This is a genomic window from Clostridium punense (assembly GCF_017874425.1).
GTDB lineage: Bacteria > Bacillota > Clostridia > Clostridiales > Clostridiaceae > Clostridium_J > Clostridium_J punense.
This window is the reverse complement of record NZ_JAGGLL010000030.1, coordinates 1-48,409: the sequence shown is the minus strand read 5'-3', so window position 1 is coordinate 48,409 and position 48,409 is coordinate 1. Positions and strand designations below refer to the sequence as shown.

The 48,409-nt window shown below is 31.5% G+C and carries 33 protein-coding genes, 1 pseudogene, 1 riboswitch and 1 other annotated feature; of the genes and pseudogenes, 24 read left to right on the top strand and 10 right to left on the bottom strand.

The window, feature by feature from the left end; all coding sequences use genetic code 11:
• Nucleotides 1–75: 75 nt before the first annotated feature.
• The 3 genes and pseudogenes from J2Z44_RS16420 to J2Z44_RS16410 all read left to right on the top strand — a co-directional run.
• A pseudogene (locus J2Z44_RS16420) lies at nt 76–561 on the top strand (His/Gly/Thr/Pro-type tRNA ligase C-terminal domain-containing protein); the annotation flags it as partial.
• 201 nt (nt 562–762) lie between these two features.
• Nucleotides 763–3,411: a translation factor GTPase family protein gene (locus J2Z44_RS16415; RefSeq protein ID WP_209649822.1), complete on the top strand. Its 2,649-nt coding sequence runs from the start codon at nt 763–765 to the stop codon at nt 3,409–3,411.
• A gap of 379 nt (nt 3,412–3,790) precedes the next feature.
• Nucleotides 3,791–5,641 (top strand): LTA synthase family protein, encoded by a 1,851-nt coding sequence (locus J2Z44_RS16410; protein ID WP_209649819.1) that lies wholly within the window; start codon nt 3,791–3,793, stop codon nt 5,639–5,641.
• Nucleotides 5,642–5,870: 229 nt separating this feature from the next.
• Here the strand turns inward: J2Z44_RS16410 and J2Z44_RS16405 are convergent, their stop codons facing one another.
• Nucleotides 5,871–7,259, bottom strand: a complete 1,389-nt coding sequence (locus J2Z44_RS16405; protein WP_021284164.1) for an MATE family efflux transporter — start codon at nt 7,257–7,259, stop codon at nt 5,871–5,873.
• Between the two features lie 96 nt (nt 7,260–7,355).
• Between J2Z44_RS16405 and J2Z44_RS16400 the strand changes: the two genes are divergently transcribed.
• The gene (locus J2Z44_RS16400; protein WP_021284165.1) at nt 7,356–8,180 is read left to right on the top strand and encodes a MerR family transcriptional regulator; all 825 of its coding nucleotides are present in this window, start codon (nt 7,356–7,358) and stop codon (nt 8,178–8,180) included.
• A gap of 227 nt (nt 8,181–8,407) precedes the next feature.
• Here J2Z44_RS16400 and J2Z44_RS16395 read toward each other — a convergent pair whose 3' ends face one another.
• Nucleotides 8,408–9,463 carry an FtsZ/tubulin family protein gene (locus J2Z44_RS16395; protein ID WP_021284166.1) on the bottom strand — a complete coding sequence of 352 codons (1,056 nt, stop codon included), beginning with the start codon at nt 9,461–9,463 and terminating at the stop codon, nt 8,408–8,410.
• Between the two features lie 158 nt (nt 9,464–9,621).
• Here J2Z44_RS16395 and J2Z44_RS16390 point away from each other — a divergent pair, with 158 nt between their 5' ends.
• From J2Z44_RS16390 to J2Z44_RS16375, 4 genes are all read left to right on the top strand, one after another.
• Nucleotides 9,622–10,458, top strand: coding sequence for a helix-turn-helix domain-containing protein (locus J2Z44_RS16390; RefSeq protein WP_021284167.1), 837 nt, complete (start codon nt 9,622–9,624; stop codon nt 10,456–10,458).
• 65 nt (nt 10,459–10,523) lie between these two features.
• Nucleotides 10,524–10,730 (top strand) — a binding site (T-box leader).
• 218 nt (nt 10,731–10,948) lie between these two features.
• Entirely contained in the window at nt 10,949–12,226 is a 1,278-nt protein-coding gene (serS, locus tag J2Z44_RS16385; RefSeq protein WP_021284168.1) for a serine--tRNA ligase, read from the top strand.
• Nucleotides 12,227–12,754: 528 nt separating this feature from the next.
• Nucleotides 12,755–14,044, top strand: a complete 1,290-nt coding sequence (locus J2Z44_RS16380) for a transposase (RefSeq protein WP_021284169.1) — start codon at nt 12,755–12,757, stop codon at nt 14,042–14,044.
• Nucleotides 14,045–14,300: 256 nt separating this feature from the next.
• Entirely contained in the window at nt 14,301–15,695 is a 1,395-nt protein-coding gene (locus J2Z44_RS16375) for a L,D-transpeptidase family protein (protein WP_021284170.1), read from the top strand.
• A 283-nt stretch (nt 15,696–15,978) separates the two neighbouring features.
• On the opposite strand, the gene J2Z44_RS16370 is transcribed toward J2Z44_RS16375, so the two are convergent.
• Nucleotides 15,979–17,031: a DmpA family aminopeptidase gene (locus tag J2Z44_RS16370; protein ID WP_021284171.1), complete on the bottom strand. Its 1,053-nt coding sequence runs from the start codon at nt 17,029–17,031 to the stop codon at nt 15,979–15,981.
• A 284-nt stretch (nt 17,032–17,315) separates the two neighbouring features.
• Here J2Z44_RS16370 and J2Z44_RS16365 point away from each other — a divergent pair, with 284 nt between their 5' ends.
• Both J2Z44_RS16365 and J2Z44_RS16360 read left to right on the top strand, forming a co-directional pair.
• The gene (locus tag J2Z44_RS16365; protein WP_021284172.1) at nt 17,316–17,498 is read left to right on the top strand and encodes a DUF4177 domain-containing protein; all 183 of its coding nucleotides are present in this window, start codon (nt 17,316–17,318) and stop codon (nt 17,496–17,498) included.
• An 89-nt stretch (nt 17,499–17,587) separates the two neighbouring features.
• Nucleotides 17,588–17,670, top strand: a riboswitch (cyclic di-GMP riboswitch).
• 46 nt (nt 17,671–17,716) lie between these two features.
• A complete protein-coding gene (locus J2Z44_RS16360; RefSeq protein WP_021284173.1) occupies nt 17,717–18,667 on the top strand; it encodes a hypothetical protein in 951 nt (316 codons plus the stop codon).
• A gap of 69 nt (nt 18,668–18,736) precedes the next feature.
• Here the strand turns inward: J2Z44_RS16360 and J2Z44_RS16355 are convergent, their stop codons facing one another.
• On the bottom strand, nt 18,737–19,294 hold the full coding sequence (locus J2Z44_RS16355; protein ID WP_021284174.1) for a nitroreductase: 558 nt from the start codon (nt 19,292–19,294) through the stop codon (nt 18,737–18,739).
• 653 nt (nt 19,295–19,947) lie between these two features.
• On the opposite strand from J2Z44_RS16355, the gene J2Z44_RS16350 reads away from it, so the two are divergent.
• Nucleotides 19,948–20,652 (top strand): ABC transporter ATP-binding protein, encoded by a 705-nt coding sequence (locus tag J2Z44_RS16350; RefSeq protein WP_021284177.1) that lies wholly within the window; start codon nt 19,948–19,950, stop codon nt 20,650–20,652.
• Between the two features lie 2 nt (nt 20,653–20,654).
• The gene (locus J2Z44_RS16345; protein ID WP_021284178.1) at nt 20,655–23,903 is read left to right on the top strand and encodes an FtsX-like permease family protein; all 3,249 of its coding nucleotides are present in this window, start codon (nt 20,655–20,657) and stop codon (nt 23,901–23,903) included.
• 193 nt (nt 23,904–24,096) lie between these two features.
• Here the strand turns inward: J2Z44_RS16345 and J2Z44_RS16340 are convergent, their stop codons facing one another.
• The gene (locus tag J2Z44_RS16340) at nt 24,097–24,309 is read right to left on the bottom strand and encodes a hypothetical protein (protein WP_021284179.1); all 213 of its coding nucleotides are present in this window, start codon (nt 24,307–24,309) and stop codon (nt 24,097–24,099) included.
• Between the two features lie 718 nt (nt 24,310–25,027).
• Here J2Z44_RS16340 and J2Z44_RS16335 point away from each other — a divergent pair.
• The 6 genes from J2Z44_RS16335 (at nt 25,028) to J2Z44_RS16310 (ending at nt 32,012) form a co-directional block, all read left to right on the top strand.
• Nucleotides 25,028–26,425, top strand: a complete 1,398-nt coding sequence (locus J2Z44_RS16335; protein ID WP_031271675.1) for an NCS2 family permease — start codon at nt 25,028–25,030, stop codon at nt 26,423–26,425.
• A gap of 139 nt (nt 26,426–26,564) precedes the next feature.
• The gene (locus J2Z44_RS16330) at nt 26,565–27,752 is read left to right on the top strand and encodes a sensor histidine kinase (protein ID WP_021284181.1); all 1,188 of its coding nucleotides are present in this window, start codon (nt 26,565–26,567) and stop codon (nt 27,750–27,752) included.
• Nucleotides 27,753–27,883: 131 nt separating this feature from the next.
• Nucleotides 27,884–28,534, top strand: a complete 651-nt coding sequence (locus J2Z44_RS16325) for a response regulator transcription factor (protein WP_209649817.1) — start codon at nt 27,884–27,886, stop codon at nt 28,532–28,534.
• Between the two features lie 263 nt (nt 28,535–28,797).
• On the top strand, nt 28,798–29,736 hold the full coding sequence (locus J2Z44_RS16320; protein WP_021284183.1) for an ABC transporter ATP-binding protein: 939 nt from the start codon (nt 28,798–28,800) through the stop codon (nt 29,734–29,736).
• A gap of 10 nt (nt 29,737–29,746) precedes the next feature.
• A complete protein-coding gene (locus J2Z44_RS16315; RefSeq protein WP_021284184.1) occupies nt 29,747–30,916 on the top strand; it encodes an ABC transporter permease in 1,170 nt (389 codons plus the stop codon).
• Nucleotide 30,917: 1 nt separating this feature from the next.
• The gene (locus tag J2Z44_RS16310) at nt 30,918–32,012 is read left to right on the top strand and encodes an ABC transporter permease (RefSeq protein WP_021284185.1); all 1,095 of its coding nucleotides are present in this window, start codon (nt 30,918–30,920) and stop codon (nt 32,010–32,012) included.
• Nucleotides 32,013–32,073: 61 nt separating this feature from the next.
• On the opposite strand, the gene uvsE is transcribed toward J2Z44_RS16310, so the two are convergent.
• Nucleotides 32,074–33,321, bottom strand: coding sequence for a UV DNA damage repair endonuclease UvsE (gene uvsE, locus J2Z44_RS16305; protein ID WP_021284186.1), 1,248 nt, complete (start codon nt 33,319–33,321; stop codon nt 32,074–32,076).
• A gap of 471 nt (nt 33,322–33,792) precedes the next feature.
• Between uvsE and J2Z44_RS16300 the strand changes: the two genes are divergently transcribed.
• The 3 genes from J2Z44_RS16300 to J2Z44_RS16290 all read left to right on the top strand — a co-directional run bounded on the left by J2Z44_RS16300 (nt 33,793) and on the right by J2Z44_RS16290 (nt 40,289).
• The gene (locus J2Z44_RS16300; RefSeq protein WP_209649815.1) at nt 33,793–36,231 is read left to right on the top strand and encodes a putative bifunctional diguanylate cyclase/phosphodiesterase; all 2,439 of its coding nucleotides are present in this window, start codon (nt 33,793–33,795) and stop codon (nt 36,229–36,231) included.
• Between the two features lie 549 nt (nt 36,232–36,780).
• Nucleotides 36,781–39,336, top strand: a complete 2,556-nt coding sequence (locus J2Z44_RS16295; protein ID WP_031271679.1) for a WG repeat-containing protein — start codon at nt 36,781–36,783, stop codon at nt 39,334–39,336.
• A 260-nt stretch (nt 39,337–39,596) separates the two neighbouring features.
• Nucleotides 39,597–40,289, top strand: coding sequence for a YczE/YyaS/YitT family protein (locus J2Z44_RS16290; RefSeq protein WP_021284190.1), 693 nt, complete (start codon nt 39,597–39,599; stop codon nt 40,287–40,289).
• A gap of 102 nt (nt 40,290–40,391) precedes the next feature.
• Here the strand turns inward: J2Z44_RS16290 and J2Z44_RS16285 are convergent, their stop codons facing one another.
• The 3 genes from J2Z44_RS16285 to J2Z44_RS16275 all read right to left on the bottom strand — a co-directional run bounded on the left by J2Z44_RS16285 (nt 40,392) and on the right by J2Z44_RS16275 (nt 43,241).
• The gene (locus tag J2Z44_RS16285) at nt 40,392–41,648 is read right to left on the bottom strand and encodes a GNAT family N-acetyltransferase (RefSeq protein WP_021284191.1); all 1,257 of its coding nucleotides are present in this window, start codon (nt 41,646–41,648) and stop codon (nt 40,392–40,394) included.
• Nucleotides 41,649–41,780: 132 nt separating this feature from the next.
• A complete protein-coding gene (locus J2Z44_RS16280) occupies nt 41,781–42,632 on the bottom strand; it encodes a GNAT family N-acetyltransferase (protein WP_021284192.1) in 852 nt (283 codons plus the stop codon).
• Nucleotides 42,633–43,241 carry a TetR/AcrR family transcriptional regulator gene (locus J2Z44_RS16275; protein WP_021284193.1) on the bottom strand — a complete coding sequence of 203 codons (609 nt, stop codon included), beginning with the start codon at nt 43,239–43,241 and terminating at the stop codon, nt 42,633–42,635.
• A gap of 168 nt (nt 43,242–43,409) precedes the next feature.
• Between J2Z44_RS16275 and J2Z44_RS16270 the strand changes: the two genes are divergently transcribed.
• A complete protein-coding gene (locus tag J2Z44_RS16270; protein ID WP_021284194.1) occupies nt 43,410–43,709 on the top strand; it encodes a hypothetical protein in 300 nt (99 codons plus the stop codon).
• Between the two features lie 210 nt (nt 43,710–43,919).
• On the opposite strand, the gene rbr is transcribed toward J2Z44_RS16270, so the two are convergent.
• The gene (gene rbr / locus J2Z44_RS16265) at nt 43,920–44,507 is read right to left on the bottom strand and encodes a rubrerythrin (protein ID WP_021284195.1); all 588 of its coding nucleotides are present in this window, start codon (nt 44,505–44,507) and stop codon (nt 43,920–43,922) included.
• A 364-nt stretch (nt 44,508–44,871) separates the two neighbouring features.
• Here rbr and J2Z44_RS16260 point away from each other — a divergent pair, with 364 nt between their 5' ends.
• The gene (locus J2Z44_RS16260; RefSeq protein ID WP_021284196.1) at nt 44,872–46,872 is read left to right on the top strand and encodes a sensor histidine kinase; all 2,001 of its coding nucleotides are present in this window, start codon (nt 44,872–44,874) and stop codon (nt 46,870–46,872) included.
• A 398-nt stretch (nt 46,873–47,270) separates the two neighbouring features.
• On the top strand, nt 47,271–48,350 hold the full coding sequence (locus J2Z44_RS16255; RefSeq protein ID WP_021284197.1) for an immune inhibitor A domain-containing protein: 1,080 nt from the start codon (nt 47,271–47,273) through the stop codon (nt 48,348–48,350).
• The last annotated feature ends 59 nt before the right edge of the window (nt 48,351–48,409 follow it).

Here is a 48,409-nt window from a genome sequence, read left to right as displayed (position 1 = left end):
TAATCACATATTCATCTTAAACTACTTGTTTATAAATAATAAAATTCTATGAAAATAGAAGTAAATAAAAGATAAATTAAAATTATTGAGGTAGGTTTGGATTATTATACAGGAACTGTTTTTGAAACTATGTTAATAGGGAATGAAAGCTATGGGTCTATTTGCTCAGGGGGAAGATATGATAATTTGGCTGAGAAATATACTACTAATGTATTGCCCGGCGTTGGCATATCAATAGGAATAACAAGATTATTCTTTGTGTTAAAAGAAATTGGGTTTATAGATAACTATAAAGTTAAGAGTAATTTAGATTATTTAATAATACCCATAGGGGATAATATGGAATACTGTGGGAAGGTAATGAAATACTTAGAAGAGAAAAACTATGCAGTAACAGTATACTTTGATGAGGATTCGTTAAAGAAAAAAATGAATTATGCTAATAAATTAGGGGCAAAAAATGTTATATTGATTGGAGAGGAAGAAGTTCTAGAAAATAAAGTTAAAGTAAAGAATATGATTTCAGGAAGTAATATGAGTTTGGATTATAAACAACTATGATAATTAGTGAAAAATACCATTTATAATAACTAGGGAGTGACTTATTATAAATATAGTTTTATAGATGCAAGCCACCATCTTAAATGATATAATACTAACTAAATATAGGTTAGATTTCAATAATCTGAATTTTAATATTGTATTATACAAATTATACACCTATGAAGATGACTAAAGAAAAATAAAGGGTTTGATATAAAGATGAAAAAAGTAGTAATTGGAATATTGGCACATGTTGATGCTGGTAAGACCACCTTATCAGAAAGTTTGCTTTATACCAGTGGTAAGATAGGAAAATTAGGAAGAGTTGATAATAAGGATGCATATTTAGATACCTATGACCTAGAGAAGGAAAGAGGTATAACTATCTTCTCCAAGCAGGCAATATTTGAATTAGAGGACATTCAAGTGACCTTACTGGATACCCCAGGCCATGTAGATTTTTCTGCAGAAATGGAGAGGACTTTGCAGGTCCTTGATTATGCTATTTTGGTAGTAAGTGGTGCAGATGGGGTGCAAGGTCATACAAAGACCTTATGGAGACTTTTAAACTTATATCAAATTCCAACTTTTATTTTTATAAATAAGATGGATCAGTTTGGAACGGATAAAGACAATTTAATAAAAGAACTGAAAAAGCAGTTAAGTGATGGATGTATTGATTTTCAGCATGGGAAAACAGAAGAGTTTTATGACCAGCTAGCCATGTGTGATGAGAAAATCATGGAAGAATTTTTAGAAACTGGACACATTGAGGACTTTGAGATAAAGAAAGCTATTAAGGATAGAAAGGTATTTCCTTGTGTTTTTGGATCTGCATTAAAATTACAAGGTGTTGAGGAATTAATGCAGTGTATTTCTCATCATGTAATAATTCCGACCTATGGGGAAACTTTTGGGGCTAAAATATTTAAGGTAACAAGAGATGAGCAGGGAAATCGCCTTACTCATTTCAAGGTTACTGGGGGAAAGCTTAAAGTAAAGGATGTTCTTTCAACCCACAGTTGGGAAGATAAGGTGAATCAAATTCGGATCTATTCAGGGCAGAAATTTGAGGCTGTAAGTGAGGTTCTAGCAGGAACTGTATGTGCAGTAACAGGGCTTAGCAAGGCCATACCTGGTGAAGGGTTAGGTATGGAGGAAGCATCAGAGGCTCCCATTCTTGAACCTGTACTAATTTATCAAATGATACTGCCAGAAGGCTGTGACCCAAGAGTTATGATTCCAAAACTTCGTCAAATTGAAGAGGAGGAACCAGAACTTCATATTTTTTGGGATGAGGAGCTACAAGAAATTCAAGTTAGAATTATGGGGGAAGTACAGATTGAAATTCTTCAGAATTTAATAGAAACTCGTTTTGGAGTTCAGGTTACCTTTCAGGATGGAGGTATTATATATAAAGAAACCATTGCTAATATTGTTGAGGGCGTAGGGCATTTTGAGCCTCTTAGGCATTATGCTGAAGTTCATCTTCTCTTAGAACCAGGTGAGAGGGGCAGCGGTCTTAGCTTTGAAAGTAAATGTAGTGAGGATATGCTAGGGAAGAGCTGGCAAAGACTTGTGTTACACCATCTTGAGGAAAAAGCACATAAGGGAGTTTTAACAGGCTCAGAAATTACCGACATGAAAATTACTTTAGTTTCTGGTAGAGCACACAACAAGCATACAGAAGGTGGGGACTTTAGAGAAGCTACTTGGCGAGCAGTTCGTCAAGGGTTAATGGAGTCCCAATCGGTTTTATTAGAACCTTATTATTCTTTTCAGTTAGAATTACCTGAGAAAATGGTGGGAAGAGCCATGACAGATATAGATAAGATGAATGGAACAAGTGAAATATCCCACTCAGATGGAGAAATGGCAGTTCTTGTGGGAAGTGGACCTGTAAGTACCATGAGGAATTATCAAAAGGAGGTAATCGCTTATACTAAAGGTAATGGCAGGCTATTTTGCAGTTTGAAAGGCTATGAACAATGCCATAACCCTGAGGAAATTATAAAAGGTATAGGTTATGACCCTGAAAGAGATTTAAGTAATACTACTAGCTCAGTATTTTGTTCCCAAGGGTCAGGATTTGTTGTTCCTTGGTATGAGGTTAAAAACTACATGCATTTAGAGAGTTATCTTCAACAAAGGGAAAACTTACTAGAACAATCATTACAAAATGGAAAAGCATATGTAGAAGAGAGTTTTATTAGTACAGAAGAAATCGACCAAATTATAAATAAAACCTTCTATGCTAATCAAGGAAGCAAGTCTGCATGGAAAAATAAAAGAACTGCAGCAGAAAGCTATTACAAACCTGTTAATGAAGTTAGTGTTACTAACCAGTATACAGTGAAAGAGAAGTACCTTCTTGTAGATGGTTATAATATTATACATGCATGGCCTGAGTTAAAAGAGCTTATGGATGAAAATATGGATGCTGCAAGAATGCAACTAATTGATATATTAAGTAATTATCAAGGTATTAAAAAGTTTAAAATTATCCTTGTCTTTGATGCTTACCGAGTTCAGGGTTACCGTGAGAATATAGAAATTTATAATAATATCCATGTTGTGTACACCAAAGAAGCACAAACCGCAGACCAGTATATTGAAAAGTTCGCCCATGATAATCATAAGAAGTACAATATAGTGGTAGCAACATCAGATGGTTTGCAGCAAATAATCGTATGGGGTGAAGGATGTACCTTGTTATCCGCTAGAGAGCTAAAGGCTGAAATTCAAGAGGCTAATGAGGCTCTTAGAGAAGAATATGGAAAAATTCAGGGAAGTAATCGGAATTATTTAGAGGATTCATTATCCCTAGAAGCAAAGCAGCAAATGAAGGATTTAATTAAAAAAGAATAGGCAATGAATGCCGATATACATACTAATGACCATCTGTGGGTAGCTAAAATAGTTACTTACAGATGGTCATTTTTTGTATGGAAATTGAACTTTATCTTTGGATTAAAAACTGTAAGGTCATAGTAAAAATGTGGTTTAAGCCATGTTTAAATCATAGTTGTTGTAGATTATTCACAAAGATTATAATACCTACTGCTTATTTTAAATGCTATAAAAAGTAAAAATGGTAAACAAGTTCTATAAAGATTATGAATAAAGGACCACCACCCACTAATAGATATAGTAGAGAAGTGTTTTACACTAAGAAACATAGCAGATAGTTTTTTAAGAGAGTTATAAAAGGGATGATGTTTCAATCGCTATAGAAAGAGGTTTTTAAATGTTTTTAAAATATTTTTTAGCTGCTATTTTACCACTTATTTTTGGAATATGTGTTTACTTATCATTGGGTGGAAATAAAACCATTAGTAATATAATCAAGGTTTCAGTACAAATGCTATTAACTAATAATATATTATCATTTTTTGTATTGACTTATAGTGAGAAAAAAATAGCTTGGAGCACTTATCAAAGTAGTTCATTAATATTAAAGTATTATATATTAAATATCTTTTTTATATTGGTAGTCAGTGGTTTAATTAGGCTTATTGAAATGAAGTTTAAGGATAAATTAGTTGTACAAAAAATTAGTAGTCTAGTAAAGGGCAGCTTGATAATTGGCATAATTCTATTCAGTGTAATCATAGCCTTTTCATCAAAGCATTATGCAGCAATTTATGATAACTTAAGTCTAGATGAGGTCTTATTTTACCTTAATTCAGGATTACAGGGTGCAAATTTATCAGTAATATATAACTTCTTTAAGGATAATGGATTATTAATGGTTAGTTCATTAATTTTTATTTCAATTCCGATTTTTATTATAAGAGAAACTTTCTCTACGGAAGAAAAAATTCAGGTAAAAAAATTAAGGGACCCTTTTTATTTAGATATTAATTCCTATAGGTTGATACTCACTTATACTATATCCATTTTTATAATTGCAACGATATTCTCGTATAAAACCCTAGGGGTAAGTGCATATTTAGGAAAACTAAATGAGTATTCAGCTTTTATTGCAGAGGAATATGTAAGTCCACGAGATGTCAAATTAAAGTTCCCAGAGAAAAAAAGAAATCTTATAGTAATATACCTAGAATCCATGGAAACAACAATGATGAGTAAGAGTAACGGAGGTGGTTGGGAATACTCTGTTATACCTGAATTAGAAAAATTAGCATTAGAAAATGTGAATTTCTCTAATACAACTAACATTGGAGGTGCTTACTCAACTGCAGGCACAACTTGGACAGTGGCGGGATTAGTAGCAACTACCTCAGGACTTCCTTTAAAGGTTCCAATAGAAAGCAATGAGTACAAAGAGGAGACTTTTTTGAGTGGCGCAATCACTCTGGGTGATATTTTAAAGGGTCAGGGATATAATTTGAAGTTTATGTTTGGGTCTGATTCCAGTTTTGGCGGGAGAAAACAATATTTTTCTAATCATGGAAAATACGATATTTTTGATTTAAATACAGCTATCGAAAGAAATTTAATGGCTCCTGAAGAAAAGGTGTTTTGGGGAATTGAGGATGGTAATTTGTTTAAATGGGCAAAGGACGAGTTATTACAATTGGCAAGGGAAGATAAGCCCTTTAATTTCAACTTGCTTACAGTAAATACACATTTTACTGATGGGTGGTTAGAAGAAGGTACACAAAACCTGTACCCAACTCAATATGAAAATGTCCATGCATACTCCTCAAAACAGGTCTCAGACTTTCTTCAATGGATACAACAACAGGATTTTTACAAAGATACCACGGTAGTTTTAATTGGGGACCATAATAGTATGCAAAGTGTTGAATATTATAAGGATAAAATTGTTAATGATAACTTTCAAAGAGTAACTTATAATGCTTTTATAAATTCTTCAGTGAAACCTGTTAAGGAAAAGCATAGAATCTTTTCTAATTTAGATATGTTTCCCACACTATTAGCTAGTATAGGTGTAGAAGTTCCGGGAAACAGATTAGGCCTGGGCACAAATTTATATTCTGAGGAAAGTACATTATTTGAAAAGTATGGAATTAGTTATGTTAATAATGAATTAAATAGAAACTCCATATTTTATAATACAAAAATATTAAAGGGTGATTATATTGAACTTATAAAAGCTGAAGATAAATAGGTATAGGCTATCTGACTTATAAAATTTCAATAAAAATCAAGATGAGTAATTGTATTTTGAGAAATGGTAGCTTTAAAGTTGATTTTTTCCTCATTGGAAAGAAACATAAGAAAGCCATGCACAAATGGAGAAATAAATTCTCAATTATGCATGGCTTTACTGCTTTTGAATTAATAAATATAGTTATCTTAGACCCATTGCTACGGAGTCATTAAGTAAAGTTAGATAATTATAGCTGAAATTTCTTTTTCCAAGATCCATTTATGAAGCGGAAAAGAAGAAGTGCAAAACGGACTACATTATCTGCTATCATGCAGATCCATACTGCATTTAAACCAAAATTAAATACAGATACACATAGGTAGGTGGATGAAATTCTTACTCCCCACATGGATAATATGGATATAAACACAGGAGTTTTAGTATCTCCTATACCATTAAAGATTCCTTCAAGTATTATCAGTGCACCAAATAGAGGCTCAGACACTGCCACAAGGCGGAGAACTGAAGCTCCATCCTTAATAACTTCAGCATCGTTTATAAAGATGGACATTATAAACTCTGGAAATAAGAATAATAGGCCACCAGTTATAGTCATTATAACAACTGCAATACCCATTATAGTTATAGAAGTTTCATGGAACTTCTTCTCATCCTTTTCCCCAAGAGCATTTCCCACTAGAGTGGAGGTAGAGGATTGCATACCATAGCCAGGGATATAAAAAGCCTCCTCTGCAGTTAGAGCAATAGAGTGGGCTGCAAAGGCTATAGTCCCTAAGCCTGTTACCAGTGAAGAGAATACCACTTGGCCTAAACATGTAATGGTACGTTCAAGAGTTACTGGTAAGCCTACGTTAACACATCTTTTCATGATTTCAGGGTGCAGTTTTATTTTTTCACCTTTAGGTGATACTAGTTTATTTTTGTAAATAGCAACGAACATTAAAACACCACTTATGCAGTAGGATATAGCTGTAGCTATAGCTGAACCAATTACACCTAGACCAGCCCCATAGGTAGGTATATTTAAACCACCAATAGATAAAGTTTGATTTCCGTAGATTAGCACAAAGTTTAGGATGATATTTGTTATGTTCATAATAAGGTTAACCCTCATAGGTGTTTTCATATCGCCAGTAGAGCGAAGTACGGCACCAAAAACTATAGTTGAAACACGGAATATCATAGGCATGCATATGATGGCAAAGTAAATTGAAGCATCCTTTTGAATCTCTGGAGCAGCTCCTAACCATTTAGGTAAAAAGGGACTTACTCCGAGGGTAATTATAGATAAAATTATGCCTAATACAAAGGTTATTATAATAGATTGAATAGCTGCTGCTTTTGCATCATCTACTTTTTTAGCTCCTATAGAGTAGGAAATGCAGGATAGCACCCCTATACCCATAGCAAAAGCAGGACTGTTTATCAGCCAGTTCACCGTAATAGTAAGCCCAACAGCAGCAGAGGCCTGAGCACCTAACTGCCCTACCATAGCCGAGCCTACATACTGCACTGCGGTTTGAAGAGCCTGTTCAGCTATAGCGGGCCAGGATAGAGCCAAGATGGCAATAATTAGTTTTTTTCTTTCAGCAATATTTTTAACCATAGTTTCCATAAAAATCTCCTTATTATTATTACCATATATTGTTATAGTCTCACATTTGATATAATAAGGGGTATAGTAACTATATAGTCAAGAGGATGGATAATAATGAGTAATAAAATATATTTATCAACAGGAGAACTAGCACAAATGCTTGGTGTTACAAAACAAACAGTAATTTATTACGATAAAATTGGATTAATTTCTCCTGTAAAACGAGGAGAAAAGGATTATAGGTATTACACTCTAGAGCAAGCAGATGAATTAGATTCAATTTTAACCTTTAGAAATCTAGGAGTACCAATAAATACCCTTAAAGAGTATTTAGCTGTGAGAAATGCTGAAGGATGTATTGAAATGCTTAAAAAACAGAAGGAAAAGGTTGATTTTGAGATTCAGAAACTAGAGAAAACAAGAAGAAAAATTGAAGGAAGGGCTAGATTACTAGAACAAGTCTTAGGGATTAATAATTTTCAGCAAGTTATATTTTCTACAGAAAATGAAGAACATTATATGGTAGAGCCCTGTATGGAGGATGATGAAAAGGTATTTATGAAGAGCTTTCTCTCCCTTTGCAATAAATCTAAGGAACTTCAAATTGACTTTGAAAATCCAGTTTGCAATATCATTACAAAGGAAGCTTTAGAGTTAGGTAGTTATAAAAGGGTAGCTTATTTTGGAATAAAAGTACCTGAGGATTTTAGAGGTCAGGTTCACAGTAAGTTTGTAAAGCCTTACGGCATTTATGCATCAACCTATCATAAGGGCTCTTATGATACCATGTATCTTTCCTATGAAAGATTAATAAAAGGTATAAGGGAACAAGGATATGAGATTTGTGGAAATGCCTATGAGGTGGATTTACTTAGCACTCTTACAAGTGTTAATAGCGATGAGTATTTAAAACTGATTTCAATACAAGTTTCCAAATAAGAAAGTATTAAGAGGAGTATAAACCGCATACCTATTAATATTCTTATATGTTTATTTTATAGTTGAGGCTGAAAATATAAAAAGTAGTAGCCTTTAAAGTGATTATCGGTTACTACTTTTTTATCTTATTAAAATTTGAGTTTTTGAAAACAGTATAATTAAATACTAGTAATGATAATCAAAATTTATTCCTCTCATTTTTCATATAAGGCTAAGATTTTGTTATTTTAGAAGTTGTAATTATCTTCGAATAAATTATTAAGTTCATTATCATTTAAGATATCTAATTCCTCAATTTCCTCGTCATTATCTGAATCTAAATCAATCATAATGCTTCTTTTTTTATTTCTTGATAACTTTCTTTGATTCTTATCATCTAAAGCCATCTTTATTAGTTTTATTGATTCTGTAGGAGTTTCACATCCACCAAGAACTACTATATTATTCTTATCATTATAAGTTATATAGGTGCTTTTATAAACTTCAAACAATTTAGATACTTCATATGGATCATATCCATCTATTTTTAAGTTAACACCTAAATAATCACAATCATATACATCTGGTTGCACAAAAACACTATTTTTTATAGCTAAATCAACTGCTGTTTTTGCATCTTTTAATCCATCATATAATTTTAGTATAAGACCTGAACCATCTGCTGTATTTATTCTAAAAGAATCTTTGTTATCAATACTACCATCAACATGAATACCAGTTATGTTGTATGATAAATCTAAACTTTCAATTACTTCATTATTTATTTCTTTGTATGTATTTCTTTTATTATTGTCTACAAACTTAACGTCATTTATTAAATTCATTATACTATTTACATCATTCCAGCATTCGATAGTATTCTTAAAGGCTAACTCATCTTCTTTTAAACTAGGTAGAATAGCTACTACATTTACCTTAGCATTTGGTAATGCCTTTTTTGCAATCTGTATAAATGTTTTTATTGAACCAGATCCTGTTCCTCCAGCCATTGTTGTAAATACTACAATGGTTTCAGTAATGGGATACTTTCTTAGTAATATTCCTATAGAGTTAGCATTATCTTTTATCATATCTCTAGCCTTATTTCTATCTCTTCCAGATCCATCTGTTCCCGGATAAATATATACATTCCTTGCTATATTGGCATTTTTTAGTGGCTTAATATCAAACAAACTACTATTTAAGAATAAACCATTGTATCTTGAGTTTTTACTTAGTAATCCATCTACTATATTTCCAGCACCTTGACCTAATGAAACTAACAACATTTTACCTTTTTCCATAACCAATCTCCCTTATCCGTATTATCTAGTAGTATTATCGAAAAAAATAGTAAAAACCTTATACTTTATAGAATTTTTAGCTAATTTTGAAAAAAAATTTTTTTTCACTTAAGTTTCACTATATTAACTCGAAAAAAGAAGGGGGGAGGAATAATTATATGGATTATAAAACTAAGTATATAGATGCAGAAAGCGCTACTCATAAAATTCAGAATAAAAAAAGAGGGGAAATATCTTACTATTCCATTGAGCAAGTTTCTGATTTGTTAAATGAAGATATCAGTAATATCAGATACTATACAAAATTATTTGATGATCTTTTAAAGATAGAAATAGTTGGCAAAGAATTGCGTTATACGAATATGGATGTTGATAAATTAGAATTTTTAATAAGACTAAAGAATAGAGGGATGTCACTTAAGGAGATCCAGGAGTATTATAACACATTACCCTTAAATGATGTTGAAGTTCAGGGGAGTGAAAGTAACTTGTTGTCTGTTGAAGAGCTTATTTGCTCAATAAAAAAGGAAAATCAAGCTCAACTTAATGAGTTTAAAGCTCAGCTAATTAATGATATGAAAAATGATAATTTATTGTACTTAGAAAAGATTATATCGACAATTCTTGAAGCTCAGAATAAAGAATTTAATCGGTTGAAAGAAAACTTAGTCAAAGAAGTCAATGAAAAATTAAATGAGAAATTTGACGAGATTAATGAGATTAATATAAATTTAAATAATAAATTTATTGATAATACTACAGAAGTTATATCTGAAAAAATAGATGCTAAAAATCATGAATTAAGAACTAATTTTCAGAAGGATTTCAATGAGTTTGTTGAATTAGCTACTACAAATAATGAACGTTTAATAAAAGAAGTTAAAGATTTTAAGAGAGTTATGCAAGAGGCATACTACACTCAGTATGATATAGCAATGGAAAGTGCTAATAATAGCTTTTTAAACAAAATTTCTGAGCTATTTAGGAGAAAGTAGCCCGAGTGGATTTGCTTATTAAAGTATAAACTTGTATAATTAATAGTCAGTTAATACATAATATAAAAACAGCTATGATGAAAGCTACGACTTTTAAATTTCTTCAGAGAGTCCATGGTTGGTGTGAATGGGCGAAAGGTAAAGTCTCTCCACTTTTAGAGCTGTCGGTGATGAATCGAAAGGTTAGTACCCTTTATCCTACTTATCGAGTGGCTGATTTATTTAGTATTTCAGCAATTTGGGTGGCAACGCGGGTTACTTCCGTCCCATTTATATGTGGGATGGAAGTTTTTTGTTTATAATTTTATAATATCAAATCTTATTTTAGCAACACTTTGGAAGCTTAAAATATGGTATTTTCTTTAAAAGGTAGTTGCCCAGCTTAGGTAAACTGCTTTGGTGTAACAGTGCATGTTTTCTTAGTGAAAACAGGTTTTCAAAGTTGTTAAACAAAATAAATTTATTCATTACTTAATCAGGAGGGAAAAATATGTTAGATTTAAGATTTGTAAGAGAAAATCCAGAAATAGTTAAGCAAAACATGATAAATAAGTTTCAGCACAATAAGCTTAGCTTAGTAGATGAGGTAATTGCATTAGATGTAGAGCTTAGAAGTGCAAAGCAAGAAGCAGAGGCTTTAAGGGCTGGAAGAAATAAAATTTCCAAGGAAATAGGAAAACTAATGGCTCAAGGGAAAAGAGAAGAAGCCGAGGAAATGAAGAAGAAGGTTAATGAAGATGCACAGAATTTAGTCCAGCTAGAAGCAAAAGAAGTTGAGCTAGATAAAAAAGTTAAGGAAATTTTGATGGCAATTCCAAATATAATTCATCCAAGTGTTCCTATTGGCAAGGATGATAGTGAGAATGTGGAAGTTCAGCGCTATGGAGAACCTGCTGTACCTAATTTTGAAATTCCATATCATACAGAAATTATGGAAAAGTTAAATGGTTTAGATTTAGATAGTGCTAGAAAGGTTGCTGGTAGTGGTTTTTACTACTTTATGGGTAACATTGCAAGGCTTCATTCAGCTGTAATTACCTATGCAAGAGACTTTATGATAGATAGAGGATTTACTTATTGTATACCTCCTTTTATGATTCGTAGTGAAATTGCAACTGGAGTAATGAGCTTTGCTGAAATGGATGCCATGATGTATAAAATTGAAGGTGAAGATTTATACTTAATTGGAACCAGTGAACATTCTATGATTGGTAAGTTTATTGATACAATTCTACCAGAAGGTTCTTTGCCACAAACCTTAACTAGTTACTCTCCTTGCTTTAGAAAAGAGAAGGGTGCTCATGGGCTTGAAGAAAGAGGAGTTTATAGAATTCACCAATTTGAAAAGCAAGAAATGATTGTCGTATGTAAGCCGGAAGAAAGTATGGCATGGTATGATAAAATGTGGCAGGATACAGTAGACTTGTTCCGTTCATTAGATATACCAGTTAGAACTTTGGAATGCTGTTCTGGAGACTTAGCAGACTTAAAGGTGAAATCAGTAGATGTAGAAGCTTGGTCACCAAGACAACAAAAGTATTTTGAAGTTGGAAGCTGTTCTAATTTAGGAGATGCACAGGCACGTCGCTTAAAAATCCGTGTGGACGGTGAAAATGGAAAATATCATCCACATACTCTAAACAATACAGTGGTAGCACCACCAAGAATGTTAATTGCATTTTTAGAGAACAACCTAAATGAAGATGGGACAGTTAATATTCCAGCTGCATTACAACCATATATGGGTGGTCTTAAAGTAATAAAATAATTAGTTTCATTAATTATGAATAAAATTATAGATAACCATAGTGCAAAGGTGAAAGCCAAGTTGCACTATGGTTATTTTTATTCCTAACAATATTTTAAGCTATTACAGAGGTGTGGATAAAAGTGATTTTTCATAACAATTCCTGTCTTAAGATAACTATCTTATAAGAATGATACCCATTGCTAGAGTTTAGTAAATTTAAACAGGAGCTAATACCGTAAGGGTTTTAATACTATAAAATAGTTGTTGATTATTCAATAAATTAGAAGTTGAAGTTTTTAGATTGTGTATTTTATAAGGGCTTTTTATGAAAAATGGAGGAGCTGCAGTAAAAAATTTAGTATTACAATATTCCCTAAGTTTTAAATACAAAAGTACAAGCATATTATTAGTTACCTAAGTTTTGTACAAACAAAAACTTAGTAGTTTCCATATTATAGTTTCCAAAAAATAAATAATGGATAATACCAAGCCTTGAAGTATAATTTTCTTGTCACAGAAAAATTAAGAAAGGCAGGTATTATCCCTATGAACAATATTACCTTTACTCAAGACAACTGTAAAGAAGAAACTACTTCCACTTGGTTAATTTCAGTTATGCAGTTTGGTTTGAAATTTAATATCTTTAAGCCATTCGAGGATTTCAGGCTTAAAATGAAAGAAGTTAAATACACTGTATATCAAAAACTCATTACAACAATAATGTCTATTATTGTTGGTTGCGAAACCACTAAAGATATCAATGAAAAACTAGGTTTAGAAAAGCTTTCTATGAATATGTTTGGTATGGATATAACCCCAGATCAATCACAAATTAATGAGTTAATTAGGCGATTTGATGAGGATAGTATAAATCAATTTCAAGATATTCATAATAAACTCTTTCTGGAGCATAGCAATTCAATTCACTCGCATTCGCGAGTAGTCGTAGACTGTGATCAAACAGGATTAATTGCTAATGGAAAGAACTTTAAACTTGCAGAAAAAGGTTATTTTCCTAAAAAGAAAAATCAACGTGGATATCAGCTATCCGCTGCCTTTACAGGCGAAGCCTCTGAAACAGTTGCAATGTTTTTAGATTCAGGAAATACCCATTGTTCTGACCACTTCGATGATTTACTGAAAGCTATTTTGTGTAAGTATAAAGAGCATCTTTATACAGGAAATTTAATTCTAAGAACTGACAGTGGTTTTGGTTCTGTAGAAAATATTGAAAAGTTAAATTCAATTGATGATTTAAAGTTTCTTACTAAAGCATACTCTACTGTAACTGCGAAGAATATTGCTAAAGAAGTAGATTACTCAGAATACATCCAAGCTGACGAAGCTGCATGGGTTTATGAACTTCCTGAGAACAACGGCATTAGAAATATTATAGTTCAAACTCTATCCTCAAAAGGTAAACTAAAATATTCTATGCTCGTAACTAATATAAATAGCAAGGATATGAATGCAGTAGAAATATTTCACTTTTATAATAAACGCCAAACCATAGAAGCATTTTTTAAAATGGCTAAAAATGTATACCATATAAAAAACCTTAGAACAAAAGAGTTCTATGGAATTTATGGATTCTTATGGCTAGTATTTATAACTCATAATCTAGTAAGTTGGTTTAAATCTTTAATTCTATATGATACAGAACTCGAAAATATAGGGGTAAGAGTTCTCGTTAAGCGTATTGGCAATATTAGAGGATTTGTTGAAAGAACTTCCGAAGGAATTAAAGTAAATATTCCTCCAATAACGAAGCTATCAAAATTAATAGCTGACGCACTTTGTAGTCCTAGGTATATTCAATTAGCCTTAGATATTTGAGATTAAAACCAAAGTTTATACCATGTAATTTAATACAAAATTGGAAGTTATAATTTAGCTTTTTTTAGTATTGCCTTTTTTAAGTTTTCATTATTTTTCCACAAGGCTCCGCCTAAAAGATTGGAATTCAAAGGAATATTGTGGTTAAAAATAACAGGTAACATCATACAAATATAAATTTTATATTTGTACGAAATCTAGGTAATTAGTTATTATTTTTTATAAATTGTATTTTTGATGAAGGGTATGAGTATATGTGAAAGAATTTAGTATAAAAAAGCTTTTTAAAAGCAAGATCACTGGCAACGTTATTATTGTAGTAGCTTCAATTGTATTAGTATATATGATAATCTCATTGTACTTTGCTAAACACTTCTTTTTTAATATTATAATAAATGGAGTGGATGTATCGCTAAAACCACAGAGCAATGCAAATGATAAAATTATAAATTATATTAAGGATTATAAGCTTCAATTAATTGAAAGAAATGGGGAAATTGAAGAAATATCAGCTCAGGATATAGAAATGAGCTACAATGAAAAAAACAGCATTTATAGAGCCTACCAAAATAATAATTCTTTTAAGTGGATAATTTCTTTAGTAAAAAAACAAGAATATTATATAGAAGATCTATTTACTTATAATAAGGATATTTTAGAAAATAAAATAGGTGAATTAGCTTGCTTAAATAAAGATATAATAGAGCCTAAAAATGCAAGTTTTAGTTATTCCAGTGGCTCTTATGAAGTTGTTGAAGAGGTATACGGTAATAAGGTAAATAAAGAAAATCTGATTAAAGCTATAGAAGAGAGTATATTAAAAGGAGAGGCTAAGCTAGATTTAAACCAAAGTAGCTGTTATGAAAATCCAAAGTATACCATGAACTCTGATAAAACTATTGAAGCAAGAGAGTTATTAAATAAATATATAAAGACAAAAATTACTTATATCTTTGGAACCCAAACTGAGACTTTAGATGAAAATACAATAAATCAATGGCTTAATGTTAATGAAAGTTTAGAGGTAGTAGTAGATGAAAAGGAGGCCTTTGAATACGTGCTAGGACTTAGCAAGAAGTATGATACTGTTGGTAGAGGAAGAAATCTTAAAACCTCCACGGGGAAAACCTTAGAGGTGAAAGGTGGTTTCTATGGATGGAAAATTGATTGCTCTGCAGAAACTAAAGAACTACTTCAGAATATAAAAAATGGAGACACTTTGGAAAAGGAGCCCATATATACTCAAAAAGCTATAACAAGAGGGGAAAATGATATAGGAAATACCTATGTAGAAATTAATATAACAAGACAGCATTTATGGTTTTATAAAAATGGGAAGCTTATAACTCAAGGGTCTGTAGTTACGGGAAATCCTAATAGAGGAAATTCAACTAAACTAGGAATATATATGCTTAACTATAAGGAAAAAGGTTCAACTTTAAGAGGTCATGACTATGAAGCTGAAGTTACTTACTGGATGCCCTTTAATGGAAATATAGGAATTCATGATGCTAGTTGGAGATACTCCTTTGGGGGGCAAATATATAAAAACAATGGAACTCATGGCTGTGTTAATGCTCCTATTTATTTAGCTAAAACAATCTATGAAAACATAGAACCTGGAACACCTGTTATTTGTTATGAAGAATAAAAGTATATTTTAGAACAATAAGATAAAAATCCAGCGGTTATTTATTAAAATAAATAACTTAAATCATTCTCAACCTAGACATATAAATAAAACTAACATTAAATAATCTGGTGTATAATACCTAAAAAGCCAAGCATATAAAAGAGCCATGGATAAATATAGGGCTAAGCTCTATATCATCCATGGCTTTATGAATATGAAATTAACAAAGGGTAGAAGGACAACAGCCTTTAATCAATATGAATTTAATAAATATTTCCTTTGACATAGTTACTTACTTTAATTAGAGTAAGTCTTCAATAAATTCCTTTAAGGAATATCTCATATGTTCATCTCTTCCAATAGTAGTATCAGCACAAATTAAGGAGTTTAAAATAGCTTCTTCCACACTTTCAGCAGCAGCCTTAAAAATCCAATCTATTTTGTTGTCACTTAAAACCTTCATGTCACAGATAGCTTTTTCTTCATAATGGTCAATCTTATTAGCAGTAGTAAATCCAATAACAATGTCCCCACTACCATTTCCAATAAAGGAGCCTGTTCTTGAAAGGCCCACTACTGCACGTTTACAAATCCTTTTGAGTTGTCTTTCGCTAAGAGGTATATCTGTGGCTAGAAGTATAATAATAGAGCCTTTATCTCCTTCTCCACTTTTTTTAGAAAGCAAGGATTTAATTTTCTCACCAGCTTTTATGCCATTTATAAGAAGCTCTTCACCTATACCAAAGTTTGAAAGTACAAGGCTTCCAAGCGTATAATTTTCATTATCAAGAGGCACAATTCTAGAGGAAGTTCCTATACCGCCCTTAAGTCCAAGGCAGCACATACCAGTGCCAGCACCTACAGAGCCCTCTTCAAATTCTATATCAGCATTTTTTATGGCGCCTAGTACATGAGTTTTTTCAACTTTTCTATTTCTTATACTATTTAAGTATCCATCATTACATTCACAAACAATAGGATTTATAGTGCCAGTTGTAGTTCCTATATCCTGATTTTGTTCTAACATATAGTCTAAAACCCCATCAAAAGCTGTTCCAATACTTAATGTATTAGTCAGAACTATAGGGCTTTCGATGGTCCCAAGCTCATCCACTTGAATTAAACCAATAGATTTTCCAAAACCATTTATAACATAGCTAGCTGCCATGACCTTATTTTTGAAGATGTTTCCGTCATGAGGAAGAACAGCAGTTACTCCAGTTTTAAGTTCACCATCATTAAGAGTAACATGTCCAACTTTCACTCCTGCTACATCTGTAATAGAATTTAATTTTCCTGTGCTCATTCTCCCGATAGATATGTCATAATCTCTAATTCTTTTTTGATTTTTCATAACAATCCCACCAATACATAGTAATATACTTATATTGTACCACTATAGTGTATGCTGGAGTAAAGCTTTATTCATAGCCATGGATGGGGTATTAAGAGTAGTGTAAAAAATTCACAGGACAAAGTGAGATAATGTGAAAATTTCACATAGACTAGAGTGAAAATTATTAATAAGGAAATAGTAGATCAGCATTATGTGGAATATAATGTAATTAACAACACTTTATATGAAGAATAGATTTCTGTAAAGGTTGAATCTTATTAAATTATAGGAGGGATTTTGGCATGTATGAGTACAAATATGTGAAATGTGATATGGGCGGGTTTTTTACTGGGGATAACCATCAGGAAATTATTAATGAATTTGCAAAACAGGGATGGAGACTTGTTCAAATACTACCTTTATATTATAGCTTAGAGGGAAGAGGTAAGGACTTTGAAATTATATTTGAAAGAGAAATTAAGTAGAAGGAACTTTTTAATCTGGTAATATAGTGCAAATTTTCAAATAGTATTTAGCTGGGGTAAAAGTGATACGAATATAAAGTTAATATCATAAACGAGAAAGGCAAAGCTACTGAAAAGTAGTGACGCAAAGCTGTGGGCCTAAGGTTAATACTATGGTTGCCAAGCTACCGAATTCTCCTTTGGAAGAGAATTCTAATAATTAAGAAGGGGGTGGTATGATGTTTAGGAAAAAGAACTTATTTAATTTAATACTAATAGTATCATTTTTAACCGCAGTATTTAACCCTAATACATCTTTAGACCTAATTTTAGGGAAGAATGATGGCTCTACTGCAACTTCTCAAGTAGTTAAAGAAGAGACACTTTTAGGTAAAAAGAATGTAAATCAATCTCTTGGAACTTGGTTATGGAATACCAGTGAAATTTATACCTCTACGGATAAGGTTGTGAGTTTCGTAAAGAAAGAAAAGATAACAGAGTTATATCTTCAAATTGATAAAGATATGGATTTTAGCTATTACAAGGATTTCATAAGTGAGTTAAATTGGTTAGGAGTATCAGTATATGCATTAGCCGGGGCACCTAATTATATCAACGAAGAAGGAAAAGCTTCTTTGGAAAGTTTTTTTGTCTGGGTTGAGAAGTACCAAAACGCCGTATCAAGTGAACAAAAGTTTAAAGGTATTCATTTTGATGTGGAGCCCTACATATTGAGTCAATGGAACAGTGAACAAACTTCAACAATAGGTAAGTATAAAAACTTTGTGAAGTCTGCAAATGAGAAAGCTAAAGCTCTTAGTATGCCAGTTGTATTCGATATCCCATTTTGGTTTGATGAAATGCCATCCTATGGTGAAGGTGAAAACTTAGCTGATTTTGTAATTAAAAACTCTGATGGAGTCAATATAATGGCTTATAGAGAGCAGGGTTCAGTGATAGTTGAAATCGTTAAAAATGAGTTAGCTTACGGAGCTAAGAGTGGTAAAAGGGTTATAGTTGGGGTTGAAACAAATAAAAGTAGTGAAGTTGAAACTGTGACCTTTTATGAAGAAGGCAGGAGCTATATGAACAAGCAGTTAGAAATAGTTAAGAGAAAGCTTGGAAGTAAGCCAGCCTTCAGCGGCTTTGCTATTCATGATTATAATGGATGGAAAGGTTTAAGACCATAAACTATTAAAAGGTCTGTGTAGTTTCTTAGGATTTAAAATAATAATCCGAAGAAAAACACAGACTTTTTATTATCTTATTATATTTATTATGTTTTCTTTTCTAGTGGGAGCAGTTGCTTCCATTGCTTTATAACCAAAGGCACCAGCGCTATAGGTATTATACTCTGCTGGTATTCCTAGCTCTTGTTTTAGGGATTTTCCTTCTTCGGTAGAGAAAAGTTGAGTTACTGCATGAATCCAGCAAGAACCTATGTTAAGAGATTCTGCGGCAAGAAACATGTTTTCTAAGGCTAAGGCACAATCTATTTCAGGAGTTATGGCCTTTGGATCTCCAGAAATAATTATAAAAGTAGGAGCATTATAAAATACACTAAAACTATCAGATTTAGCTCTTTCTGCAAAGGTTGAATTTCCTGATTTTTGCATCATTTCCCTGCAACTTCTATTGATTTTATCTAGTAAATCTTTGTTCTGAACTACTGTGATATGCCAAGGTTGCTCATTTATTGCAGTTGGAGCATAAATGCCACCCTCAAGGATTGTTTGAAGCTCTTCTTCTTTGATTTGCTCTGGTTTATAGGCTCTTATACTTCTTCTATTTAATATGGTTTTCATGGTTTCATTCATAGTACATACCTCCAAATATAGATTTCATTTATAGTATGAACTATTAATCATTATTTATTAGAGTAGAGTTTAATAAGTTAAAAGTGAATTAATTATGTTAAATTATCGGAAAAGCATAAGAAAGATAGTGGATATTATGTAATAATATAGTGTAGTAACTATACAACTTAGGGAAGCGGGGGGATTAGATTGTACTCATAAACATTTGATCAAATGAAAGATTACATAACTAGTATAGAGGTAAAACCATCAGAGGAATTAATGATTTTAGTGGGAGAAAATTCATCACAGCATATTGAAGAATTTTCAAAGTAAATTGAAGTATCCTGTAGAGGGAGCTTTATCTATAGGAGAAATATCTTCACAAAAAAATGGAGAGTTAGTTATACACAATAAGTCTACAATATTAGGACTATTAAGTGAGTAAACTTAAAATTTCAAATTATATCTATATTTAACAGATCACTAACTAAGAGTTATAATTTTATGAAAATATAATAAAAATTTCATTCTAAAATACTTTTGGTGGAGTATAATAAAAATTAGCAAGGAAATTGTGCCTTGCTAATTTTTATTTTTAGTTAAGAAATTCAAATTGAATAGGAACTTCCTTTGTGAAATATAAATTTCAGATAGAATTAGGGGTGAGTTAATTGAACAACTATATAGAAGTGAAAAATATTAAAAAGCACTACCAGATGGGAGAAGTTAAAATAAAAGCTCTAGATGGAGTAGACTTTTCTATTAAAAAGGGAGAATTTGTAGTTGTAGCAGGACCTAGCGGTGCAGGGAAGAGTACAGTACTGAATATCTTAGGAGGAATGGATAACCTAAGTAGTGGGGAAATAACTGTAGATGGCAAAGATATTAGTAGGTATAATTTAAAGCAGTTAACTACCTATAGAAGGCAGGATATAGGCTTTGTTTTTCAGTTTTATAACTTAGTACAAAACCTTACTGCTATAGAGAACATTGAACTTGCAACTCAAATCTCCGAAAATCCCCTTGATCCAGAAAAGGTACTAGAACAAGTAGGATTAAAGGAAAGGCGAAATAACTTTCCAGCTCAGTTATCGGGAGGGGAGCAACAAAGGGTAGCTATAGCAAGGGCATTAGCTAAGAATCCCAAGCTTCTTCTTTGTGATGAACCAACAGGGGCCCTAGATTATAATACAGGAAAAGCTATTTTAAAACTTCTTCAAGATACTTGTAGAGAAATGAGGATGACAGTAATTGTTATTACTCATAACCTAGCCATTACTCCTATGGCAGATAAGGTTATTAAGGTTAAGAATGGAAAAGTTCATAGCATTGATATAAATGAAAATCCTGTTCCAGTGGAAAGGATTGAGTGGTAATTATGAAGAATGCCTTATTAAAAGATACCTTTAGAGAAATAAAGGGGAGCTTTAGCAGATTTCTTTCCATTTTTTTAATTGTAGCTTTAGGGGTAGCCTTTTTTGCAGGAATAAAGGCTACAAGTCCAGATATGAAAATTACAGCAGACAAGTATTTTGATGATTATAAGCTTATGGATATAAGACTCCTTTCTACCTTAGGCTTTACAGATAAAGATGTAGAAGCTTTAAAGGATGTAGATAAGGTAGAGGGAATTTTCCCAACCTATTCTATGGATACTTTAGTTAAGGTGGAAGATAGGGAATTGGTTGTAAAGGCTATTGGTATGCCCCTAGACAAAATAAATAGTAATGATAGTTCATATATAAATAGAACTAGATTAATTGAGGGAAGATACCCTGAAAGTTCTAATGAGTGCTTAGTTGAAAAGGGTAGAATATTAACTGCTAATATAAAGATGGGAGAGAAGATTAATCTTTATTCTGGCACAGAAAAGCCTATTGATGATAGCTTGAAGACCAGTGAATTTACCATTGTTGGTGTGGTGGAAACCCCTTATTATATTACCTTCGAAAGGGGAACAACTTCTATAGGTAATGGTAAGGTAAACAGTTTTGTGATGATTCCTCAGGAAGCCTTTAAAATCCCTGCGTATACAGAGGTTTTTCTTACTGTGGAGGATACCTCTAAGCTTCAAACCTATGATGATGAATATATGGAAATTATAAAACCTGTAAAGGAAAAGTTAGAGGCTTTGGGAAAAGACAGAGCAGCTCTACGCTATGAAGATATAACTTCAGAAGCTAGAAAGGAATTAGATAAGAGTAAGAAGGAACTTCAAGAAGGGGAAGAAAAACAAAAGAGTGAGCTTTTAGCTGCCTATAATAAACTTCAGGACGGAAAAAGAAAAGTTGAAGAAGGGGAAGTAAGCTTAAAAAATGAAATAGCTAAGTTTAATAAAACTATTAAAAGTGGGGAAGAAGAGCTAGCTAAGGGGTACAAAAATTTAGCCGAGGGAGAGCGGCAATATAAGGAGCAGCTTCAAGCATTTAGTGAAGGAAAGGCTATAGCAGAAAGAGAATTCCCTTTAGCAGAAGAAAAGCTTAAAAAAGCAGAAGGAGAAATTAAGGTTAATGAAGCAAAGATTAACCAATTAAAATTTCTTCTTAACAGTGGAGCTATACTAGAAGGTAATAAAAAAGAAGTAGAAGCTGAAATTTTAGCTGGAGAAAAAGCTCTTTCTGAGGCGAAGGTTCAGCTTGAACAAGGAAAAAAAGAACTTCAGGCTAAAAGGATAGAGCTCTCTCAAGGGGAGATAAAACTTGCTGAAGGAAGAAAGACACTAGATGCTTCTAAGATTAAGTTAGATAGTGAGAATAAAAAACTTCAACAGGGAAAGAAAACTGCACAAAATGAATTTGCAGCAGCTCGTAAAAAACTTGAGGACTCTAAAGTGGAGCTTCAAAAGGGGCAGGAAGAATATGAAAAAGGTAAAAGAGAATCAGACAATAAAATTGCTGAAGGCTATGAAAAGATTGCAAAGGCAGAAAAAGAAATAAATGATATAAAAAAGCCACAGTGGTATATTCTAGATAGAAACACTAATTTAGGGTTTGCGGAATATGAGTCAGCAGCAGACAGAATTGATGCTATATCTCAAGTGTTTCCAGTGTTTTTCTTTCTTATAGCGGCATTAGTTTGTCTTACTACTATGACAAGAATGGTAGATGATGACAGAATTCATATTGGAACCTTAAAGGCACTAGGTTATGGGAAATTAGCAATAGCTTCAAAGTATCTTATTTATGCCATAACAGCGAGTCTTGGAGGAAGTATTTTAGGATTTTTAGTAGGGTTTAAAGTATTCCCTACAGTAATATTCAATGCCTATAGGATTATGTATACCTTACCAGATGTGATGACGGAGTTTAATGTAACTTATGCTGTTGTAGCCACATTGTTTGCAGTACTTACAACAACTACTGCTACTTGGATGGCGTGTTATAAGGAACTTAAAGTAGAACCAGCAAGTCTTATGAGACCAAAAGCTCCAAAGGCAGGGAAGAGAATTTTTCTTGAAAGACTTACCTTCATATGGTCTAGGTTGAATTTCACTCAAAAAGTTACAGCAAGAAATTTAGTTAGATATAAAAAACGTTTCTTTATGACTGTCCTTGGCATTGGAGGATGTACAGCTCTTTTGCTTGCAGGTTTTGGGTTAAAGGATTCTATTATAGGAATTGCTACAAAGCAGTTTGACGAATTATATCAATATGATATGTCACTAGAACTTAAGGAAGAAGTGGAGTCCTCTCAAGCTAAAAACTTTGGAGATGAAGCATTAAATAATCCTAAGATCTCTGAGTTTATGTTTATTAGAGAAGATAATGTAGATGTAGGCAAGGATGGTACCGAGAAAGCTGCTACTTTAATTGTGCCAGAGAATTTTGAAGATATGAAGGCGTTTGTTAAGCTAAGAAACCGAGTGGATAAAAGTGATATCCCATTTAACGAAGATAGTGTAGTCATTAATGAAAAGCTATCTAAGCTTTTAAATGTTAAGGTTGGGGATGAAATATATATTAAAAGAGGTGAAACTGAAAAAGTTAACGTGAAGGTAAGTGGAATAACAGAAAACTATGTATTCCATTATATCTATATGTCACCTAAGGTATATGAACAGTTATATGGAGAAAAGTTAAAGTTTAAGCAGGTGTTAGGAAAAATTACAGATACTTCAGAGGTTGTTCAAAGTGATTTATCTACTGAGCTCCTTAAAAATGATAAGATTACTTCTGTAGGATTTATAACAAATACTAGTAAGAACTTTGAAGAAACCATAGGAAGCCTTAATTATGTGGTGCTTGTATTAATCATTTCCGCTGGTGCCTTAGCCTTCGTTGTACTTTATAATCTTACTAATATTAATGTAACTGAAAGGCTTAGAGAGATTGCCACTATAAAGGTACTAGGGTTTTATGATAGAGAGGTATCTAGCTATGTTTATAGAGAAAATATAATCTTAACCTTAATAGGTACTAGCTTTGGATTACTCCTTGGTATTCTGTTTCACAGGTTTATAGTTAGTACTGCAGAAATAGAATTTATGATGTTTGGGAGAACAATTAAAGGCCTAAGCTATGTTTACTCGGCAATTCTTACACTAATATTTTCTGGATTGGTAAACTTTGTAATGTACTTCAAGTTAAAAACAATAGACATGATAGAGTCTTTAAAGTCTGTAGATTAGTATAGATTTCTATGTTTAATTTATTTTCATGTTTTAACTGAATTGTATAAGACTAATAAAAACTTATTGTACTATGACATATTAGGAAAAATGGAACTAGGAGTAAAATACCTAGTTCCATTTTTAATGTAAAGAAACTTAATATAGTTAAATTAAATTTATTTGGGGGCACTTTTAAAACTTAGGATTTAAGTTAATCTTGATAGCTAGAAAGTGTATTGTCAACTGATTGCATAGCACTTTCTACTGCATTAAGAGTACCTTCAATTTTTTCTCTGTTTTGTGATTTTTCAACAGATTGTAAAGCTTGGTTTAAGCATTGTGATGCACTTTGAAGATGGTTTTGTACATCTTGAACATGTTGTTTTGCATTTTTTCCTTGATTGCTTCCTTGATTGTTTTGCATGGGAATCATCCTCCTAGAAGTTTTTATTTAAGAAATTAAGGTTAAATATTAAACTTAATTTCCCATTAGGTATTGCTAGCAATGTTCATTAAGTATTTTAATCATATTTCACAAATTAAAACTATAAGTGCAAATTAGGACATCTTAATTTATAAGAGCTTATAATTTAATATAGTTTAAGTTTGCGTTCATAAAATGTTTATTGAGCATTGACTACAATCTTATTATTACTTTTTACCTAGAAATAATACTTGGTAAGTTTAAAATTTTAAGGAAAAATGTTGAATAAAAAAATCATTTTGTCTATTAAAGCAATTAACTGTATTAAAATATTTGAAACAATTACAACAAGACTTAACAATTTAAGAGGATAAAAGGTGTATAAAAATCAGATGTATAAAGGGTCTAGCAGTGATTAATAGAGAGAATTAAATAGTTTAAATTTTTAACAAAATATTCAGAAAAAAGGATTTGGGTAGTTATATGTAAATAATAAGAGGAATATAAATATTAATATAAATGGATTTAAACCATGGGCTCCGAATAGAAATAAATTTTAGAAATTATAAATCTATTATAAAAATACATAGACAAACTAGTTAACAAATAATTAACGAACGATAAGTATTGATTTATTTTAAATGTTCGTGTATAATTCAATGTGTAGTTCGGATTTATTTTAATTAGATTGTTAATATTTAGAAGGTAGGTGTTCTTGGTGGATAAGTTTTTCAAACTAAAGGAAAATGGCACAAACGTTAAGACTGAAGCATTAGCTGGATTAACTACATTTCTTACAATGGCATATGTTATTTTTGTTAATCCAATAATTTTATCTCAAGCAGGAATGGACAAGGGTGCAGTATTTGTAGCAACAATTCTTGCAGCAGTAATTGGAACATTCATCATGGGGTTTGTAGCAAATGTTCCTTTTGCATTGGCACCAGGTATGGGACTTAATGCATTCTTTACTTTTACAGTAGTTTTTGGTTTAGGTTTTACATGGCAACAGGCTTTAGCAATGGTATTTATCTGTGGTATTATAAATATCATCATTACAGTTACTAACATAAGAAAAATGATAATAGTAGCTATACCAGAATCACTTCAATATGCAATTAGTGGTGGTATAGGGTTATTTATAGCATATATAGGTGTGAAACAAGCTCACTTCCTTCAATTTACTGGTGAAGCAGTAAACAAAGTTGCAGCTTTAGGAGAAGGCGGAGTATTTAATGATGTGGTTCCAGCTATGGTTAACTTCAAAGATCCAGTAGCTCAACTTGCATTAATAGGTCTTATAATTACAATAGTTCTTATGATATTAGAAGTTAAAAGTTCAATTCTTGTAGGTATACTTGCAACAACAGTTATAGGGATTTTCTTTGGGGTTACTCAAGTTCCAGCTTCAGGAGTTATGAACTTTGATATTCCAAGTCTTAGCCCAACATTATTTAAACTAGACTTTGCAGGGTTATTCTCAGATCCAGGAAAGATATTCTTAGCATTAACAACAATATTTGCCTTTTCTTTAACTGATACCTTTGACACTATAGGAACTTTCTTAGGTGCTGGAAAGAAATCAGGAATATTTGATAATAGTGAAGATTATTCTTTAGCTAAGAGCACAAAAGGTTTCTCATCAAAATTGGAGAGAGCATTATTTGCAGATGCAACAGCAACATCAATCGGTGCATTACTTGGAACAAGTAATACTACAACTTATGTTGAGAGTACTGCAGGTATAAGCCAAGGTGGAAGAACTGGTCTTGCTTCAGTAGTAACTGGTATATTGTTCTTACTATGCTTATTCATAGCTCCAATAGCAGGAATGGTTCCAGGAGCAGCTACTGCACCAGCATTAATAGTTGTTGGTATATTAATGGCTGAATCTCTTCAAAAAATAGAATGGTCAGATTTAGAAATTGCAATACCAGCTTTCTTTACTATAGCATTTATGCCATTCACATATAGCATTACAAATGGTGTAGCAGCAGGATTCATATTCTACTGTATAGCAAAATTATTAAAGAAAAAGGGTAAAGAAGTTCACCCAATTCTTTATATTGTAACAGTGCTATTTATATTAAGTTATTTAATTTCAGCAGTAGTGTAGATTAGTAAGGTGTCCTAAATCAGGACACCTTTTATTTTTATGCCAAGCTCCCCATAGAAGTAAAAAAATAGTATAATTTAAATATATGAACATCAAATAATGCTGTGTTTTTAGCTAGTGGTTTAAATTGGGGGGGAAAATGAAAAATAGATTTTTATTAATAGGTATTAGATATTTAGCTATAATCTTAATTACTTTCACAATGATTTTATATAACAAAACCTTGATTAATATGTTTTCAGTAGGAATAGTTCTGCTGTACATAATAAATAATCAAGTGAGGTTTTTTAATTTTCAGCAAAGGGAAGCATATCTTACTCTATCTATATTAGTGGAATGGATAATTGTTTATATTTCTTTTACTCATCATGGCGGGGTGTTATTCTTTTATTTTCTACCATCAGTTCTTGATGGGGCTTTCTTTTTAAAGGAATACAAAGATAAAGTAATTTCTTTTTTAGCTATTATAGCAGTAGCAGTTATTGGAAGAAATCTACATAGTAAGGAACTACTTATAACAACCTTTTCTTTAATTACTCTTATTGCCTTAAGCAATTATATTAAAGAAGAAGTTCAAGGAAAATTAAAGGCTCAGGAGCTGTATGATAAGCTTAGAATTTCAGAAGAGGAACTAAAAAAGGCAAAAGAAGATATAGAAGCTTATGCAAGTTCCATTGAAGAACTTACTTTGCTTAGGGAGAGAAATAGAATTTCTAGGGAGATTCATGATAGTGTAGGACATAGTTTATCAACCACAATAATTCAGCTTGGGGCCATTGAAAAGATGGCAAAAACCAATGGAGAAATGGCTTCAACTTTGGCAAAAAATCTAGGAGACTTTGTGAAGGAAAGTCTTCAAGAGGTAAGGGGCGCGGTAAGAGCTTTGAAACCACGAGAATTTGAAAAATATGAAGGCATACTTGCAATTGAAGAGCTAGTAAAAAACTTTCAAAAGCTTACTGGAGTGCAGGTAAAATTAAGGTATTCAAAGCAAAGTTGGAGCTTGAATTCAGATCATTCCTTTGTGATATATAGAGTTATTCAGGAGTTTATGTCTAATTCTTTAAGACATGGAAAGGCCACGGAAATTAGTATATTCATGCACTTTAATCAGGATAACTTAATAATAACCTTAAGAGATAATGGAGTTGGAGCACAAAAGGTTGCTAAGGGTATAGGCCTTCAAAGTATATGGGAAAGAGTAAATGAACTTAGAGGGGAAATATCCTATGATACTGAGGTAAATAAAGGATTTACCTTAAAGGTTGTGTTACATCCTAATGACCTTATAACAGTTCCTAATCAACAGAAAAATTTTGTGGAGTAATCATAAGCACCTTATTTTCTAAAGGGATTTTTATTTAAGTAATCTGAAAATAAAACATGAGTTATCAGCTAGCTAGCGTTAATCATAGGGTAGTAGGGTTTAAATTATGTGAATAGGCAAGGAGAATAGCTATGGAGAAAAAAATAAATATAATTATTGTAGATGATGAGAAATTAATTAGAGAAGGCTTAAAGATAATACTATCCTCCTTTGAGGATATAGAAGTGGTAGCCCTTTGTGAAAATGGGGAAGAAGCATATAAGTCTTGTAAAGAACATGTGGTTGATTTAGTGCTTATGGATATAAGAATGCCTAAGTGTGATGGGGTTTTAGGTACAAGGCTTATAAAAGAAACCTTCAAGGAAATAAAGGTTTTAATTTTAACAACCTTTAATGATAGAGAATATATACATGAAGCTATGAAGTTTGGAGCTTCAGGTTATCTTTTAAAGGATAGCTCCTATGATGTTATTTATGAAGGCATAAAGGCAGCTATAATAGGCAATGTAGTAGTACACCCTGAAGTTGCATCTGTAATGATGGTAGAGGAAGTTAAGAAGGATAATAGTGAGCAGGTTATAGAGCAGTATAATCTTACTGAGAAAGAAGTAAGTATTATAAGAGAGATAGCTAATGGCTTATCCAATAAAGAAATTGGGGAGAAGCTATTTTTATCAGAGGGTACTATTAAAAATAATATTTCTAATATATTATCAAAGCTTGAATTAAGAGATAGAACCCAAATTGCTATCTTTGCTTTTAAATCTGGTATAAGTAAATAAAAATGTTTGTGTAACTAGATAGTGAAGGTAAAATATCAAATTGTAATGGGATTTGCAAAATAAAGATTAGCTTTATGTATTGCTTGTAGAAAGGTGTTAAAGTATATTCAGTAGGATATATAGGATTAGAGAAAAATATAAGTATAATTACTAATAACTAATTATAGATGACTTAAGTCACTTAACTTAGTTACTTAGGGGAATAGAATCTCCTCCTAAAATTTTCTATTATATAAATAGAAGATTTAGGAGGGGATTTTTTTATGAGTCTAATTGAGATAAAAAATGTAACGAAGCGTTTTGATGATAAAATTGCCGTAGACAATATAAGTTTATCCATAGAGGATGGGGATATATTTGGACTTTTAGGACCAAATGGAGCAGGAAAGTCTACTTTAATCAGTATGATCACAGGGCTTTTAAAACCAGATAGCGGTGATATTTTAGTGGATGGATATTCTATAATAAAGAACCCACTTGAAGTAAAAAAGCAACTAGGCCTTGTGCCACAAGAGATTGCACTAATGGAAACAGTTTCTGCTTACGATAATCTTGAGTTTTGGGGAAGTCTATATGGCTTAAAAGGAAAGCTTCTAAAGGAAAGAATAAATGAAGCATTAGAGGTAGCGGGTCTTATAGATAGAAAAAATGAAAAGATTAAGAAGTTTTCAGGGGGAATGAAGAGAAGGCTTAATGTGGCAGCTGCCATACTTCATCATCCAAGAATTTTAATAATGGATGAACCAACAGTAGGTATTGATCCACAGTCTAGGAATCATATCTTTGAATTTACAAAAGAAATAAATAAAAATAGAAACACTACTGTAATTTATACTTCACACTATATGGAGGAAGTAGATGAGCTATGCAATGGATTATTTATAATGGATGTGGGGAAGGAAGTAGCCTATGGTACTAAAAAGTCTGTAAAAGCTATGGTAAGTGATAAGAGTAGACTTTTAATAAAGCCAGATAGCTATACTGCAGAAACTTTGATAAGAGTAAAGTCTTTAGAGGGAGTTAGGGATTTAACTGAAGAAGATGGAATGCTAAAGCTAGTGGTTAAGGAGGAGTCTTTTAATTTAAATACCTTAATAAATAGTCTTTATGAAGAAAAAATTAAAATAAAGGGAATTACCTTTGAAGAGCCTACCCTAGAAGAAGTATTCTTATCTCTTACAGGAAAAACCCTTAGGGATTAGGAGGGGGATTATGAGATTAAAAGCATTTATAAAGGTCATGCTAAAGGGCTTGGTCCGTGAATGGAAGGTAACAGTATTCACTTTTATTATCTTTCCAATGGTCACAAGTGTGCTATATGGATACTTTCAAAAGGAGCTTTTTACTCCAGAAAATATAATGAGTAAGTATTATATTAATATCATAGATGAAGATAAGTCTGAAGCCTCTACAGGACTTAAAGAGTTATTTAATAATGAAGGGGTGAAGGATTTCATAGTTCTAACAGAGGATAGGGAAAAACTCCAAGTGGAAGTAGTTATTCCTAAGGGTTATGAAAGTGCTCTAATAGGCTTAAAAGAAGAAGAGATAGTATTAAGGCAACTAAATGAAAAAGGAGAACCAGTTATAGCAGCAGTGTCTTCCCTAGTGGAAAAGTATAATAAGGCAGTGCAAGAGGGGATTTCTATCAATAATAGAATAGTAAAAAGCCCATTATCACAAGAAGACAAGGAAAAGTTAATGATGGACATTGGGGAGAAGTTTAAGAGCTTTCAAACAGAGAAAGGTATAAAAACTAATATCTATACAGAAGGAAAAAACTTAACTTCCTTTCAATACTATTCAATTTCTATATTTAGCTTCATATCATTAGTACTAATTGGAAGCCTTTCAAATAGTTATTATACAGAGAGGGAAAATGGACTGGTAAAAAGATATTTAGCAGCACCTATGAGTAAAATTCAATACTTTAATTATATACTAATATCTAATTTTACCTTTGCTCTTATTGTAAATAGTATTTATGTTATGGTATATAAAATTTCCAATATGTCCTTTCAAGGGTCTTATGGAATTTTAATATTAATTCTTATTATTTTAAGCATTCTAGAAGCAACTTTAGCAGGTTTTTTAGTAGCTTTTTTCAAAGATAAGAGAATTGGTGGAATATTTATAAATGCATTTATCCTACTTTCAGTATCTGTTGGGGGAGCCTTTTTTCCAGTGGATAAGGTTGGTGGAAAAGTACTAGCGGTGTTAAGTAATATAGCACCGAATACTCATATAATCAATGTGTTTAAGTCATACATGTTGGAAAACACATTAAGTTCCATAATTAATCCGTTAGTGATTATGGCAACAGTAGCTATAGTGAGTTATTTAATTAGCATTATAAAAGTAAAAGTAAAGTGGGAGGACTAATATGAAAGTAATAAGATATGCCTTTATTCACTTTAAAAGGATGGTAAAAAGTCCTCTAGTCATAGGTTTGATGCTTTTAATGCCAACTATTGTTCTAGGAATAATAGGATACAGCTTTGGAAAGGAAACTGCACATGAAACTAGTAATGTAGCCTTTGCAGTGGAGGATAGAGGAGAATATGGTCATAAGTTTTTAGAAAAGATACAAGCTAATGGAAGCAAGTCTATTTATAGTTCTAAGAATCAGGCTTTAGAATCACTTAAGAAAAACCAGGTGTTGGCAGTTTATATAATACCTGAAAGTTTCACAGAGGAAATAAGCAAGGGAATAAAGCCAAAGATTCAAAGCTTTAAGAGAGAAGAGGGAAATGGTACTTCATTTATAGAAGCCACCATGGAAGAGGAGCTTATTAAGCTTACTAAAGGAAGACTTCTTTCTAATAAAGGGGTTATAAGTGAGGGAGAAGAGATAAACACCACTATAAAGGTTAAGGAAGAAACAATACAAGGTAAAAATCAAATGCTCTATATGGTAGTTTTAATGATATCTAACTTTATTATATTATCCGCTAATTCTGTAGGTTCAGAACTAATAAGGATGAAAAAGCAAAAAGTTTTATTTAGAGCAATTACTACCTCAAATACAGGCTATGAAATTATGGGGGGCTTATACTTAGGGTTCTTCCTAGTGCAAGCTATTATATATACAGCTGTGCTTTTCATAGAAAAGGCCTTTTTAGGTTTCAGTTTTGAAGGATTACTTCCTATAATTTTTGTAAACATGCTACTCACTGTATTAATTTCTGTTAGTATAGGTTTAGCAGTTACTAGAGTGGCAGAGAATGAATCAGTATCAGCACTTATAACAAACTTGTTTGGTATAATAACCACCTTTGTTAGCATGGGTGCCACAGTTATGGCAGGAGATAATATGCCACAAATCATAAAGAGCATAGGTAAATTTACTCCTCAGTATTGGGTAATAAATAGTATGGACACAGGAGCATTATTTCCAAATGCTATGATTTTGATTTTAATGGCAGTGGCAGTATTTACAGCAGGTAGCTTTAGGATAAGAAGCTTTGTGAATAAATAAGAAAATAAAACACCTTAGGGAATTGTTAAATTCCCTAAGGTGTTTTTATTTATCCAATAAATTAATATATAAAATAATAAGAATTATTTAAGTAATCTATATCATACTTAAAACATAGACGTTTTAAAGTTCCTTTAATTTTTTCTTTGTTTTTCCTTGGGTCTTCTAATAAAGTGAAGAAGGCCTCTTTTTCTTTTGCAGTAGTTTTATCCTTTAAGTAGCCATAAACATGGTTAGCTCCATTAACAAAGTTTCCCTGATCAAAGGGAAGAGAAAGAGCTTCATCTATAGACATATATATTTCTTTTATGGAGGAAGTAGAGTTAACTATTTTGCTGCACTTTTTATATTCCGAGTAATTTCTCTCCATAACTGAGTACTTATACTTTGCCCACTGAGTATATTTTACAGAAGGTTCTAAGGAAGACTTCAATAAATTTACACATTTAATAGCAGAGATTTCCTTATCCTTAACCTCAAGCATAATATCAATAGGAAGATTTTCTAAACGCTCTATATAGTTTAAAAAGTTCTCACTGACTACAAATTGAGAGTGTGCTCCATTTTTCTTTTCTAAATCTTGATCTGAATAATGAACCTTTATTTTGCCATCTTCCTTTTTCCAAGTACCACTTACCTTTTTTAGAATTTCATCAAAAGTTAAAGGACATGGATTTAATTTGTGATGAAGGTTATCAAATACAGTAGGGATATTTAGTGTCTCACATATACTGAGTACATCTTCAAGAGTATAGCTTTTGTCATCATTTTCAACAACCAACCTTTTTTGTGCTGATGGAGACAGTCTTTTAAAGTTATCAATAAATCTTCTTGTAGATAGCGTTTTATCGCCATAGACTCCTCCTACATGAAGAATGATTTTATTTGTATAATCAACTCCTAGTGAGTCTAGAAATTTGCAGTGATACTCTATATCACTAATACTTTTAGTTACCACATCTTCACTAGGAGAGTTAAGCACTGTATATTGTCCAGGATGCATAGAGACCCTTAGATTATGATCTTTTATGTAACCTCCACAAGCTGAAAGCTCGACCTCAAACATTTCCCACCATTTAATAGTATTTATGCTGTGGCTTCCAAAGGGAATAATATCTGAGCTTATTCTAAACATACATATGCTGTTTTCTACATTCCATTTTAAGATATTCATTAAGTCAACTAAGTTCTCTTTAACACATTGTGAAAATCTCTCTTCCCCAAAATTTTTTAAAATAAAGCTTCTAGAAGTTTTAAAGGGTAGGGTACACGGTGTACAAGCATATCCGATTCTTATATTACTTAACATAATTTAATCACCTATTTATCATTAAATATTTTTATTACAAATGAAAGCTTTAAGAAAATTCACAGGAATTTTCTAGGTAAATAATTATACTAGCTTTCAAATTAAATATACTAAATTTTTGCTACTTAAGTCTATACAAAAACTTAGTACATTGGATTTTTTATGAAATCAATATAAACTAAAGAAAGTTTCAATTTTAATATTAATTTAATTTTACCTAAGAGATTTCATTATTATTAACTGCGCACAACAAATATATAACCATTTTTGTTTTTTTCTAAGTTGGGAGTTTTGAAAATTCTTAAAATAACATAAATTTGTAGCTAATATGGAATAATTTTGTAGATTAAATTGTTGAAATATATTACAATAAAATTAAGGAATTTAACATTAAATTATTAGAATAAGAAAAAAGTCCTATGAAATTAATTGAATATTAATACTATATATTTATAGAGACTAGGAGGAAATATGGAAGGGACAAACGGGAAAAGTAAAGTTAATTTAATGTTTATGGTTATTATAATTTACATATTGATTTACTATAGTTTTTTGGTGGCTTCTGGAGGAGTACTGTCTCCTTTAGTTGGGAATCTATTTTCAATTCTAGGAATATTAACAGCTATAGTAATTATATATAATGCAGTTTTAAAGATTGATAAGAATAAGAAGTTCTGGATATTGGTTTTATTAAGTACTTTAAGCTATCTTATAGGAGACTTATTATGGGCGTACTGTGAAGTAGTATTGAAAGTCAACTTAGAGCCATTAAGTTTTTATAATTTACCTTATGCCGGTGCTAGTGTGCTATTATGCTCATCTATTTGCTACGTAGCTTATAGGGAAAGAGATAAATGGAATAAGGTTCAGCTAGCAGTTGATACCTTAGCTATCACAATAGTGTATATGTGCATTCTATGGATGGTACTACTAAAAAATGTAGTGCCTAATTTTCAAAGCTTTTCACAAAGTGAAGTAGCTACCGCTATTTATATAGCCGTAGATTTTATTTTAATTACAACTATGAGTATATTACTATTTAGCAATGAAGAAAGCTTTATATTGAATAAATCTTATATTATTTATTTTTTAGGAATTTCTATTATTGCATTAGGAGATTTAAACTATGCATATAATATATTTAATGATGAATATATATCCAATGGATACTTAGACTCCATTTGGGTTATGGGATTTTTAGTCATAGCAGATGCTGCTATGTGTGAAGTATATGAGAATGAGATAAATAAAAAGCAAAAGAGGAAAAAAACAAGGATGTTAAATGGAAAAAGAAGAAAAATATCTTATATGGTTCTAAGTTTTATGGCAATAATTTTAGCTATCAGTACAGGAAGTATAAAGTATAGTATACCTATATTTCTTGTTATAATAATTCATAAAATAATATCAAAATATATAGGAATAGCTGTTCAGAATGAAAGATTGCTTGCAAAGCAACAGGAGCTAAATAAATCCTTAAATCAAAAGGTATCTGAATCAGAAATTTTAAATGATAAATTACAAATTAAAATAAATGAAATAAATGAGCTTAATGCTTTTTTAGAGAAAAAAGTAGAGGAAAGAACAGAAGAACTTACAGTAAGGAATATGGAATTAGAAGCACTATCTAAGGAAGACTCTTTAACAAAGATACCTAATAGAAGATGGTTTCTAGATAATTTGGACAAGTTAATTTTAGAAGCGGAAAATCATGATACTATAATTGGAGTAATGTTTATAGATTTAGATAGATTTAAGGCAGTTAATGATTGGTATGGACATGATGTAGGGGATATACTGCTTAGAAGGATTGCTAAGAGATTAAGAAAACATGTGCCTAAGAATGCTCTAGTGGCAAGACTAGGAGGAGATGAGTTTGCCGTCATAATACCTAATGCACCTAGTAAAAAATATGTGCTAGAGGTCACAGAGCAAGTCCAAAAATGTTTTAATAAGCCTTTTGAAATTAAAGATTATAAGCTGGCAACTACCTTTAGTATGGGTATTTCTCTATACCCCTTTGATGGTGTAGAGCGTTCTGTATTAATGAAGTGTGCAGACATTGCCATGTATAGAGCTAAGGCCTTAGGAAAAAATAATTTTCAATTTTATGATAGTAAGGTTAAGGAAGAAGTATCTAAAAAACTTCAAATGGAGAACTTGCTTAGAGATGCAAATTATGATGAAGAATTTATTCTTCACTATCAACCACAATGGGATTTAACTGGAGATAGAATTATTGGTCTTGAGGCTTTAATTCGTTGGAAAAGCTCTGTATTAGGCTTAGTGCCACCAGGAGAATTCATCCCCATTGCTGAAGAAATTGGAATAATAGATAAGATCGGAGAATGGGTTTTAAAAAGGGTATGCTTGGAAGCAAAGGGGTTAAATACATTTTATAATATGGATTTAAAAATTGCAGTAAACATATCTCCAAAGCAATTTAATAATACTAATTTCATCGATATAGTAAATAAAAATATAGAAGAAAGTGGCGTTATACCTAAATGGCTTGATATAGAGATAACAGAAGAAAGTGCCATGGGCAATGAAGAAAATATAATCGAAAAATTAATACACTTAAAAAGTATTGGAGTAGAAATCTCAATAGATGACTTTGGAACAGGATATTCCTCCTTAAGTTATCTTAAAAAGTTTTCTGTAGACAAATTAAAGATTGCTATGCCTTTTATAAGAGGTATCAAGGATCAGCAGGAAGATTATCAAATTGTTAAAACCATAATAATGATGGCTAAAAGCTTAAATTTAAGAGTTATTGCTGAAGGGGTGGAAAGCCTTGGGGAATCCGAAATACTTAAAGGTTTAGGTTGTGATGAAGTACAAGGTTATTACTATGGCAAGCCAATGCCTATGGATGAAATAAAACAAAAATATCTTAAGGCTCAATAGTGTATGTTACAGGAATTTCATAGAGTATTTACTGAGTTTTAATTGCAGGATTAGTTTAGGCATTTTCAAAAAATAAATAAGTCAGTATGTTTGTCTATTTTTAGTTATACTGCGTCAACAGAACCCTTAGATAGCCCCACTATCTGCAGAACCTGTTTCCTTGTCTGCACAAGCTTGCTTGTGAACATAAGCCTGCTTATGAACATAAGCCTGCTTATGAACTAAAAATATCCTTCACATGTTTGACTTGTTATTTATTTTCAAATGCCTTAAATGAGGGTTAATATTTATTAGATACAATTTGAGCTTAAATAGATAAGTAAAATTATTAGGTTAAATTCTAAATTTAAATGGTTAAGGATAATCTTCCTAACCTTTATATTAGAATTTAACCTTTTTATTTTTATCACAAAATAGGAGCTTAAACATAATATATTCTTAAGGTATCTTGAAAAAATAAGCAAGTCAGTATGCGCGTCTATTTTGTATTATACTTCTTTGACTTGTTATTTGCAGGTGCCTAAGAGCAAAATGGGAGAGGATTATGTTATGTGGAGTGGAGTTGATTTAGTTAAGCTTGTACAAAAGTTTTTGCCTAATAAGGCAGATATCATAGTTATGGAAAGTCCATATAAAAAGCCAGCAATTATTACCGCTGATATAGATGGAGATGGAAAAAAAGAAGTAATTGCAGCCTACACTTTTAACAATGAGGCTTACTTAGTAGTATTAAAGCACTTTTATAATGGTTGGTGCGTTAAAGACCGAATAAAGGGAAGGGGATATAATGTAACATATTTAAAAGCTGCACCAGTAACTAATAAGAAAACAAAAGATTTAATTGTGGGATGGCAGCTAGGAACTATATGGTCTTATCTGAGTATTTTAAAGTGGAAAAACAATAGCTTTAAAGAAATGATAAAGGATAAAGTAGCTTTTTCAAAGATGGAAGTGGACTTCATGCCTAGTACAGAGGTAGAAGATGGTACTGTAGAAATAGCTCTTTGGCGTCATTTTACAGGCGAGGGTTATGATATAGAAGTTTATAGATGGCGAAAGGGAAAGCTAACTCGTGCCCTAGATGTTTATCCCTATTACTTTAAAAAGGTTATTTGGTACTATAAGATTAAGCTAAAGGAAATGGGAGATATAGGATTTTATTGGTATTTCCTAGGGAATGCCCAATATAAAGCTGGACTCTATGAAGAAGCCCTCTACTCAATTAATAAAATGTTAAAGAGTGAATCACCATTTCCTTCTAAGGAGGAACTTTTACGACTTAAAAATGAAATAATTAGGAAGCTTAACTTTAAGATTGAAGAGCATGAAGAATTTATAAGAGAGGTTTCAGAGGTAGAAGAAGCTAAGGAGTCAGCACAGCAACAGGCTAATTTATATCCTGCAGCTAATAAAGAAGTAGGGGGAACTGTTTGGGGGTATATAAATTCTAAAGGAGAATTCAGTATTAAGCCTAAGTTTGATTATGCAATGGACTTTGATGAAAATGGATTAGCAGTAGTAGGTGTAAATAACCTTCAAGGGATAATAGATGAGGAAGGAAATTATGTGGTTCAGCCTGAATATGGAAGCATAAGTGGTTTTTCTGAGGGAAGAGCATCAATTATCGATAAGGAAGGTTTTAAAGTAATAAATGAGAAGGGAAAAATATTAACTTCTAAAGCTTATGATTTTATAGGCACATATAAAGAAGGAAGAGCCATGTATGGAAAAACTAATGAGGCTGGTAGATATGTTTATGGGTATTTAGACTTAGAAGGGAAAGAAGTAATTCCAGCTAACTACGATTCCGCAGGAGATTTTAATGATGGCAAGGCAGTTGTAAAAATAAAGGAAAATCAATATGCACTTATAGATTTAGTTGGAAAAGTATTAAATACTTATAACTATTATTTTGTTGGTAGTCTAGGCGATGGCTTGTTACCTTTTTCTAGGGGTATTAATGATAAATATGGATATATGGATGAAAAGGGGGCTGTTGTCATAGAACCAAAGTTTCAGTGGGGTGGAAACTTTAGTGAGGGAAGAGCTATAGTTAATATGTCAGATAATTTTCTTAATAGGTATGGAGTTATAGATAAAAAAGGGAACTACATTATTGAGCCCGAGTATAACAACATAAATTTTCTTGGGGAAGGCAGAATAGCGTTAGGAAAAGCCATTGATGAAGAAAAGCCTTACATTGGTTCTATATATGCCATAGCTGATACAGAAGGGAATATACTTACAGACTTTGTATTTTCAAATGTATTAAACTTTGAAAAAGGAGTTGCGTCTGCATCGGATGGTAAAAACACTTTCTTTATAGACAGAAATGGCAAGGTAGTCACAGACCTTCCAGTAGTGGAGGGAGATGGAAATTTAAGCTTAGAAGGAGATACAATTAAAGTCAATATAGATTATAGAACTTACTATTTGGATAAGAAGGGAAATTTAATTTGGAAGGAAAACACCATAATACCATTGGATAATGTATATAGAGTTATAGAAGAAAAATACAAACCTAATAAGGATTACTTAGTATATTACCCTAGGGTGCAAGGTATGAAAGATGTAATTTCTCAGCAAGACTTGAATGAAAGTCTAAAAGAGTTTTCCTTGGTTAAGCCTATAGACTCAAAAACTCAACTTGATTATAACTATTCAGGAGATTTTTCAGTAGAGTTTTTTAAAGACAATTTACTGATTTTAGAACTTAATGGCTATGAGTATTATTTTGGAGCTGCCCATGGAATGCCTTTACAGACCTATGTTCATATAAATCTTAGTAATGGAAGAATTTATGAGTTAAAGGATTTATTCAAGGAAAATAGTAACTATGTACAGATTATTAGTGATATAGTAGCACAGCAAATAAAGGATATGGGTGAGAATAGTTATATATTCCCAGATACTTATAAAGGAATAAGAGAAGATCAGCCTTTCTATGTAGATGAGAATAATTTATATGTATACTTTACTCCTTATGAAATAGCTGCCTATGCTGCAGGTTTTCCAACCTTTAAAATACCTTTCAAGGATGTAATGGATATAATCAATACAGAAGGGGGATTTTGGAGGTCTTTTCACAATAATTTAATGAGTTAATAATTAAAAAACGCCACCCTTATCACAAGTATTTAAATCGTGATAGGGGTGGTATTATTGTGTATAGGATGGGTTAAGGGATTTTTGATGAACAAAATCATTATAAGTTAATTATATATTAAATAGTGTTATTGTATGTGATGAATGTCACTATTTTTACTATGTTAAACTTAGTAATTATGAATTATAATTATATAAGATGAATTATAATGAAATGTTACTTAAGATTTAGTCATCCTTATGATGGAAAGGAATAAAATATGAAAAAGTTAACTATGAGAATTACTAAACTGTTTTTTGGACTATTTCTCTATGCTACTGGAATAGTTTTAACCATTAATGCTAATATCGGACTATCACCTTGGGACGTTTTTCATCAAGGGCTATCAAATACTGTAGGAATAACTATGGGACAAGCTAACATAATTGGAGGTTTTGCTATCATTATCTACAATGCCTTTGCTGGGGAGAAAATAGGCTGGGGAACTATATCAAATATGATATTCATAGGTATATTTGTTGATATATTAATGCTTAATAGGTTAATTCCAGTTTTTCATAACATTATACTACAAATAGTAATGATGGGTTTAGGCATGTTGGTTATTGGAGCTGCTACTTATTTTTATATTAGCGTAGGCTTAGGCTCGGGACCTAGAGACGGCTTAATGATAGCTTTAACTAAGAAAACAAATAAGTCTGTTAGATTTATAAGAAGCTGCATTGAGATTACAGTGGTAGTTTTGGGCTCCTTATTAGGGGGAAGCTTTGGCATAGGAACTTTAATTATGGCTTTTGCTATGGGACCTTGCGTACAATTTGTATTCAAGTTATTTAAGTTTAATGTAAAAGGTGTAAAGCATAGATTTATTGATGAAGATATTAAATATATTAAAGATAGGTTTATATTAAAAAATAACAGAGATAACAAGGTAGATTGTGAAGATCTTTAAGGTAATAGTAACCTAAACTAATTAAGGATCAATAAAAGTGTAAAAAAGAGAAGCACCCTAGACAAGTACAAGAATTGTCTAGGGTGCTTTAATTAATTCTTATTAAAATTGAGACAGACAAATAGGCTTTTCATCTGTAGAAAATATTTTATTAATAGTATTTACGTAAGTCTTGTTTGAAATAACAGCCTTTCCGTATTTATACAAACTTGTAAAGGAAACTGAACAAGTAATTAGTGAAGAAAAGTCAGCTACATCTAGAGTTACTTCTACATCAAAATCATTTTTATTGCTTAAAGTAGCTTTGCCTTCTTCAAACTTAATAATTAAGCTTCCATTATTATCACTTAAGAAGTTATCTTTTATTGTAAGTTTTAAAGTACAGGTTACATCATTAAAATTATGATCCTTAAGTTCTTTGAATAGCCCTTTTGTGTTAATCACCCTATACATAATTCCTGTCCCTTGAATGCTACTCTCATGGTAAACAGGGGTAAACATATTATCACTGCCATTTCTAGGATCATCTAAAAGAAACCTAAAGTTTTCATCCTGAAGATTTAAAATTATATATCTTATTTGGTCGCTTTGGCTATTTAAAAAGGTCATAAGCTCTGACAATGCAGAGGTATTTTCAAAAATTAACTCACTTATAACCATGTCATTTAATAAGAAGTTTCCATCTTCGCTAGATTTAAACTCAAAGAAGAAATAACCTTGAACTACATTGTTCTTTTTATAAGCGATAGCTTTAAGCTTAGGATTTCTAAGTTTACCTAAAAACTCAGGTTCATATTTTTCTATTAGGCCATTAGTTTTTTTAAAAACTCTAGTATAACAATCTAGAAGTAGAGAAGCCTCTTCTTCTTTTATAAAACAAATATTATTTTTAGAGGTGCCCTTTGGAAGATTACCAGGTTTGATTTTGTATTGATTCATGCTAGTTCCAAAACCAAAGCCCATCTTCTTATAGAAGTCGGGTCTAAAAGGATAAAGTATAACCATAGAGGCACCCAAGTTTTTATAATGCTGGATAAAATAAGTTACAATTTCCTTAGCAACTTTCTCTTTCTTGTGGAGAAGATCTACTGCTACAGAACCTAATCCCCCTACAGGAATTTTGTGAGATAAAAGATTCATTTTAAAATCGTGAAGTCTCATACCACCAACCATAAAGTCCTCATTAAAGGCGCCGTAGAATTTTACGTAAGGATTTTCCTTATGAACTTTTGTTATATTTTCAAGGAATTTGTTTTTATCTTCTATTGAGTTGATTTTTAGCCCTGGATAAGCATTAAGATCAATTTCAACAAAATCTCTAAAATCTAAATCACTCCATAATTTTCTTATTAAACACATAGTTTCACCCCATTTAGTATATATGTTTTTAAGTGTAGACATAGTATTATACGTTTAAATAAACATTAAGTTCATATTTTAAATTGTTTTAATGAAATATTAGCTAATGATAGGTAGTGTAGATTTTGTCTACTATAAGGTAAGGTACATCTCGTACTGAGATATAGCATCCTGTTTAAAGCCAATATGTCTTACAAAGCCTTCTATAAGGTTATTATTAGGTATAGTTATAAATAGTTTTTCGCTTTTGATTTCTTTTGAAAATTCACTTATAAGACTTAAGCCAATTCCCATAAATCTATGATTTTTAGTAACCCACAGAAGGTTTATTTTTCCTAAGGAAGTACCACATAAGTAGCCAACAAGTTTATCCTCAACATAAGCCCCGTAATATAGAGAGTTTTCTAGTTTCGCTAGATAATCTATATCGCTTTGCCAGTTAATATGATAGTCTTTAGTTTCTTTAACTATTGAGTTGATATCCACAAAACTAAGTCTTTTTATGTTTATATGTGGATAATTACAACTTCTTAATGTGGATAAGTTATCAAAAGTAAAGTATTTTAAATCATAAACTTTTTCATAAGAAAGTTTTTTGTAGAAATTAATAGCTCTGTCATTCCCCACTATTACTTCAAGGAACATTTGGGTACAGTTATTTTCTATAGCAACTTGTCTATGAAGTTCCATAAGTTTTTGGCTGACACCCTTTCCTCTATAATCTGGATGAACAGCTAAAGTTCCACAGCGTAGAGTTTTAAGTCCTTCATAATTTTTGATTCCACCAAGAATAACTCCTACAGCTTTATCATCATCTAAAGCGATATGAGAGTATTCTAATGAGTTACCTTCAGGTCCGAAGAACCTGCTGACAAAAATATCTTTAGGCATACTTAATTTTATAATATAATCAGAAAAACCTATACTAAAGGCCTCGAAGATTAAATCCATGGAAACCTCTGAACATTTTAAATAACGTATCATTTATAACACCTCGCAAATATTATTCAAAATCATATTTAGTAAATTGTTTATTATTGAGTCTGTTGCTTTAAGCTCCATAATTCCAGTATAAAAGCCTATGGCATCAGTAGAAGACAAAATTATATAGCACGTAGAATCCACATCTAAATCACTTCTAAATTCACCATTTTTAACGCCTTCTTTCAAAAGGGAACATAAATCTGTTGATGCTTGATTATACCTTTCAAGGGCAAAGGCTTTAATGGTGTCATTTCTAGAAGTAACAGACCAAAATTCAAAGGTAAATTTAATCTGAAGCATATTTTTTTCATCTAAAACCCAGTTAAGAATCCACTTTATATAAGCAGTTAACTTTTCCTTGCTGGTCATGGTAGAATGAAAGCTTTCTATCAGTCTTTTACGATTAGTCATTCTTTCTTCAGCTATGGCTAAAAATATTTCTTCTTTACTTTTGAAATAAGTATATATTCCACCCTTACTTACCCCAGAAGACTTTACAATATCATCAATACTAGTATTAGAATAACCCTTATCAGAAAATACTTTAAAGGCATGAGAAAGGATTAAATCAATTCTTTCTCTTTTAGTTTCTTCAGTAATTTTAGGCATATAACTTAACACCCCCCCTTAAAAAAAGACTGGTCGGTTTTTATTATATCATGGGAAATAAAGGATATCAATACTGTTATTAATATGATTGAAAAATATAAAAAATTAATTAACCTTATTCGTGGATTTTAATAAGATATATTAAAAGTACTTAAATAAGAGGATAACATGATAAACTTAAAGTGTTTTTCAACTAACCAGCTTATAGCTTTATCCGTACTAATAGGGGTAACAATAGCAAAAAACCTTACACCTAATGATCAAGTTACTGTAGCTAATCTAATATATATTATTGGTGATGTAATAACCTTTATAAATGGAGAGATTGAAAATCAAAATAGTGGTGACCAAGAAAGTGAAGAGGAAAAGAGTAATGGAAAAGACTCAAAAGAGATTGAAAAACTTAAGAAACAAGTAGAAGAATTAACTTATTGTGTTATGAAGCTAAAAAGTGAAATAGAAGATTAAAAACTAAGTTAAGTTTATATTTATAGAAAACATGGTTAAGACTTAATTTATATATTGAACCTACCCTGTTTCCTTTAAAAACTTTTGAAGATAATTAAATTCATAATGAATGAATTAATGATAAATGAAATAATAAGTCATCATGAAAGCCTATATGGGAAAATATAAAAGAACGCCCCTCTACTTTAAAGGTAGAGAGGCATTTTATTATTAATAGTTTTCACAAAATACTTCAAAATAAGATTTTGGATGTACACAAGCAGGACATTTTTCAGGTGCTTCTTTAGCTTCAAGTATAAAGCCACAGTTTGCACATTTCCACATTACAGGTTCAGCTTTTTTAAATACTGTACCATTTTCTATGTTAGCAAGTAATTTTCTATATCTTTCTTCATGAAACTTTTCAACTTTAGAAATCATGTCAAAAGCAACAGCTACTTCTGGGAACCCTTCTTCTCTTGCAATTCTTGCAAATTCAGGATAAAGCTCTGTCCATTCTTCGTTTTCACCAGCAGCTGCATAGCTTAGGTTTGCCTTCGTATCGTCGCTTAAGCCTACTGGGAAAGTCGCAGTAATTTCAATTCCTTCACCATTCATTTGCTCTTTTAAAAATTTATAGAATCTTTTAGCATGTTCTTTTTCTTGTTCTGCAGTTTCCATGAAAAGAGCAGATATTTGATTATATCCTTCTTTTTTAGCTACACTTGAATAGTAAGTATATCTGTTTCTTGCTTGAGATTCTCCTGCAAACGCCTTAAGTAAATTTTCAGCAGTTTTTGTACCTTTTAAAATTTTCATTACTTAAATCCCCCTTGTAAATAATAATTAATACCAATTATAACATAAATTATCCATTATTGCATGAAAATTTTTACATATAAAAATGAGTTTTCAAAATATTAATAATGTGGAAATAAAAACTTTAAGAAGTAGATTTTTGTTAGTCGAATTAATAGCATATATTTTTATAGAATAATGCAAATTTAATACACACTTTATCGAAAACTGATGGATAACTAAACCAGTTTCGTTGACGAGTGTTAATAAAAATGTAATAATATAGATAATATTGGGAAATTTTAATAAATGAATATTGTTATCAATTAATGAATAGTATTAATTATACAGCGACTTGTCAGGAATAGTCAGGAGGATTTATTCAATGAATGATTTGTTTGGTGGAAACAGTGAACCTAAGATAAAAGAGTTGATAACCAATACTAGAGAAGGCAGAATTAATTTGGTTTTGGTTACAGCTTTGTTTTTTGCTGCCATGGGATACTTAAGTTTAAGAAACTTTTTGCTTTTTCATGGAGTCATTGAAGTTTTTTGTATACTAGTAGCGTTAATGATTTTCACAATAACCATTAATATTAAGGATTTTTCAAAGGACGCATCGGTAATAATATTAGGAATATCCTTTGGAGTTATAGCTGTAATTGATATGGTTCATATGCTGGCATATAAAGGAATGGGTGTATTCCCAAACTACGGACCAGACTTACCAACCCAAATGTGGGTTATTTCTAGATATATAAATAGTATTTCAATTTTTATAGCCTTATGTTTATTGGGAAAATCAATAAATTATAAAAGGGTACTAGGTGCTTATGTGTTAATTACTACTATTTTGCTAGTTGATATATTTGGTGCTAACTTATTTCCAAGTTGTTTTATTGATGGAGTGGGTTTAACTCCTTTTAAGATTTATAGTGAATATATTATTAGTGGAATCTTCATAGTAAACTTCCTTATTTTGAATAAGAAGAAATCTAGTATTAAACCTGTGACATTTAAGTATCTTCAAGCTTATTTAGTGTTGAGCATCGCATCAGAACTATCATTTACTTTTTATATAGATGTTTATGGACTTTCAAATATAATTGGGCACTATTTTAAACTTTTAGCTTTTTATTGTATTTATAAGTCCATGGTAGAAGTAAACTTAAAAGCACCTTATAGAGCATTACAGCAAAGTGAAAACAGATATAGAATGTTTTTTGAAACTTCGCCTAATGGCATCCTTTTATATTGCAAGGATAGAATACTTTTATCCAATTCATGTTTTCTAACTATGTGTGGTTGTAGTAGCAATATCGATGTGATTAATAAGCCAATTTTAAAATTTATTCATCCAGAAGATATAGAGAAGCTAAAAGAACTTAATGAAGTATTTCAAGCACGGAAAATAATAGAAGGTTATGAAATTAAACTTTCAAAGCTTGATGGAACTATAGTAAATACAGAAATTACAGTGATGCCCTATGAATATGAAATGGATGATTGTGTTTTTATAATGATTAAGGATGTAACCGCGCAAAAGCAATCAGAAAGGCTTAAACAGGAAGTAGAGCAAAAGACTTTATTTAATAATATGCAAAGAGACTTTTTTACCAACCTTTCTCATGAGCTAAAGACTCCGATTAATTTAATATTTGGTACTGTTCAGTTAATGGAAAGTAAAGTGAAAAACAATATAACAAATATAAAGGAAATAGGCTTTAGTAAACATAGCCAAGTTTTAAAACAAAATTGCTTCAGAATGTTAAAGCTTATAAGCAATCTCATAGATATTACCAAAATAGATACTGGTTATCTAAAACTAAACCTGAAAAATTCTAATATAGTATCCATAGTTGAGGATATAACCTTGTCTACTGCAGAATATGTTGAGAGTAAAGGAATTTCCTTGGTTTTTGATACAGATATAGAAGAAAAAGTTATGGCTATTGATGGTAATATGATAGAAAGGATTGTTTTAAATCTCTTATCCAATGCCATCAAGTTTACAGATGATGGTGGGGAAATTATAGTTCAATTAGTGGATAAGGAAGACAAGGTACTAATATCTGTTAAGGACACTGGGGTTGGAATACCTAAGGAGAAATTAGACGAAATCTTCAGCAGATTTGCTCAGGTTGAAAAAACCCTAGCTAGAAATATGGAGGGAAGTGGAATAGGACTTTCCTTGGTACATTCACTAGTAAAAATGCACGGAGGCGTTATCTTTGCAATAAGTGAGCCAGGAAAAGGCAGTGAATTTATAATTGAACTACCTGCTAGGCTAGTATCGGAGGAAGAAGAGAGTGACTTTGTGGAACTTCAAGGTAAAGAAAGATATGTTGATATGATGAACATTGAGTTTTCAGATATATATTCATAAAAGTAATAAAATAAATTAATGGAACCAAGCATAGCTTTAAGCTATTGTTTGGTTCTATTTTTAGTTAGGCAATTATAAGTGCTTAACTAAAACTAAATTTTAGATATGGTCTTAGGGATAACTCAACTAATATAAAAGATTAGGTAATCATAAAGTAGGTTAACAGTGTTAATAAATTTAATATTAAATTTAAAAAAGTTAATAATTATTTAGGAGTTTAAGTTTAAACTATGTTATTAAATCTTAATTTATTAAATTTATGTAGAAATAGAAAAACTATAGTAAAAAAAATGATGTAAAAATTAGATAAACAATAGTTGAAGTTGTTTGAAAAAATGTAATATGATGTTAATAAAGTGTTCGTATAAAGCACTAAACAAAAAATTAGGAGTGATTTCATGTTTTCCAAAAAAGTATTTGCAACTTTATTGTCCCTATCAGTACTTATGAGTTCTTCAACTACTTCATCTATGTCTTTATTTAGAAATCAAAAGTTAACTCCAAACCAAACTACAAATGAAAATGCATATTATAAATATGGCGGACCTGTAGATTTATCTGTGGCAAACGAAGAAAAAATCATTGAAATGCTAAAAAGAGAAGGCGAAATTTCTAAGGATGCCACATATGAAGAAGCATATGATGTATTTATAAAATACATGCAGGAAAGCACTAAAGAAAATGAAAAGCAAAAACCAAGTAAATTAGAAAGAGATTTAAAGGCAAAGCAAAATCAAAAGGTTCAAAAATATAAGTTTGACCCAAGGCAGCCAGATACAAACCCTAAAGAAGTAAATATACTAACACTACTTGTGGACTTCAAGGATTATAAACACAATAATATTAAGCCTGATGAAAGTGACATGTACTACCAGGATTATAGCCATAAGCACTTTGAAGATATGATTTTTGGTGATAATGGCTATGAGGGACCAAATGGTGAAAGATTTACTTCAATGAAACAATACTACAAAGAGCAATCGGGGGGAAGCCTTAATATAAAGGGAAAAGTTGCAGGCTGGTATACATTATCAAATGATGCAGCTTATTATGGAGCTAAAAAGGGTAGTTCTAACGATGCAAGACCAAGAAATGCTGTAGCTGAAGCTCTTGCATTAGCAGCTAAGGATCCAAATATAAACTTAGCTGATTTTGATAAAACTGATAGATATGATTTAGATGGAGATGGAAACCTTAATGAACCAGATGGAGTTATTGACCACTTAATGGTTCTTCATGCTGGGGTTGGTGAAGAAGCTGGAGGTGGAAGCCTAGGATCTAATGCAATCTGGTCTCATAGATGGAATCTTGGGGGTATGTACAAAATACCTGGAACCGAATACTATGCCTATGATTATACCATAGAGCCAGAAGATGGAGCAGCAGGAGTGTTTGCTCATGAATTTGGACATGACTTAGGATTACCAGATGAATATGATACAGGTGCGACACGTTGCAATATGAAAAGTATTGCCTAAATAGTATAGCTATTTAAGAACTAATAACTTGAAAAGTCAAATGAGAGGGTAACGCCTTG

What these genes read in the sequence shown, in the direction of transcription:
- J2Z44_RS16390 (WP_021284167.1), top strand. Translation starts at nt 9,622, where the DNA reads ATGGATTATAAAACTAAGTATATAGATGCAGAAAGCGCTACTCATAAA.
- rbr (WP_021284195.1), bottom strand. Translation starts at nt 44,507, where the DNA reads ATGAAAATTTTAAAAGGTACAAAAACTGCTGAAAATTTACTTAAGGCG.
- J2Z44_RS16260 (WP_021284196.1), top strand. Translation starts at nt 44,872, where the DNA reads ATGAATGATTTGTTTGGTGGAAACAGTGAACCTAAGATAAAAGAGTTG.
- J2Z44_RS16325 (WP_209649817.1), top strand. Translation starts at nt 27,884, where the DNA reads ATGGAGAAAAAAATAAATATAATTATTGTAGATGATGAGAAATTAATT.
- J2Z44_RS16340 (WP_021284179.1), bottom strand. Translation starts at nt 24,309, where the DNA reads ATGCAAAACAATCAAGGAAGCAATCAAGGAAAAAATGCAAAACAACAT.
- J2Z44_RS16345 (WP_021284178.1), top strand. Translation starts at nt 20,655, where the DNA reads ATGAAGAATGCCTTATTAAAAGATACCTTTAGAGAAATAAAGGGGAGC.
- J2Z44_RS16280 (WP_021284192.1), bottom strand. Translation starts at nt 42,632, where the DNA reads ATGATACGTTATTTAAAATGTTCAGAGGTTTCCATGGATTTAATCTTC.
- J2Z44_RS16300 (WP_209649815.1), top strand. Translation starts at nt 33,793, where the DNA reads ATGGAAGGGACAAACGGGAAAAGTAAAGTTAATTTAATGTTTATGGTT.
- J2Z44_RS16255 (WP_021284197.1), top strand. Translation starts at nt 47,271, where the DNA reads ATGTTTTCCAAAAAAGTATTTGCAACTTTATTGTCCCTATCAGTACTT.
- J2Z44_RS16405 (WP_021284164.1), bottom strand. Translation starts at nt 7,259, where the DNA reads ATGGAAACTATGGTTAAAAATATTGCTGAAAGAAAAAAACTAATTATT.
- J2Z44_RS16355 (WP_021284174.1), bottom strand. Translation starts at nt 19,294, where the DNA reads ATGAATGAAACCATGAAAACCATATTAAATAGAAGAAGTATAAGAGCC.
- J2Z44_RS16290 (WP_021284190.1), top strand. Translation starts at nt 39,597, where the DNA reads ATGAAAAAGTTAACTATGAGAATTACTAAACTGTTTTTTGGACTATTT.
- J2Z44_RS16370 (WP_021284171.1), bottom strand. Translation starts at nt 17,031, where the DNA reads ATGAAAAATCAAAAAAGAATTAGAGATTATGACATATCTATCGGGAGA.
- J2Z44_RS16320 (WP_021284183.1), top strand. Translation starts at nt 28,798, where the DNA reads ATGAGTCTAATTGAGATAAAAAATGTAACGAAGCGTTTTGATGATAAA.
- J2Z44_RS16310 (WP_021284185.1), top strand. Translation starts at nt 30,918, where the DNA reads ATGAAAGTAATAAGATATGCCTTTATTCACTTTAAAAGGATGGTAAAA.
- J2Z44_RS16415 (WP_209649822.1), top strand. Translation starts at nt 763, where the DNA reads ATGAAAAAAGTAGTAATTGGAATATTGGCACATGTTGATGCTGGTAAG.
- uvsE (WP_021284186.1), bottom strand. Translation starts at nt 33,321, where the DNA reads ATGTTAAGTAATATAAGAATCGGATATGCTTGTACACCGTGTACCCTA.
- J2Z44_RS16270 (WP_021284194.1), top strand. Translation starts at nt 43,410, where the DNA reads ATGATAAACTTAAAGTGTTTTTCAACTAACCAGCTTATAGCTTTATCC.
- J2Z44_RS16410 (WP_209649819.1), top strand. Translation starts at nt 3,791, where the DNA reads ATGTTTTTAAAATATTTTTTAGCTGCTATTTTACCACTTATTTTTGGA.
- J2Z44_RS16360 (WP_021284173.1), top strand. Translation starts at nt 17,717, where the DNA reads ATGTTTAGGAAAAAGAACTTATTTAATTTAATACTAATAGTATCATTT.
- J2Z44_RS16365 (WP_021284172.1), top strand. Translation starts at nt 17,316, where the DNA reads ATGTATGAGTACAAATATGTGAAATGTGATATGGGCGGGTTTTTTACT.
- J2Z44_RS16400 (WP_021284165.1), top strand. Translation starts at nt 7,356, where the DNA reads ATGAGTAATAAAATATATTTATCAACAGGAGAACTAGCACAAATGCTT.
- J2Z44_RS16330 (WP_021284181.1), top strand. Translation starts at nt 26,565, where the DNA reads ATGAAAAATAGATTTTTATTAATAGGTATTAGATATTTAGCTATAATC.
- J2Z44_RS16285 (WP_021284191.1), bottom strand. Translation starts at nt 41,648, where the DNA reads ATGTGTTTAATAAGAAAATTATGGAGTGATTTAGATTTTAGAGATTTT.
- J2Z44_RS16295 (WP_031271679.1), top strand. Translation starts at nt 36,781, where the DNA reads ATGTGGAGTGGAGTTGATTTAGTTAAGCTTGTACAAAAGTTTTTGCCT.
- J2Z44_RS16380 (WP_021284169.1), top strand. Translation starts at nt 12,755, where the DNA reads ATGAACAATATTACCTTTACTCAAGACAACTGTAAAGAAGAAACTACT.
- J2Z44_RS16315 (WP_021284184.1), top strand. Translation starts at nt 29,747, where the DNA reads ATGAGATTAAAAGCATTTATAAAGGTCATGCTAAAGGGCTTGGTCCGT.
- J2Z44_RS16395 (WP_021284166.1), bottom strand. Translation starts at nt 9,463, where the DNA reads ATGGAAAAAGGTAAAATGTTGTTAGTTTCATTAGGTCAAGGTGCTGGA.
- J2Z44_RS16275 (WP_021284193.1), bottom strand. Translation starts at nt 43,241, where the DNA reads ATGCCTAAAATTACTGAAGAAACTAAAAGAGAAAGAATTGATTTAATC.
- serS (WP_021284168.1), top strand. Translation starts at nt 10,949, where the DNA reads ATGTTAGATTTAAGATTTGTAAGAGAAAATCCAGAAATAGTTAAGCAA.